Annotated in this window: 56 protein-coding genes (2 of these 56 running past the window's edge); 36 read left to right on the top strand and 20 right to left on the bottom strand. The window is 71.2% G+C overall.

The window, feature by feature from the left end:
- The 4 genes from GGE06_RS23275 to GGE06_RS23260 all read right to left on the bottom strand — a co-directional run.
- Positions 1-1283: the 5' portion of an FG-GAP repeat domain-containing protein gene (locus tag GGE06_RS23275; protein ID WP_246532685.1), read on the bottom strand. The gene continues 946 nt to the left of window position 1, outside the view; 1283 of the gene's 2229 nt are visible here — the first part of the coding sequence; it begins with the start codon at positions 1281-1283; its stop codon lies beyond the left edge, outside the window.
- A gap of 164 nt (positions 1284-1447) precedes the next feature.
- Complete coding sequence (locus GGE06_RS23270; protein ID WP_184931588.1) at positions 1448-3688, bottom strand: FG-GAP repeat domain-containing protein; 2241 nt, start codon at positions 3686-3688, stop codon at positions 1448-1450.
- A gap of 103 nt (positions 3689-3791) precedes the next feature.
- Complete coding sequence (locus GGE06_RS23265; protein WP_116159461.1) at positions 3792-4298, bottom strand: mycothiol transferase; 507 nt, start codon at positions 4296-4298, stop codon at positions 3792-3794.
- A 129-nt stretch (positions 4299-4427) separates the two neighbouring features.
- The gene (locus GGE06_RS23260; RefSeq protein WP_030208785.1) at positions 4428-4631 is read right to left on the bottom strand and encodes a cold-shock protein; all 204 of its coding nucleotides are present in this window, start codon (positions 4629-4631) and stop codon (positions 4428-4430) included.
- 261 nt (positions 4632-4892) lie between these two features.
- On the opposite strand from GGE06_RS23260, the gene GGE06_RS23255 reads away from it, so the two are divergent.
- The 3 genes from GGE06_RS23255 (at position 4893) to GGE06_RS23245 (ending at position 7848) form a co-directional block, all read left to right on the top strand.
- Positions 4893-5765 carry a menaquinone biosynthetic enzyme MqnA/MqnD family protein gene (locus GGE06_RS23255; protein ID WP_116159459.1) on the top strand — a complete coding sequence of 291 codons (873 nt, stop codon included), beginning with the start codon at positions 4893-4895 and terminating at the stop codon, positions 5763-5765.
- Between the two features lie 276 nt (positions 5766-6041).
- Positions 6042-7241 (top strand): cyclic dehypoxanthinyl futalosine synthase, encoded by a 1200-nt coding sequence (mqnC, locus tag GGE06_RS23250; protein ID WP_184931587.1) that lies wholly within the window; start codon positions 6042-6044, stop codon positions 7239-7241.
- 7 nt (positions 7242-7248) lie between these two features.
- On the top strand, positions 7249-7848 hold the full coding sequence (locus GGE06_RS23245) for a hypothetical protein (RefSeq protein WP_116159457.1): 600 nt from the start codon (positions 7249-7251) through the stop codon (positions 7846-7848).
- 8 nt (positions 7849-7856) lie between these two features.
- Here the strand turns inward: GGE06_RS23245 and GGE06_RS23240 are convergent, their stop codons facing one another.
- Positions 7857-8645, bottom strand: coding sequence for a hypothetical protein (locus GGE06_RS23240; RefSeq protein WP_116159456.1), 789 nt, complete (start codon positions 8643-8645; stop codon positions 7857-7859).
- Between the two features lie 8 nt (positions 8646-8653).
- Positions 8654-9196, bottom strand: coding sequence for a SigE family RNA polymerase sigma factor (locus GGE06_RS23235; protein WP_116159455.1), 543 nt, complete (start codon positions 9194-9196; stop codon positions 8654-8656).
- A 135-nt stretch (positions 9197-9331) separates the two neighbouring features.
- On the opposite strand from GGE06_RS23235, the gene GGE06_RS23230 reads away from it, so the two are divergent.
- Together GGE06_RS23230 and GGE06_RS23225 are read left to right on the top strand one after the other, a co-directional pair.
- A complete protein-coding gene (locus tag GGE06_RS23230) occupies positions 9332-10024 on the top strand; it encodes a demethylmenaquinone methyltransferase (RefSeq protein WP_116159454.1) in 693 nt (230 codons plus the stop codon).
- A 100-nt stretch (positions 10025-10124) separates the two neighbouring features.
- Entirely contained in the window at positions 10125-11411 is a 1287-nt protein-coding gene (locus GGE06_RS23225; protein ID WP_116159453.1) for a geranylgeranyl reductase family protein, read from the top strand.
- Positions 11412-11426: 15 nt separating this feature from the next.
- On the opposite strand, the gene GGE06_RS23220 is transcribed toward GGE06_RS23225, so the two are convergent.
- The 3 genes from GGE06_RS23220 to GGE06_RS23210 form a co-directional block, all read right to left on the bottom strand.
- Complete coding sequence (locus GGE06_RS23220; protein ID WP_116159452.1) at positions 11427-11831, bottom strand: helix-turn-helix domain-containing protein; 405 nt, start codon at positions 11829-11831, stop codon at positions 11427-11429.
- 156 nt (positions 11832-11987) lie between these two features.
- Complete coding sequence (locus GGE06_RS23215) at positions 11988-12932, bottom strand: hypothetical protein (RefSeq protein WP_116159451.1); 945 nt, start codon at positions 12930-12932, stop codon at positions 11988-11990.
- 152 nt (positions 12933-13084) lie between these two features.
- Positions 13085-13501 (bottom strand): peptidase inhibitor family I36 protein, encoded by a 417-nt coding sequence (locus tag GGE06_RS23210; RefSeq protein WP_116159450.1) that lies wholly within the window; start codon positions 13499-13501, stop codon positions 13085-13087.
- A 297-nt stretch (positions 13502-13798) separates the two neighbouring features.
- Between GGE06_RS23210 and GGE06_RS23205 the strand changes: the two genes are divergently transcribed.
- The 4 genes from GGE06_RS23205 to GGE06_RS23190 all read left to right on the top strand — a co-directional run bounded on the left by GGE06_RS23205 (position 13799) and on the right by GGE06_RS23190 (position 17928).
- Positions 13799-14341 carry a hypothetical protein gene (locus GGE06_RS23205; protein WP_184931586.1) on the top strand — a complete coding sequence of 181 codons (543 nt, stop codon included), beginning with the start codon at positions 13799-13801 and terminating at the stop codon, positions 14339-14341.
- Positions 14334-15857, top strand: a complete 1524-nt coding sequence (locus GGE06_RS23200; RefSeq protein ID WP_312883240.1) for a peptidoglycan-binding protein — start codon at positions 14334-14336, stop codon at positions 15855-15857. The genes GGE06_RS23205 and GGE06_RS23200 overlap by 8 nt, the downstream gene beginning before the upstream one ends.
- A gap of 65 nt (positions 15858-15922) precedes the next feature.
- Positions 15923-16600, top strand: coding sequence for an ABC transporter ATP-binding protein (locus GGE06_RS23195; protein ID WP_312883250.1), 678 nt, complete (start codon positions 15923-15925; stop codon positions 16598-16600).
- A gap of 113 nt (positions 16601-16713) precedes the next feature.
- A complete protein-coding gene (locus tag GGE06_RS23190) occupies positions 16714-17928 on the top strand; it encodes an ABC transporter permease (protein WP_312883249.1) in 1215 nt (404 codons plus the stop codon).
- 102 nt (positions 17929-18030) lie between these two features.
- On the opposite strand, the gene GGE06_RS23185 is transcribed toward GGE06_RS23190, so the two are convergent.
- Positions 18031-18906, bottom strand: a complete 876-nt coding sequence (locus tag GGE06_RS23185) for a C40 family peptidase (RefSeq protein WP_116159448.1) — start codon at positions 18904-18906, stop codon at positions 18031-18033.
- A gap of 670 nt (positions 18907-19576) precedes the next feature.
- Between GGE06_RS23185 and GGE06_RS23180 the strand changes: the two genes are divergently transcribed.
- The 16 genes from GGE06_RS23180 to GGE06_RS23105 all read left to right on the top strand — a co-directional run bounded on the left by GGE06_RS23180 (position 19577) and on the right by GGE06_RS23105 (position 37206).
- A complete protein-coding gene (locus GGE06_RS23180) occupies positions 19577-19936 on the top strand; it encodes an NADH-quinone oxidoreductase subunit A (RefSeq protein ID WP_053644853.1) in 360 nt (119 codons plus the stop codon).
- A gap of 17 nt (positions 19937-19953) precedes the next feature.
- Positions 19954-20508 carry a NuoB/complex I 20 kDa subunit family protein gene (locus tag GGE06_RS23175; protein WP_116159447.1) on the top strand — a complete coding sequence of 185 codons (555 nt, stop codon included), beginning with the start codon at positions 19954-19956 and terminating at the stop codon, positions 20506-20508.
- Complete coding sequence (locus tag GGE06_RS23170; RefSeq protein ID WP_116159446.1) at positions 20505-21236, top strand: NADH-quinone oxidoreductase subunit C; 732 nt, start codon at positions 20505-20507, stop codon at positions 21234-21236. The genes GGE06_RS23175 and GGE06_RS23170 overlap by 4 nt, the downstream gene beginning before the upstream one ends.
- Positions 21236-22558: an NADH-quinone oxidoreductase subunit D gene (locus GGE06_RS23165; RefSeq protein ID WP_116159445.1), complete on the top strand. Its 1323-nt coding sequence runs from the start codon at positions 21236-21238 to the stop codon at positions 22556-22558. Before GGE06_RS23170 ends, GGE06_RS23165 begins: the two co-directional genes overlap by 1 nt.
- Positions 22555-23295 carry an NADH-quinone oxidoreductase subunit NuoE gene (gene nuoE / locus GGE06_RS23160; RefSeq protein ID WP_116159444.1) on the top strand — a complete coding sequence of 247 codons (741 nt, stop codon included), beginning with the start codon at positions 22555-22557 and terminating at the stop codon, positions 23293-23295. Before GGE06_RS23165 ends, nuoE begins: the two co-directional genes overlap by 4 nt.
- Positions 23292-24644, top strand: coding sequence for an NADH-quinone oxidoreductase subunit NuoF (nuoF, locus tag GGE06_RS23155; RefSeq protein ID WP_181924547.1), 1353 nt, complete (start codon positions 23292-23294; stop codon positions 24642-24644). Before nuoE ends, nuoF begins: the two co-directional genes overlap by 4 nt.
- On the top strand, positions 24641-27124 hold the full coding sequence (locus GGE06_RS23150; RefSeq protein ID WP_184931584.1) for an NADH-quinone oxidoreductase subunit G: 2484 nt from the start codon (positions 24641-24643) through the stop codon (positions 27122-27124). Before nuoF ends, GGE06_RS23150 begins: the two co-directional genes overlap by 4 nt.
- Positions 27121-28485 carry an NADH-quinone oxidoreductase subunit NuoH gene (gene nuoH, locus GGE06_RS23145; protein ID WP_116159441.1) on the top strand — a complete coding sequence of 455 codons (1365 nt, stop codon included), beginning with the start codon at positions 27121-27123 and terminating at the stop codon, positions 28483-28485. Before GGE06_RS23150 ends, nuoH begins: the two co-directional genes overlap by 4 nt.
- Positions 28478-29056, top strand: coding sequence for an NADH-quinone oxidoreductase subunit NuoI (gene nuoI, locus GGE06_RS23140; protein ID WP_181924546.1), 579 nt, complete (start codon positions 28478-28480; stop codon positions 29054-29056). Before nuoH ends, nuoI begins: the two co-directional genes overlap by 8 nt.
- Complete coding sequence (locus tag GGE06_RS23135; RefSeq protein WP_116159439.1) at positions 29053-29871, top strand: NADH-quinone oxidoreductase subunit J; 819 nt, start codon at positions 29053-29055, stop codon at positions 29869-29871. Before nuoI ends, GGE06_RS23135 begins: the two co-directional genes overlap by 4 nt.
- Positions 29868-30167, top strand: coding sequence for an NADH-quinone oxidoreductase subunit NuoK (nuoK, locus tag GGE06_RS23130; RefSeq protein WP_055599014.1), 300 nt, complete (start codon positions 29868-29870; stop codon positions 30165-30167). The genes GGE06_RS23135 and nuoK overlap by 4 nt, the downstream gene beginning before the upstream one ends.
- Before the next feature lie 10 nt (positions 30168-30177).
- Complete coding sequence (gene nuoL / locus GGE06_RS23125; protein ID WP_116159438.1) at positions 30178-32070, top strand: NADH-quinone oxidoreductase subunit L; 1893 nt, start codon at positions 30178-30180, stop codon at positions 32068-32070.
- Positions 32071-32072: 2 nt separating this feature from the next.
- Positions 32073-33653 carry an NADH-quinone oxidoreductase subunit M gene (locus GGE06_RS23120; RefSeq protein ID WP_116159437.1) on the top strand — a complete coding sequence of 527 codons (1581 nt, stop codon included), beginning with the start codon at positions 32073-32075 and terminating at the stop codon, positions 33651-33653.
- Positions 33650-35299 (top strand): NADH-quinone oxidoreductase subunit NuoN, encoded by a 1650-nt coding sequence (gene nuoN / locus GGE06_RS23115; protein ID WP_184931583.1) that lies wholly within the window; start codon positions 33650-33652, stop codon positions 35297-35299. Before GGE06_RS23120 ends, nuoN begins: the two co-directional genes overlap by 4 nt.
- Before the next feature lie 123 nt (positions 35300-35422).
- Positions 35423-36343 (top strand): helix-turn-helix transcriptional regulator, encoded by a 921-nt coding sequence (locus GGE06_RS23110; protein ID WP_184931582.1) that lies wholly within the window; start codon positions 35423-35425, stop codon positions 36341-36343.
- Positions 36344-36384: 41 nt separating this feature from the next.
- On the top strand, positions 36385-37206 hold the full coding sequence (locus tag GGE06_RS23105; protein ID WP_184931581.1) for a dioxygenase family protein: 822 nt from the start codon (positions 36385-36387) through the stop codon (positions 37204-37206).
- Here the strand turns inward: GGE06_RS23105 and fahA are convergent.
- On the bottom strand, positions 37203-38429 hold the full coding sequence (fahA, locus tag GGE06_RS23100; RefSeq protein WP_116159433.1) for a fumarylacetoacetase: 1227 nt from the start codon (positions 38427-38429) through the stop codon (positions 37203-37205). The genes GGE06_RS23105 and fahA overlap by 4 nt on opposite strands.
- 295 nt (positions 38430-38724) lie before the next feature.
- Between fahA and GGE06_RS23095 the strand changes: the two genes are divergently transcribed.
- Entirely contained in the window at positions 38725-40059 is a 1335-nt protein-coding gene (locus GGE06_RS23095) for a COG1361 family protein (protein WP_184931580.1), read from the top strand.
- 30 nt (positions 40060-40089) lie between these two features.
- On the opposite strand, the gene GGE06_RS23090 is transcribed toward GGE06_RS23095, so the two are convergent.
- Entirely contained in the window at positions 40090-42093 is a 2004-nt protein-coding gene (locus GGE06_RS23090; protein ID WP_184931579.1) for a CocE/NonD family hydrolase, read from the bottom strand.
- Positions 42094-42333: 240 nt separating this feature from the next.
- Between GGE06_RS23090 and GGE06_RS23085 the strand changes: the two genes are divergently transcribed.
- Both GGE06_RS23085 and GGE06_RS23080 read left to right on the top strand, forming a co-directional pair.
- Positions 42334-43344, top strand: a complete 1011-nt coding sequence (locus GGE06_RS23085) for a polyprenyl synthetase family protein (protein ID WP_116159430.1) — start codon at positions 42334-42336, stop codon at positions 43342-43344.
- A gap of 132 nt (positions 43345-43476) precedes the next feature.
- A complete protein-coding gene (locus GGE06_RS23080) occupies positions 43477-44664 on the top strand; it encodes a LolA family protein (RefSeq protein ID WP_184931578.1) in 1188 nt (395 codons plus the stop codon).
- A 111-nt stretch (positions 44665-44775) separates the two neighbouring features.
- On the opposite strand, the gene GGE06_RS23075 is transcribed toward GGE06_RS23080, so the two are convergent.
- Entirely contained in the window at positions 44776-46092 is a 1317-nt protein-coding gene (locus GGE06_RS23075; protein WP_116159428.1) for a M28 family metallopeptidase, read from the bottom strand.
- A 260-nt stretch (positions 46093-46352) separates the two neighbouring features.
- On the opposite strand from GGE06_RS23075, the gene GGE06_RS23070 reads away from it, so the two are divergent.
- The 3 genes from GGE06_RS23070 to GGE06_RS23060 all read left to right on the top strand — a co-directional run bounded on the left by GGE06_RS23070 (position 46353) and on the right by GGE06_RS23060 (position 48279).
- The gene (locus GGE06_RS23070) at positions 46353-46814 is read left to right on the top strand and encodes a pyridoxamine 5'-phosphate oxidase family protein (RefSeq protein ID WP_184931577.1); all 462 of its coding nucleotides are present in this window, start codon (positions 46353-46355) and stop codon (positions 46812-46814) included.
- A gap of 140 nt (positions 46815-46954) precedes the next feature.
- Positions 46955-47665, top strand: coding sequence for a helix-turn-helix domain-containing protein (locus GGE06_RS23065; RefSeq protein WP_184931576.1), 711 nt, complete (start codon positions 46955-46957; stop codon positions 47663-47665).
- A 59-nt stretch (positions 47666-47724) separates the two neighbouring features.
- Complete coding sequence (locus GGE06_RS23060) at positions 47725-48279, top strand: dihydrofolate reductase family protein (protein ID WP_184931575.1); 555 nt, start codon at positions 47725-47727, stop codon at positions 48277-48279.
- Between the two features lie 58 nt (positions 48280-48337).
- Here the strand turns inward: GGE06_RS23060 and GGE06_RS23055 are convergent, their stop codons facing one another.
- The 4 genes from GGE06_RS23055 to GGE06_RS23040 form a co-directional block, all read right to left on the bottom strand.
- Complete coding sequence (locus GGE06_RS23055) at positions 48338-48802, bottom strand: hypothetical protein (protein WP_184931574.1); 465 nt, start codon at positions 48800-48802, stop codon at positions 48338-48340.
- A gap of 217 nt (positions 48803-49019) precedes the next feature.
- A complete protein-coding gene (locus tag GGE06_RS23050; RefSeq protein WP_184931573.1) occupies positions 49020-49505 on the bottom strand; it encodes a hypothetical protein in 486 nt (161 codons plus the stop codon).
- On the bottom strand, positions 49468-49806 hold the full coding sequence (locus GGE06_RS23045; protein WP_184931572.1) for a hypothetical protein: 339 nt from the start codon (positions 49804-49806) through the stop codon (positions 49468-49470). Before GGE06_RS23045 ends, GGE06_RS23050 begins: the two co-directional genes overlap by 38 nt.
- A 262-nt stretch (positions 49807-50068) precedes the next feature.
- A complete protein-coding gene (locus GGE06_RS23040; protein ID WP_184931571.1) occupies positions 50069-50485 on the bottom strand; it encodes an ATP-binding protein in 417 nt (138 codons plus the stop codon).
- A 142-nt stretch (positions 50486-50627) separates the two neighbouring features.
- On the opposite strand from GGE06_RS23040, the gene GGE06_RS23035 reads away from it, so the two are divergent.
- A complete protein-coding gene (locus tag GGE06_RS23035; protein ID WP_184931570.1) occupies positions 50628-51494 on the top strand; it encodes a helix-turn-helix domain-containing protein in 867 nt (288 codons plus the stop codon).
- A complete protein-coding gene (locus tag GGE06_RS23030; protein ID WP_184931569.1) occupies positions 51491-51685 on the top strand; it encodes a DUF397 domain-containing protein in 195 nt (64 codons plus the stop codon). Before GGE06_RS23035 ends, GGE06_RS23030 begins: the two co-directional genes overlap by 4 nt.
- Before the next feature lie 1175 nt (positions 51686-52860).
- On the opposite strand, the gene GGE06_RS23025 is transcribed toward GGE06_RS23030, so the two are convergent.
- A complete protein-coding gene (locus GGE06_RS23025; protein ID WP_181924867.1) occupies positions 52861-53319 on the bottom strand; it encodes a VOC family protein in 459 nt (152 codons plus the stop codon).
- Positions 53320-53349: 30 nt separating this feature from the next.
- Here GGE06_RS23025 and GGE06_RS23020 point away from each other — a divergent pair, with 30 nt between their 5' ends.
- Together GGE06_RS23020 and GGE06_RS23015 are read left to right on the top strand one after the other, a co-directional pair.
- Entirely contained in the window at positions 53350-53943 is a 594-nt protein-coding gene (locus tag GGE06_RS23020) for a CGNR zinc finger domain-containing protein (RefSeq protein ID WP_246532684.1), read from the top strand.
- 46 nt (positions 53944-53989) lie between these two features.
- Positions 53990-54637 carry an NADPH-dependent F420 reductase gene (locus GGE06_RS23015; protein WP_116159417.1) on the top strand — a complete coding sequence of 216 codons (648 nt, stop codon included), beginning with the start codon at positions 53990-53992 and terminating at the stop codon, positions 54635-54637.
- A 38-nt stretch (positions 54638-54675) separates the two neighbouring features.
- Here GGE06_RS23015 and GGE06_RS23010 read toward each other — a convergent pair whose 3' ends face one another.
- Positions 54676-55308, bottom strand: a complete 633-nt coding sequence (locus GGE06_RS23010; RefSeq protein ID WP_184931568.1) for a DUF4291 domain-containing protein — start codon at positions 55306-55308, stop codon at positions 54676-54678.
- Between the two features lie 101 nt (positions 55309-55409).
- On the opposite strand from GGE06_RS23010, the gene GGE06_RS23005 reads away from it, so the two are divergent.
- Positions 55410-55727: a DUF6401 family natural product biosynthesis protein gene (locus GGE06_RS23005; protein WP_116159415.1), complete on the top strand. Its 318-nt coding sequence runs from the start codon at positions 55410-55412 to the stop codon at positions 55725-55727.
- Positions 55728-55765: 38 nt separating this feature from the next.
- Here GGE06_RS23005 and rarD read toward each other — a convergent pair whose 3' ends face one another.
- Positions 55766-55994: the 3' end of an EamA family transporter RarD gene (gene rarD / locus GGE06_RS23000; protein ID WP_246532708.1), read on the bottom strand. 677 nt of this gene lie beyond the right edge of the window; only the last 229 of its 906 coding nucleotides appear in the window; its start codon lies beyond the right edge, outside the window; it ends in the stop codon at positions 55766-55768.

The raw sequence follows: 55994 nt of genomic DNA, 5'->3' as shown, positions 1-55994 counted from the left end.
AGGCGCTTGGTGAGCTTCTTGCCGGTGCCGATGTGGGTGAGCGTGACGTCCACGGCGGCGTTGCCGCGCGACAGGGTCCAGGACAGGGACGGCGTGCTGCCGGCCTTCTCCAGGTCGATGGCCGCGGGGACCCGGGAGTCGGTGAACTGCACGGCCATGACCCGGCCGGTGGTGGACTCCAGGGCGACCGTCGGGGTGGCGCCGGCGCCGCCGGAGATCCGGAAGAGGCCGTCGCCGTCCTGGTCGAAGCCGCGGACGAGCAGGGTGCCGTCGGGGGCGTGGGCGGCGGTGGAGAAGTTGTCCAGGACCTTGTACGGCTGGGCGTTCGCGTCGGCGAGGTTCCGCGCGTACAGCGGGCTCGGGGACTCGGCGGTGGCGGTGCCCGGGACGCCGTAGAAGACGGTGTCCCCGACGATGCCCGCGACGACGGCGCGGGTCAGGTCGCCGGTCAGGGGGAAGCGCGTGACCGTGGTGGTGCCGAGCTTCTGCGCGCTGAACTCCAGGCCGCCCTCCGGCGCCGTGTGGGTCCATCCCCGCCAGCCGGGGGTGAGGGCGCCGGTCGACGACTGGTCCCACTGGGCGGTGCCGGAGCTGCCGCCCCAGTCGACGACGGAGCCGTTGCCGACGTTCGACTGCGCGTACCAGTACACGATCCGGTCGGTGGGGATGTACGGCTCCCGGACGCTGCCCAGGACGACGAAGTCGCCGCCGTTGGAGGCGACGACCTTGTAGTCGATGTTCTTGGGGCGGGAGGAGATCTTGGTCTTCTGGACCATGCCGTTGGTGGACGTGACCTGGTACAGGTCGTTGTAGTCCGCGGTGGTCGAGACGCTCACGAAGAGGGTCTGGCCGACCACGCCGACGAGCTTCGCCCCGGGGCCGACGGTCCCGATGTTGATCGACGAGTACGCGGGCTGGGCGCCCTTCATGTCGATCAGCACGAACATGCTGCCGCCGTCGCCCGTCACGACGGTGTCCGAGTTGCTGTCGTAGCCGACCGAGCCCGTGTGGATCGGCAGCACCGAGCCGTCGGCGTACTTGTGCCACTCCAGGAGCGGGTTGCCGCCCTCGTCCTTGCGGGTGGTGAGGAATCCGGTGGCACCGGTGCTGACGATCTCGGTGTCGACGGCCAGGTTCGCCTCGGCGGCCGCGCGCACCCCGGTGACGGCGGCCGGGACGGCCGCGACGGCCGGGACGGTGACGAGCGTGCCGGTCACCGCGGTGACCGTGGACAGCGTGAGCAGCGCGGCGGCCAGTCGGCGCCCGGACATACGGTGCTGCAAGAGAACCCCCAGTGAAAACGGGCACGGCGCACGCCGTACCCGTTTTCAGACTCTTGATCGACTAGCGGGGTTGTACACAAGTCGAAGGAATTTTCGGCATGTTGTGCGGCTGGAACCGCCGCCCCGGCCGGAGATCGTCCGGGGCGCGCGGTCGGGGCGTCAGGTCAGGCGAAGTGGTTGTACGTGACGGCCGTGGTCCAGAAGTGGACCGGAGACGTCTCCTCGCGCGGCCGCAGCGGCGCCGCCCAGTCGCCCGTCCCCCGGAACAGGGACCCTTCGGCGTACAGGTCGGGGCGGCCGTCCCGGTCGGCGTCCCCGATCCCGACCAGCCGGCCGAGACCGCCCCAGCCGCCGCCGATCCGCGTGCGGGCGGAGAAGGTGCCGTCGCCCTTGCCGAGGTAGAGCCAGAGGACGCCGGCCCGGTCGCGGGCGACGAGGTCCCCGGCAGGCCCCCCGGCCAGGTTCCCGACGGCGGTGAGCTGGTCGTAGACGCCCCAGCCGGTGCCGATCCTCTTGCGGGCGGCGAAGGGCGCGGTGTCCCTGCCGGTGCCCGGGTACATCCAGAGCGCACCGGCCGTGTCGACGGCGACGAGGTCGGCGCGTCCGTCGCCGGTCAGGTCGCTGCCGCCGGTGAGCCGGGTGTAGACGCCCCAGCCGCCGCCGATCCGCATGCGGGCGCTGAAGGTGTCGTCGCCGCGCCCCTTGTACAGCCACAGCACCCCGGCCTTGTCGCGGGCGACGAAGTCGCCGACGCCCGAGCCGCCGAGGTTCCCGGTGGCCTCGATCTTGTCGTAGATCCCGTAGCCCTGCCCGACGACCTTGAAGTGCTGCTCCTGGAGGACCTCGTAGCCGCTGCCCGCGTCCCTGCTGCGGAAGGTGTCCGCGAGCAGCAGCCGGCCCGTGGTGTCCCGCATGAGCAGGTCGGGCGAGCCGTCGCCGTCGAAGTCGTGCGGCTGCGGCTTGCTGCGGACCACCGTGAAGGAGCCCGACTCCGTCATCGTCGGGCCGATGCCGTTGAGCGGCCTGGCGTCGATCCGCCAGGTGTACGGGCCGGTCGGAGCGCCCGTCGACCGGTCCGGCGAGCCCGGCCAGCCGACGTCCCCCGCCCAGACGTAGTGGGCGTAGGTGAAGTCCGAGGCCTGCTCCGCGAGCGGAAGGACGTGCTCGACCTTGGTGTCGCCGGTGCGGGTGTTGCGCAGGGTGAGGGTCATCTCGACGTTGATGCGCGAGAGCCGCCACTTCAGGTCGAAGGTCCGGTTGCGGCTCAGGTCGATCGTCGCCGGGATGCTGTGGCCGAGCAGGTCGACCTTGGTCGGCTCGCCGCTGGGTGCCAGGAGGGTGGCGACCGGTACCCCGCCGGTCCCCGGGGCGATCCGGTACAGGCCCTGGCCCTGGGCGACGGTGCCGCCGTGGACGGCGTTCGTGCCGTCGGGCCCGTTGACGTCCGAGACGACGTGGTCGAGGAGCTTGCGGGTCGTGCCGGTGTTCAGGTCGCGGGCGGTGAGCGCGAGGAGCGGGCTCGGCTCGTAGGCCAGCAGCCCGTCGACCTGGCCGTACGTGATCCAGTTGCCCACCAGGCCGAGGGCCACGCGGTCCTGCGCGGCGAGCGGGATCCGCTGGACCGCGCCGGTGGCGCGGTTCAGGGCGACCACGGTGGCGCTCCCGCCGGAGGGCTGCTCCGTCCAGGCGACGTACGTGGCGGACACGGCCGCGTCCTGGAGGTCCGGGGCCGCGTGGTGGGAGGTCACGGTGCCGGTCGTGAGGTCGAGGAGGGCCCACACGGAGCCCGAACCGGTCCGGTAGGTGATCAGGGCGCTGTCACCGGCGACGCCCACGGCCCACAGCCTGGTGGCGTCCGTGGGCAGCCCGCCCACCGACCGGGACGCCGGCAGGCCGCCGGCGGCGGGGGTGAGGAGGCGCAGGCTCTCGCCGCCGGCCCCGTTGGAGGAGGTGACGAAGAGGGTGGAGCGCACGGCGCCCGCCACCCGGCTGTCCGTGCCGTAGTGCGTCAGGTCGACCTTGAACAGCTCCGTGCCCGCCGCCATGTCCCTGAGCGCGACGGTGTCGCCCGCCTCGTCGATCACGACGTCGGAGTCACGGGAGCCGAAGACGGTGTGACCGGTCGGGAAATCGGTCACGGCGCCGTCGGAGAGCCGCGTCCAGCGGGCGGGATAGGAAGCCTCCGCCGGCCAGGTGAGGAAGCCGGTACGGCCCAGGCTCCACAGCTCTGCCCCCTGCGGGTACGGGGCGGTGGTGGTGGCGGCCGTGCCGGCGGTGACGCCCGTGGGCGGCGCGGCGACGGCGGGCGTGGCGAGCGCACCGGCCGTGACGGCGAGCGCGACGAGGGCCGCAGCGCCGAGACGGCGGCGCCGGCGGGAAACGGGTACGCGGATGCGGTGGTCCATGAAAGGCCTCCCCCTGGAGCTGAGGCGGCCGGTGGTGCCCCCCAACCGGAACGTCGCCTCTCGTCAAGATCGGCCGGAGGCTACCAGCCGCCGCCGTCCGACGTCACCGCCGTTCCACGACCCCGCGTGCGTACGCCGCCTGCCCCGCGTGCTGGAGGTCGTCGGCGATCACCGACACCAGGCGGACGCCGAGGGTGACCGGCGGGTCCCAGCGGGTGTCGACGATGCGGTCCAGGTCCGCGTTCGTGACCGTACGGATCAGTTCCTCGGTACGGGCGTGCACGGCGTCGTGGTAGCCGAGCAGCAGCTCCGCCGGGGCGCGGACCGCGTCCACCTGCGTCCTGGTCATCCCGTAGCCGGTGGCGGCCTTCGGGAACGGCAGCCCGAAGCGGTCCGCCCAGCCGTCGGAGGTCCACAGCTGGTCCGTGTCGAAGGCGTCGGCGAGGTGATCGTCCTGGACGCGGGTGAGGTGCCAGACGAGCCAGGCGACGGAATTCGCGTCGGGGTCGACGCGCACGGCGAGCTCCTCGTCCGTGAGCCCCTCGACGGCCTCGTGAACGACCTCACGGATCCGCCCGAAGGCGTCGACCAACAGACCGGCACTGTTCATGCCTCCACGGTCACCTCCCCGCCGGGACCCCGCAACGGGAAAAGGCAGGAGCCCCGCTCGTGCCTGGCGACACGGAGCGGAGCTCCTTGGGTACTGCTCTAGTCGTGCGCGTTCGCCGACCCGGGCAACTTAGGCCGGGGTGACGTTCTCCGCCTGCGGGCCCTTCGGGCCCTGCGTGACGTCGAAGGTCACGAGCTGGTTCTCCTCGAGCGAGCGGAAGCCGTTCGCGTTGATCGCGGAGTAGTGGACGAAGACATCCGGGCCGCCGCCGTCCTGGGCGATGAAGCCGAAGCCCTTTTCAGCGTTGAACCACTTCACGGTTCCGGTAGCCATGAGCCCTCCTATGGGCCAAAGGGTCGCCCTGCTCCAGAACCTGCAAACAAGTCTGAAAACTACAAAAGCCTGCGGGTCACATGCTCCGCAGGCTCTGTACTGCAAGGGAAACCAAACTGCAACTTGCGTTGAGCGTAGCACGCAGGGCACTCGGGGCGGTAGAGGGAAAGATCACGTCACCCGCATGTTTGATTCCTCTCCGTGTGCTGACGCGCGTGCCCCGCCGATGCCCACACTCCGAGACGGGTCTAGCCTCGCGATGTGGACAAAGCAACCGACGACCAGCACCGCCGCCGGCCCCGCGTCGGGCACATCCAGTTCCTGAACTGTCTGCCCCTCTACTGGGGCCTCGCCAGGACCGGGACGCTCCTCGATCTGGAGCTCACCAAGGACACGCCGGAGAAGCTCAGCGAGCGGCTCGTCCGCGGCGATCTCGACATCGGCCCCATCACCCTCGTCGAATACCTCCGCAACGCGGACGACCTGGTCGCGCTCCCCGACATCGCCGTCGGCTGCGACGGCCCCGTCATGTCCTGCGTGATCGTCTCCCAGCGGCCCCTGGCGGAGCTGGACGGCGCGCGCGTGGCCCTCGGGTCCACCTCCCGCACCTCCGTGCGCCTCGCCCAGCTCGTCCTGGCCGAGCAGTACGGCGTCCGGCCCGACTACTACACCTGCCCGCCGGACCTCGGCCTGATGATGCAGGAGGCCGAGGCCGCCGTGCTGATCGGGGACGCCGCGCTGCGGGCCTCCCTGCACGACGCTCCCCGGCTCGGCCTCCAGGTCCACGACCTGGGGCTCATGTGGAAGGAGTGGACGGGCCTGCCGTTCGTCTTCGCCGTGTGGGCGGCCCGCAAGGACTTCCTGGCGCGCGAGCCGGAGACCGTCCACGAGGTGCACCAGGCGTTCCTGGCCTCGCGCGACCTCTCCCTCGAAGAGGTCGCCAAGGTGGCCGAGCAGGCCGCCCGCTGGGAGACCTTCGACGCCGAACTCCTGGAGCGGTACTTCCGCACGCTCGACTTCCGTTTCGGTCCCGAGCAGCTCGCGGGTGTACGGGAGTTCGCCCGCCGCACCGGCCCCACGACCGGTTTCCCGGCGGACGTCGCGGTGGAACTCCTGCCGCCCCCGGTGCGATAGCGGCGGAGCCGCCGGGAATGGTGCGGGAAAGAAATACCGGTGGGTCCGTCCGCGTGTCGGGCGGGCCTTTCCCCGCACCGGGGGGAATGCACCGGCTCGCACACCATCAATTCACCGGATATTCGCCGGACTCCCGCCCGCCCCTCACCGTGTCGATCCGTTCCCGGCGGCTCGCGGGAGCCCCGCGGCCGCCGACCCGCACCCTGCGGAAGCCGCGAGGAGCGCTGGCGTACGCTGGTTCGGTCTGTCATAACCCCTCCGAAAGGGACGCACCCGGTGACCGAGAAGGCCGAACTCCAGTCTGTTCTCGACCGCGCCGCCGCGGGTGGCCGGATCACCCCCGAGGAGGCGCTCGACCTCTACCGCTCGGCGCCCCTGCACGCGCTGGGCGCCGCCGCCGACGCGGTGCGCCGCCGCCGGTACGCGGGGACCGAGCGCATCGCGACGTACATCATCGAGCGCAACATCAACTACACGAACGTCTGTGTGACGGCGTGCAAGTTCTGCGCGTTCTACGCCGCCCCGAAGGACACCAAGAAGGGCTGGACCCGGGACCTCGACGACATCCTGCGCCGCTGCGCGGAGACCGTGGAGCTCGGCGGCACCCAGATCATGTTCCAGGGCGGCCACCACCCGGACTACGGCGTCGAGTACTACGAGAAGCACTTCGCCGCCATCAAGAAGGACTTCCCGCAGCTGGTCATCCACTCCCTCGGCGCCTCCGAGGTCGAGCACATGGCCCGCATCTCCGGCGTCTCCGTCGAGGAGGCGATCACCCGCATCCACGCCGCCGGCCTCGACTCCTTCGCGGGCGCCGGCGCCGAGCTGCTCCCCGAGCGGCCGCGCAAGGCGATCGCCCCGCTCAAGGAGAGCGGCGAGCGCTGGCTGGAGATCATGGAGATCGCCCACAAGCTGGGCGTCGAGTCCACCTCCACCATGCTGATGGGCACCGGCGAGACCAACGCCGAGCGGATCGAGCACCTGCGGATGATCCGCGACGTGCAGGACCGGACGGGCGGCTTCCGGGCCTTCATCCCGTACACGTACCAGCCGGAGAACAACCACCTCAAGGGCCAGACGCAGGCCACGCTCTTCGAGTACCTGCGGATGATCGCGATCGCCCGGATCTTCCTCGACAACGTCGCCCACATCCAGGGCTCGTGGCTGACCACCGGCAAGGAGGTCGGCCAGCTCTCCCTGCACTACGGCGCCGACGACCTGGGCTCGATCATGCTGGAGGAGAACGTCGTCTCCTCCGCCGGTGCCAAGCACCGCTCCAACCGCCTGGAGATCATCGACCTGATCCGCAAGGCGGGCCGCGTCCCGGCGCAGCGCGCCACGACGTACGAGCACCTCGTCGTCCACGACGACCCGGCGAACGACCCGGTCGACGAGCGCGTCGCCTCCCACATCTCCTCCGTGGCGATCGAGGGCGGCACGGCGCACCCCGAGCTGAAGCTCCTCGACGCCAACTGACGCGCCCGTGCTGACCCTGCACGTCGCCGAGGCGACACCCGAGAGCGCCGTCCTGGTCGACGGCGCCCTCGTCGCCGCCGTCGGCCCGTACGAGGACCTGGCCGCGGTCAGGCCCGAGGCGCGGGTGCGGCGGTGGCCCGGCATCCTCACCCCCGGGCTCCTCAACCCGTACGGGCCCGAGCTCCTGGAGGAGACCTACCACCCGGACCCCCGGGAGGCCGGGGAGTTCGGCACCGAGCCGATCACGGGGGAGCGGGCGCGGGAGATCTTCCGGGCGGATCCCGCCCGTCGCGGCGCCTCCGCGCGCCGTGGTGTGCAGCGGCTCCTCGCGCACGGGACGGTCGCCGTCGCCGGTGAACTGCGCGGCCGGGCCGCCGTGGACGCCGTGCGCCGGGCCGGTCTCGCCGTCGGCCGCCGCCCGGAGCGGCTGCCGGGCCCGCCGTCGTTCTCGCCGGTGCCGCTGGTGCTGCTGCCCGCCCTGGTACCGGGCGGCCCCGCCCGGTTCGCCGTCTTCGACGTCCCCGACCGGGCGTCCCTGGTCCGCCTGGGCGCGTCGACGTGCGTCGCGACGGTCATCGGCGGCCGGCTGGTCCACCGGCGGCGGTAGGGCCCCGCTCACCCGCCCTCGACCGGGGCGTCCTTCTTCTGGACGGGGTGGGCGTCCGCGTACTTCAGCAGATCGGTGAAGCGGGCGTCGCGGACGACGGTGAGCAGCTGGGCCCCCGTCACGGGCGCCGAGGCGGTGTCCGACGGGTCGACGGAGAGCAGCACCTTGCTCCTGCCGTACCGCGTGACGACCATGGCTCCCAGGGTGTCGGTCCTGTTCACGGCCATCGCGTACACCTGCGCGGTCCGGCCCCCGCCCAGATCGGCCTTCTCGCAGGTGATCTTCGGCGGCTGGTTCCGGCACTCCTGGAGGCGCTCGCCCTCCGCGGGCCGGACGGACAGCGTGACGGGGAAGGTCGTGCCGCCGGCGGTGATGCGGTACGAGGACACCTCGCCCGCGACCGGCCGGATGTCCTCGACGGACGCCGGGAGCAGTTCGTCGAGGAGGGCCGAGACCTGCTGCTGGAACTGGGCGTGGCGCGCGCTCTCGGCGTCGGAGAGCTTCTCGGGCGGCTGCTGGCCCGGAGTCGGCCGGACCTGTACCGGCGTGTGGTACGCCGAGGGGAAGGCGGCAGGGGGAGCGGCGGGCATCGCGACGCCGGGGTCGGCACCGGACAGCAGGGAGAGTCCGAGCGCGGCCGCGGTCACCGTGCCGAAGACGCCTCCGGCGACGGTCAGCCGGGCCCGTGCGCGGCGCCTGCGGCCCAGGCGTACGGCGACGGGCGCGAGGTCGGGCAGGGGCGGCAGGTCCTGGGTCGTCCGGTCCATGGCACGCCGGAGCATCGTTTCGTCGTCCACGCGGGGCCTCAGCTTCCGATGGCGTAAGGGTGGAGGTGGGGATCGGCGGTGTAGAGGTGTGCCTCGCCGAGGCGGTCCCGGAGCCGGGCCAGTGAGCGCGAGCACTGGCTTTTGACCGTCGCCTCGCTGCAGCGCATCAGCGAGGCGACGGTCTCCACACTCAGGTCCTCCCAGTAGCGAAGGACGACCATGGCGCGGGCTCTGGGCGGCAGCTCGGCCAGCGCGGCGAGCAGCGTGACCCGGAGGTCGGGCTGTTCGGTGTTCCGCGCCGGGACGAGCCCGCCGGTCCTGGTGAAGGCGAGCAGGTCGCGCAGCCGGCGGCGCCGTTCGGCCAGGAACGTGCGGGTGAGCACGGTCTTGGCGTAGGCGTGCGGATGTTCCGCCGCCCCGGCCCGCCGCCAGTGCTGGAAGAGCTTGGCGAGCGTGGTCTGCGTGAGGTCGCGGGCGGTCTCCGCGTCCCCGCACAGCAGGTACGCGGTGCGGTACAGCCGCGTCTGCGCGGATCGGGCGAACTCCTCGAACCCGACGTCCGAGCCAAGCGGTGACGGCATCTCGCTCCCTTCGTCAGCACTGTCACCCGTCCTTGAGCGCGCCCGGCCGGAAAAGGTTGAAGCCGATTCCTGGAAATCTCGTAGGGGCCGGGGCCGGTCCCCGGCCGCCCGGGGGGTGGCTGCCACAATGGCCGGGTGAGCCGAGCATCCCTGGACAAGCAGCCGCACGAAGTCGCCTCGATGTTCGACGACGTGGCGGCGAACTACGACCTCACCAACGACGTGCTGTCCCTGGGGCAGGACCGGCGCTGGCGCAAGGAGGTCGCGAAGGCGGTCGACGCGCGGCCCGCGCAGAAGATCCTCGACCTGGCCGCCGGGACCGCGACCTCCTCGCAGCCGTTCGTGAAGGCGGGCGCGTACGTCGTCCCGTGCGACTTCTCCCTCGGCATGCTGCGGGTCGGCAAGAAGAACCACCCGTGGATGCCGTTCACGGCGGGCGACGGCACGAAGCTGCCGTTCCGGGACGACGTCTTCGACGCCGTCACCATCTCCTTCGGGCTGCGGAACATCCAGGACACCGACCAGGCGCTGCGCGAGCTGTACCGGGTGACGAAGCCGGGCGGCCGCGTCGTGATCTGCGAGTTCTCGCACGCCACCTGGGCGCCGTTCCGCACGGTGTACGAGGAGTACCTGATGCGCGCGCTGCCGCCGGTGGCCCGAGCGGTGTCCTCCAACCCCGACGCGTACGTGTACCTCGCCGAGTCCATCCAGTCCTGGCCGGACCAGCCGACCCTGGCGGGCCTGCTGCAGAAGGCCGGCTGGTCGAAGGTGGCCTACCGCAACCTGTCGGGCGGCATCGTCGCCCTGCACCGCGGCTTCAAGGCCTGACCCCCACCGGCGTGACCGGCCGCGACCGCGGCTTCAAGGCGCGAACACGTCGCTCATAGACTTTCCCCGTCCTTCCCTCGACCCCTCCGGGAGATCCGCCGTGACCGAGCAGCCCCTCTCCGAGCACAGCGCTGATGTGATCGTCGTCGGGGCGGGCCCGGCCGGCTCCACCACCGCGTACTACCTGGCCAAGGCCGGACTCGACGTCCTGCTCCTGGAGAAGACCGCGTTCCCGCGCGAGAAGGTCTGCGGCGACGGCCTCACCCCCCGCGCCACCAAGCAGCTCGTCGCCATGGGCATCGACATCTCCGAAGAGGCCGGCTGGCTGCGGAACAAGGGCCTGCGGATCATCGGCGGCGGCGTCCGCCTGGAGCTCGACTGGCCGGAGCTCGCCTCGTACCCGGACTACGGGCTCGTCCGCAAGCGCGACGACTTCGACGAGCAGCTCGCCCGGCAGGCGCAGAAGGCCGGCGCCCGGCTGTACGAGCGCTGCAACGTCGGCGCTCCGATCATCGACGACCGTACGGGCCGGATCACCGGCGTGCACGCCAAGCTCGGCGAGGAGAAGCGCGAGGTCACCTTCCACGCGCCGCTCGTCGTCGCCGCCGACGGCAACTCCACCCGGCTCTCCCTCGCCATGGGCCTGCACCGGCGCGAGGACCGGCCGATGGGCGTCGCCGTCCGCACGTACTTCACCTCGCCCCGCCACGACGACGACTACCTGGAGTCCTGGCTGGAGCTGTGGGACCGGCGCGGGCCGCAGGACCGGCTCCTGCCCGGCTACGGCTGGATCTTCGGCATGGGCGACGGCACGTCCAACGTCGGCCTCGGCATCCTCAACTCCTCCTCCGCGTTCCGGGAACTGGACTGGCGCGAGGTCCTCAAGGCCTGGTGCGCCTCGATGCCGGAGGACTGGGGCTACACCCCGGAGAACATGACGACGCCGATCCGCGGCGCCGCCCTCCCGATGGCCTTCAACCGCCAGCCGCACTACACCAAGGGCCTGCTGCTCGTCGGCGACGCGGGCGGCCTGGTCAACCCGTTCAACGGCGAGGGCATCGCGTACGCCATGGAGTCCGGCCAGATCGCGGCCGACGTCATCGTCCAGGCGCACGCGCGCACCACCCCCGCCCAGCGCGAACTGGCCCTGCGGAACTACCCGCAGATCCTCAAGGACACCTACGGCGGGTACTACACGCTGGGCCGCGCCTTCGTGAAGCTCATCGGGAACCCGAAGGTCATGAAGATCGCGACCCAGCGTGGACTGACCCACCCGCTGCTGATGAAGTTCACCCTCAAGATGCTGGCGAACCTCACGGACCCGACGGGCGGCGACGCCATGGACCGCATCATCAACGGGCTTTCGAAGGTGGCGCCGAAGGCCTGAGCGGCCTGAGCCCCGTCAGGCGCAGCGCTTGGCGACTCCGGCGAACTGCCGGGTCATCGGGGGCCGGGGCACGCGAGCACGCAGCTCCGTGCTCCGGCCGGCCCCGTCGTGGCGACAGAGACGGCAGGGCCAGACCGCCTCGGCGAGCAGGGCGAGCAGATGGAGCTGGGCGCGCGACAGGCCGCCCAGCTTCTCGCGCATGTTGTGGACGTGGAACTTGACGGTCCGCTCGGTGATGCCGAGGTACTCGGCCAGATCCGTGTTGGACTCCCCGCCGGGCATCGCCCACAGGACCTCGACCTCGCGGTCCGTCAGGGTGTCCAGGTGGCGTAACGCGGTGGTGACCGGGTTGATCCTGGCGGCTCGGGTCCCGGCGGCCCCGGTCGGCTCGGGTCTGCAGTACGGGCACTGACGAAGCATGAGTCTCCCCCCTGAGACGGCATTCGCTGGCAGGTTGAACCGTAACCGGGGTGAGGGGCGAAACCTCAGCGTCATGGGTGTCACGGGACGTCCCCGGGACGTCCCGGCGGCCGGAAAACGCCCTGCCCGCCGCCCCGTCGTCCTCGGCGCGACGACTCAGCCGCCCAGGCCGGCCGCCAGCTTCAACCGCTCGTTGAGCTCAGTCTTCGCCTGGTTCAGGGTCTCCGCGTTCTGCTCGATGTTCCGCTTCTGGTAAGCGGTTTCGACGGTGTACCAGATGCCGACGAGGTTGGCCTTTTCCTTACAGGCGACGTCCTGCTCGGCGGCGGCGATCGCCTTCGGGCTGCCGAACGTGTTCGGGTTGAGCCCCAGGTCGCTCTGCGGGCTGACCGGCTCGTCGACCTTGTAGCCCTTCTCCGCCATGCAGGCGGACCAGGCCTTCACCGCGGCGACGACGCGGGAGTCCTCACGGGACCGGGAGAACGCGTCCATCCGCACGTTGGTGACGAACATGGCGTCCACCGCGCCCTTCTTCGGCGCGTAGATCGTGAGGAAGCCCTCGCGGAGGCAGCCGCCGATGGGCACCTTCTGCCCGTTGACGGTCTTGCCGCTGTCCTTGCCCTTGGCCTCCTCCAGGCTCATCGGCTGGGGGCCCTTGTACCCGTCGGGGCCGTCGAGCGCGAGCTTGCCGTTCGGGCCGAGGTCCCGAGCGGCCGGCTTCGCCGGCGGCTGGGCGCCCCTGTTGGGGACGTAGCCGTAGCGGGCCGCGATCGCGGGGTCGGTGAGGCCGTAGCGGCGGGAGTCCCCGGACCGGCCGATCGGGGCGGGGGACAGGGGCAGCTCGTAGTCGAAGCCGAAGCGCTTCATGCAGTCGCCGGTCACCCGGGACTGCGCCTTCTCCAGCTTGCGCCGTTGGTCCTCGGTGGTCGCGTAGCCGTCGAGGGGGTAGGAGAGACCGGCCGTCGACAGCATCCGGGGGACCGTGCCGATCTCCGGTTCCTTCGCGGAATCGCCGCCACCGCCGCCGGACTCGGAGGAACAGGCGGTGAGGAGCGCCGCGCTCAACAGGAGAACGGTCGCGCGGGCGGCGAGTGGGCGCATGGGGCTGCTCCAGAGACGGGTGCGTGTCTACCATGGGAGCAGCCGTTGCTCTGCCCGCCTCATTCGGGCGGAGCAACGGCTGCCTCGTTCGTGCGTGTGCCGGGGTCCGGAAGCTACACCGGCGGTTCAGCGGGCGGTGTCGATCCCAGGGATCAACGCGCCTTGTAGTGGTACGCGGAGGAGATCAGGTTCTTGAACCGGGCGCTCGCGTTGCCGACGTAACCGGGCGGGAGGTCGCCCTCATCGCCACCCGCGTCCGCGTCGGTGTAGACCCACCAGGTCAGCGAGTCGTGGTTGTAGTACGAGGCGGTGTTGTCGTTCACCCACTGGCCGGTGCCGTTGCCCGGGCCGGGGAAGGTCTCGCCCCAGAAGTTCGGGTCCGCCACGTAGAGGTCCCAGACGGCACCGGACGTGTTGGAGTTGTAGTACAGGCCGAACTCGCCGCTCTCCAGGTAGCCGTTCTTGCCGGTGGCCGCGGAGGCCGAGCCGGCCGTGGCGAGCGCGCCGGCGCCGAGGGCGGCGAGCGCGATGGCCGTGGCGGCGACGCGACGGAGTGCAGTGCGCTGCATGTCGTTGCCTTTCACGTAGCTGTGACTGATGGGTTGACTGTGGCCCGGAGTGGGCCGGGATCCATACGAGCATCGCCAACTCGGTTGCGTCCACTGTCCGTTGAGACAGTTACCGGCCGGGCCGGCCGCGGCTATGCTCGTCGTGTCGAGGTGCCCGCCGGGCGCCGGCGACCTACCGCGCAGGGGCCTTGTACGTGGCGGAGCGCAACGCCGCGTCGGCCCCCTCCTGCGCGTTCCCGTGACGCCCCGTAGACGGGGAGATCCCCGTCGGAAGGACCGTTTCTGATGAGACGCCTCATGGCTCTGCCCGTACTCATCCTCGCCCTCGGGCTCGGGGGGTGCTCGAGTGACGGGGACGGCGCGACCCGGTCGGAACCGAGCACCGGAGCCTCGTCCGCCCCCGCCGCCCCCTCGGCCGCGGCCCCCTCCGCCGACCCCTCCGCCGGAGCCTCGCAGGGCGCCGCGGACTGGGCCGCGTACTACGACTGCCTCGGCGCCCAGGGGCTCAAGCTCCAGGACACCGGGGGCGGGCAGAAGCGCGTCGACAAGGACGCCAACAAGCCCGACGCGATCGCCGCGGCGGAGAGGGCGTGCGCCGCGAAGCTGCCCGCGAGGGGCAAGGTCGACCCGGCCCGCCTCGAAGCCGCCGAGAAGCTCTCCGCCTGCATGCGCAAGGAGGGCGTCGCCGACTACCCGGACCCCGACCCGGCGACCGGCGAGGTGGCGCTCGCCGGGGCGCTGGCCGAGCGGGTGAAGGGCGACCCGAAGGTGATCGAGGCGCTGAAGGCCTGCAGCCCCAAGGGCACGGGCGGGGACGGCGGGACGGTCGTCGGTGGCTGACGACACCCCGGCAGGTACGGCCCCGGCCGGCGGCGAGCCGCCGGCCGGGGTCGCGGACAGCTCCAGGACCCCCGGCGGCGACGCCGGGGGCGCCCGGATGAACCGGCGCCGGTTCTGGGTCGCCGCCCTCGTCGCGGGGGCGGTGGCCCTGACCGGCGCCGGCGTGGCGGCCACCGCCTTCATCAGGTCGCCCGCGCAGGTCGCGGCCGACGCCGAGCCGCCGCCGCAGGACGTGCTGATCGCCCGGGTCGAGAACCGGGTCCTCGCGGAGACGGTCGTCCTGCGCGGCACCGTCGCGGCCGGCCAGAGCATCCAGGTCGCGCCCGTCTCGGCGGGCGGCGAGGGCGGCGCCGCCCCCGTGATCACCAAGGTGTCCGTGAAGAGCGGGGACGCGGTGCGCTCGGGGAAGGTGCTCCTGGAGATATCCGGCCGGCCCGTCTTCGTGCTCCGCGGGAGCCTGCCCGTCTACCGGGACCTCAAGCCCGGCGCCACCGGCGACGACGTGAGGCAGCTCCAGGACGCGCTCGACGCGCTCGGCCACGGCCGTGGCGGCGACGAGAGGGGAACCTTCGGGCCGGGCACGAAGAACGCGGTCGAGGAGTTCTACTCCTCCATCGGCTACGACCCGAAGCCCGCCGTCGACGACGACGGCGCGGCCGTGGACGGCGCCAGGACCTCCGTCACCGGTGCCGAGCGGGCCCTCGTGGACGCCCGCGACGCGCTCGCGGCCAACACGGACGACAAGCAGAAGAAGACGCTGAAGAAGGCGCGCGACCGGGCCGCCGAGGACCTGGACACCGCGCGCGAGGCGCTCGCGAAGGCGGAGGCGGCGGCCGGTCCGATGGTGCCGGCGGCCGAGGTCGTGTTCGTACGGGCCTTCCCCGCCCGGGTCGCCACCGTCACGGCCCGGCCGGGGGCGCAGGCCTCCGGCACCGCGATGACCCTCTCCTCCGGCAAGCTCATGGCCCAGGGCTATCTCCAGGAGCACCAGAAGGGGATGATCCGGGCGGGGCAGAAGGTGCGGATCCTCGACGAGGGGACGGGACGGGAGACGGCCGGCAAGGTCGTGTCCGTCGCCGACACCCCGTCGCAGCAGGACCAGCAGTCCGGCTCCCAGGGAACGGGCCCCGACGGGAACAGCGGCAACGGCGGGGGAGGGGACGACGCGCAGGGCAACGGCGCCGTCGGCTACCTCGTCACCGTCGACCCGGCCCGCGAACTGCCGTCCGGCCTCGCCGGACAGGAGGTGCGCCTCACCGTCGAGGCCGCCTCCACCGACGGCAAGGCCCTGGTCGTCCCGGTCACCGCCGTCTCCGCGGGCGTGGACGGCAAGACGGTCGTCACCACCGTCGACGGCACCGGCCGGCAGCAGCGGATCGAGGTGCGGACCGGCACGACCGGCGACGGCTTCGTGGAGGTCGTCCCGCTCGCCCCCGGCGCTCTGAAGCAGGGCGACGAGGTGGTCACCGGGGTGAACCCGGGCGCGGCCTCGGGGAACCCCCAGGGGTCGCCGTGAGCGGCACCGGCGAGACGGGCCGGGCGGCCGAGCCGGCCGGCACGGGCGATCAGGACGTCCCCGTCATCGAGTTCCGGGGGGTGAGCCTGACCTACCCGGGCCCGCCGCCCGTCGCCGCCCTGAGACCGTGCGAACTCACCGTCCACCGCGGCGAGTTCATCACCGTCGTCGGCCCGTCGGGCTCGGGCAAGTCGACCTTCCTGAACGTCGCGGGGCTCCTCGACGCGCCCACCGGCGGCACGTACCTCCTGGACGGCATCGACACGGCGGCGCTGCGCGACGGAGAACGGACGGCCCTGCGCGGCCGGCGGATCGGCTTCGTCTTCCAGTCCTTCCACCTCCTGCCGCACCGCAGCGCCACCGAGAACGTCACGCTCTCGATGGTGTACTCGGCGGTGCCCCGCGCCGAGCGCCGCGCCCGTGCCCGTACCGCGCTCGAACGGGTGGGGCTCGGCCACCGGGCCGACGCGCTGCCGGGCCGGCTGTCCGGCGGCGAACGCCAGCGGGTGGCCATCGCAAGGGCCCTGGCCGGCCGCCCGTCGCTGCTGCTGTGCGACGAACCGACCGGCAACCTCGACTCGGACAACGCCGGGTCCGTCCTCGACCTGCTGGGCGAGCTGCACGCGTCCGGGATGACGATCGTCGTGATCACCCATGACGCGGAGGTGGCGGAACGCGGGCAGCGCACGGTGACGATCCGCGACGGGATCCTGAGCGAGCCGTCGAGGGAGGCGCGAGCGTGACGCGATCACCGAAGCGCTCTCCGCAGCGATCCCCGAAGCGATCCCCGAAGGGCGAGGCACCCCGCGAAGAGCCCCGCACCGAGCCCCGCGAGAAGTCCCCGAAGCGGCGCCGGGTGGTCGAGCCCTCCCGGCTCGCGGCCCGCGACGTCCTCGCCGAGGCCGTCGCCGGAATGCTCCAGCGGCCGGGGCGCTCGGTCCTGACCGCGCTCGGCACCGTCCTCGGCGTCGGCACGTTCGTGGCGATCCTCGGGCTGACCGCGACGACCTCCTCGCAGATCGACTCGCGGTTCAACGTCCTCACGGCCACCGAGGTGACCGTCGAGGACGTCGCCCGCGACCAGAACGAGTTCGCCGACCCCGCCTTCCCGGCCGACGCGGACGCCCGGATCGAACGGCTCGGCGGCGTCGAGGACGCCGGCGTCTACTGGAACGTCCGCCTGGCGCCCGGCACGGCCGTCCGCTCCGCGCCGGTCGGCGACGGCACGGGCAGCGAGCGGATCGACGTCGTCGCGGCGTCCCCCGGGGCGCTGCGGGCGGCGGAGCCGACGCTCGCCCAGGGCCGCCTGTACGACGAGTTCGCGTCCGGGTCCGCCCAGCCGGTCGCGGTGCTCGGCAAGGCCGTGGCGGACCGGCTCGGCATCACGACCCTGGAGACGAGCCCCGCGGTGTTCATCGGCGACGAGCCGTTCACGGTCGCCGGGATCATCGACGACGTGAAGCGCAGGGCCGACGTCCTGATGTCGGTCACCGTGCCCCGGACGACCGCCGAGAAGCTGTGGGGGCCGCCGCAGCAGGGCGACGCGAAGATGCTGATCACGACCGCGACGGGCGCGGCCGCCCAGATCGCGCGGGAGGCGCCGGTCGCGCTGCGCCCGGACCATCCGGAGTACCTGAAGGCCGTCCCGCCGCCGGACCCCAGGACCCTGCGTGCGGGCGTGACCGACGACCTCGACCAGCTGTTCCTGCTCCTCGCGGCGGTCTCGCTGGTGATCGGCGCGGTCGGGATCGCCAACACGACGCTCGTGGCGGTGCTCGAACGGACCGGTGAGATCGGTCTGAGGCGGGCCCTCGGCGCCCGGGGCCGCCACATCACCGTCCAGTTCCTCACGGAATCGGGTGCTCTGGGCACGATGGGCGGGCTCGTCGGTACGGCCCTCGGGGTGTCCACGGTGATCGCGGTGGCGCTCGTACGGGACTGGACGCCGGTGATGCACACGGGGACGGTCGTCGCGGCCCCGGCCGTCGGCCTGGTCACGGGTGTCGTCGCCGGCCTCTACCCGGCCTGGCGGGCCTCGCGGATCGAGCCGGCGGAGGCGCTGCGCCGCTAGGGCCTGTCTGACCATTCGCGTCGGATCAGGCCCTAGCCTCCGGTACGCCGAAGGGCCGTCGCTCCCCCGAGGAGTGACGGCCCTTCGACGTGAGCGGGACGATCAGAGGATGCGGACGGCGCCCGAGGGGGTGTCCCAGTCCATGGTGTGCTCGACCACGCCGGAGGACGGGTTCTGCGCGCCGACGTACTTGCCGCCGCCGACGTAGATGGCGACGTGGTACGAGCCGCTGCGGCTGCCCCAGTACAGGACGTCGCCCGGCTGGAGGTTGCTCAGGGAGACCTCGGTGCCCATGCTCGACTGCTGGTACGAGATGCGGGGCAGGTCGATGCCGGCCGCGCGGTAGGCGGCCTGGACGAGGCCGGAGCAGTCCCAGGAGTTGGGGCCGGTGCCGCCGGAGACGTAGGCGTCGCCGATCTGGGCGCGGGCGAAGGCCACGATCGTGGCGGCGGCGCCGGAGGGGGCCTGCGTCTGGCTGCCGCTGTCGGAGGCGGTGGAGCCGCCGTCGGACGAGGAGCCGCCGTCGTTCGAGGAGCTCGTGGAGGTGAGCTGGGTGCGGGCGCTGTCGCGCGAGGCGCGCGCCGCGGCCTCCTGGCGCTCCTTCTCGGCCTTGAGGCGGGCCTCTTCGGCGCGCTCGGCCGCGGCCTTGCGCTCGGCCTCGGCCTTGGCCTTCTTGGCCTCCTTGGCGGCCTTCTGCAGGGCCGCGTCCTCCTGGGTCTGGAGGCTCTGGTCGAGGGCCTCCTGCTGGGAGGCCTCGGCGGAGGCGGCGACGGCGCTGGCGAGGCCGCCGGCGGCGTCGAGGGAGCCCAGGGTGGGCATTTCGATGGTCTCGGTCACCGGCTCGGCATTCGCCGGCCCGGCAGCACCGGCCACCGCGATGGTGCCGAGGACGCCACCGGCAACTCCGGCGCGGAGCGCCATCTTCGAGGCGCTGCGGCGGGGCTTCCGGTGGCTGGGTATGTGAGCGGTGTGGGACATGGGAACAACCGCTATCAGGGCTTCACGGTTCCCTTCAAGAAACGTGCGTTGCGCCACAGTTAGGTTTGGAGGCGCCGAATCCGCTTCTCTGGCGCCCTTATTGACGCCGTAACGGGCAAATCGGGCAGCGCTCATCCGGCCCTTGATCACGGGTTTTCAATGAAAAGCCCGAATTGCCCGACGCTTACCACCTCTTGACGCCGATGGCCAAGCCCCCTTCTTTTCGGGACTCCCGCGACGTGACGCAGATCACGTTATCGCCCCGTGACCATTCGTGAATCCGTGCACGCGTCCACTTCCGTACGCGACAACCCCCGACCGGGCGATGGGCAGTTCCTTTATCACCCGGATGCGTCCAGTGCCAATTTGCCTGCATGGGCCAACACTTGATAGTGCGACACCCCTTCCGAGCAGCGATTTCCGGTACGGATGTCACATCTGGTGACTACCTGGGCGCTTCGCGTAACAAGGTCATCGCTCATCCGACTTCATGATCCTTCGCCTGGTGGTGGAGATCACAAACTCCTTGCTGTACCCCGTGTCGCAGATCACAGAGGGGCGGGCATAAGATGCGGGGCAGTCGGGCTTGTGAACTGCCTCACATGGGGGCGATCTTTCACAGCCGGCGGTGCGGTCCAACGGTCAAGGACGACTGGAAGGAGCGAGGAGCGTGAATGCGTACGCGCCCGTCCTCGTGCTCGGTGCCCTGGGTGCGGGGTTTGCGATCTTCTCCGTGGTCATGGCCACGCTTATCGGGCCAAAGCGGTACAACAGGGCAAAGCTTGAGGCGTACGAGTGCGGCATCGAACCGACGCCCACTCCCGCCGGGGGCGGCCGCTTCCCGATCAAGTACTACCTGACGGCGATGCTCTTCATCGTCTTCGACATCGAGATCGTCTTCCTCTACCCCTGGGCCGTCACCTTCGACGCCCTGGGGATTTTCGGGCTCGTGGAGATGCTGCTCTTCGTGCTCACCGTCTTCGTCGCCTACGCGTACGTGTGGCGGCGCGGCGGCCTGGAATGGGACTGAGGGGCTGAGGGGCACCTATGGGACTCGAAGAGAAACTCCCGAGCGGCTTTCTGCTGACGACGGTCGAACAGGCCGCGGGCTGGGTGCGCAAGGCGTCCGTGTTCCCCGCGACCTTCGGCCTCGCCTGCTGCGCCATCGAGATGATGACCACCGGAGCCGGCCGGTACGACCTGGCCCGCTTCGGCATGGAGGTCTTCCGCGGCTCGCCGCGCCAGGCCGACCTGATGATCGTGGCCGGCCGGGTCAGCCAGAAGATGGCGCCCGTCCTGAGGCAGGTCTACGACCAGATGCCCAGCCCCAAGTGGGTCATCTCCATGGGCGTCTGCGCCTCCTCGGGCGGCATGTTCAACAACTACGCGATCGTGCAGGGCGTCGACCACATCGTGCCGGTCGACATCTACCTGCCCGGTTGCCCGCCGCGTCCGGAGATGCTCCTGGACGCGATCCTCAAGCTCCACCAGAAGATCCAGTCCTCCAAGCTCGGCGTGAACGCCGAGGAGGCGGCCCGCGAGGCGGAGGAGGCGGCGCTCAAGGCGCTGCCGACGATCGAGTTGAAGGGTCTGCTCCGTTGAGTGACGAAACCCCGAACCCCGAGAAGGAGCTGAGCGGGCAGAACCTGCCCGGCCAGCGCGGGGACCACGGCGAGGAGGTCCGCGTCCAGCGCGGCATGTTCGGCGCCAACAACGGCGGCGACACCTCCGGCTACGGCGGCCTCGTCCGCTCCGTCCGGCTCCCCGGCCCCGCCGCCCGCCCCTACGGCGGCTGGTTCGACGAGGTCGCCGACGAGCTGGAGGGCGCTCTGGAGGAGCAGGGCCTCCTGCCCGAGAACGCCATCGAGAAGACGGTCGTCGACCGCGGCGAGCTCACCTTCCACATCGAGCGCGAGCACCTCGTCCGCGTGGCCCGCACCCTGCGCGACGACCCGGCGCTCCGCTTCGAGCTCTGCACGGGCGTCTCCGGCGTCCACTACCCGGGCGACAAGGGCCGCGAGCTGCACGCCGTCTACCACCTGCGCTCGATCACCCACGGCCGGCTGATCCGCCTGGAGGTCTCGGCCCCGGACGCCGAGCCGCGCATCCCGTCCCTCGTCGCCGTCTACCCGACGAACGACTGGCACGAGCGCGAGACGTACGACTTCTTCGGCATCGTCTTCGACGGCCACCCCGCCCTCACCCGGATCATGATGCCGGACGACTGGCAGGGCCACCCGCAGCGCAAGGACTACCCCCTCGGCGGCATCGCCATCGAGTACAAGGGCGCCCAGATCCCGGCTCCGGACCAGCGGAGGTCGTACAGCTGATGTCCACCGAACACGCGTCTCCGCGAGAGACCACAGAGGGCGCCGTCTACACGGTGACCGGCGGCGACTGGGAAGAGGTCGTCCAGTCCGCCGCGAAGGCCGACGACGAGCGCATCATCGTCAACATGGGCCCCCAGCACCCGTCCACCCACGGCGTGCTCCGCCTGATCCTGGAGATCGACGGCGAGACCGTCACCGAGGCCCGCTGCGGCATCGGCTACCTCCACACCGGCATCGAGAAGAACCTCGAGTACCGGACCTGGACGCAGGGCACCACCTTCGTCACGCGCATGGACTACCTCACCTCGTTCTACAACGAGACGGCGTACTGCCTCGGCGTGGAGAAGCTCCTCGGCATCACCGAGCAGATCCCGGACCGCGCCAGCGTCATCCGGGTCATGCTCATGGAGCTCAACCGGCTCTCCTCGCACCTGGTGTGCATCGCCACCGGCGGCATGGAGCTCGGCGCCACCACGATCATGATCTACGGCTTCCGGGACCGCGAGATGATCCTGGACCTGTACGAGCTGATCACCGGCCTGCGCATGAACCACGCGTTCATCCGCCCCGGCGGCCTCGCCCAGGACCTGCCGCCCGGCGCCGTCGACGCCGTGCGCGAGTTCGTGAAGACCATGAAGAAGAACCTGCCGGAGTACGACAAGCTCGCCACCGGCAACCCGATCTTCAAGGCCCGCATGCAGGACGTCGGCTACCTCGACCTCACCGGCTGCATGGCCCTCGGCGCGACCGGACCGATCCTCCGGTCGGCGGGCCTCCCGCACGACCTGCGCAAGACCGACCCGTACTGCGGCTACGAGAACTACGAGTTCGACGTCCCGACCGCCGACACCTGCGACTCCTACGGACGCTTCCTCGTCCGCCTGGAGGAGATGCGGCAGTCCCTGCGGATCGTCGAGCAGTGCCTCGACCGCCTGGCGCCGGGACCGGTCATGGTCGGCGACAAGAAGATCGCCTGGCCCGCGCAGCTCGCCCTGGGCACCGACGGCCTCGGCAACTCCATGGACCACATCGCGAAGATCATGGGCACCTCCATGGAGGCCCTGATCCACCACTTCAAGCTGGTCACCGAGGGCTTCCGGGTCCCCGCCGGGCAGGCCTACGCGGCCGTCGAGTCCCCCAAGGGCGAGCTCGGCGTGCACGTGGTCTCGGACGGCGGCACCCGCCCGTACCGGGTCCACTTCCGCGACCCGTCCTTCACCAACCTCCAGGCCATGGCCGCGATGTGCGAGGGCGGCCAGGTCGCCGACGTCATCGTCGCCGTCGCCTCCATCGACCCCGTGATGGGAGGCGTCGACCGATGACCGACAACGTCAGCCTGGGGATGCCCAAGCTCCCCGCGCCCCCGTACCCGGCGGACGTCCACGCCCGCCTGGCGGAGGACGCGAAGGCGATCATCGACCGCTACCCGGACTCCCGCTCCGCGCTCCTGCCGATGCTGCACCTCGTGCAGTCGGAGGAGGGCCACGTGACCCGCACCGGCATGGCGTTCTGCGCCGAGACCCTCGGCCTGACCACCGCCGAGGTCACCGCCGTCGCCACCTTCTACACGATGTACCGGCGCAAGCCCTCCGGCGACTACCAGGTCGGCGTCTGCACGAACACGCTGTGCGCGGTCATGGGCGGCGACGCCATCTTCGAGGAGCTGAAGGCCCATCTCGGCGTCGGGAACGACGAGACCACCGAGGACGGCAAGATCACCCTCGAACACATCGAGTGCAACGCGGCCTGCGACTTCGCGCCCGTCGTGATGGTCAACTGGGAGTTCTTCGACAACCAGACGCCCGAGTCCGCCAAGAAGATGGTCGACGACCTCCGCGCCGGACGCACCGTCGAACCCACCCGCGGCGCCCCGCTCTGCACCTTCAAGGAGACCGCCCGCATCCTCGCCGGCTTCCCCGACGAGCGCCCCGGCGCCGTCGAGGCCACCGGCGGCGCCGGCCCCGCCTCCCTCGTGGGCCTGCGCCTGGCCAAGGGCGAGAAGCCGCAGCACCGAATCGTCCACCCGCGTGGTGAGACCTCCGGACAGGAGGGGGAGTGATGACCTTGGCCGCCGAGATCAACAACAGCAGCCCCGAGAAGCTCCTGGCGCCCGTCCTGTCGGCCTTCTGGGACCAGCCCGACTCCTGGACCCTGGAGACCTACGAGCGACACGAGGGCTACCAGGGCCTCAAGAAGGCCCTCGCGATGAGCCCCGACGACCTCATCGCGTACGTCAAGGAATCCGGCCTCCGCGGACGCGGCGGCGCCGGCTTCCCCACCGGCATGAAGTGGCAGTTCATCCCGCAGGGCGACGGCAAGCCGCACTACCTCGTCGTCAACGCCGACGAGTCCGAGCCCGGCACCTGCAAGGACATCCCCCTCCTCTTCGCCAACCCGCACTCCCTCATCGAGGGCATCGTGATCGCCTGCTACGCGATCCGCTCGAACCACGCCTTCATCTACCTGCGCGGCGAGGTCGTCCCCGTCCTCCGCCGCCTCCACGAGGCCGTCCGCGAGGCCTACGCCGCCGGCTACCTCGGCACGAACATCCTCGGCCGCGGACTCGACCTCGACCTCACCGTCCACGCCGGCGCCGGCGCGTACATCTGCGGTGAGGAGACCGCGCTGCTCGACTCGCTCGAAGGGCGCCGCGGCCAGCCCCGGCTGCGCCCGCCCTTCCCCGCGGTCGCCGGTCTGTACGCCTGCCCCACCGTGGTGAACAACGTCGAATCCATCGCGTCGGTTCCCGCGATCCTGAACAAGGGCAAGGACTGGTTCACGTCCATGGGGACGGAGAAGTCCCCCGGCTTCACCCTCTACTCGCTCAGCGGGCACGTCGCCTCGCCCGGCCAGTACGAGGCCCCCCTCGGCATCACCCTGCGCCAGCTCCTCGACATGAGCGGCGGCATGCGGCCCGGCCACCGGCTCAAGTTCTGGACGCCCGGCGGCTCCTCCACCCCGATGTTCACCGACGAGCACCTCGACGTGCCCCTCGACTACGAGGGCGTCGGCGCCGCCGGATCGATGCTCGGCACCAAGGCGCTCCAGTGCTTCGACGAGACCACCTGCGTCGTCCGGGCCGTCACCCGCTGGACCGAGTTCTACGCCCACGAGTCCTGCGGCAAGTGCACGCCCTGCCGCGAGGGCACGTACTGGCTCGTCCAGCTGCTCCGCGACATCGAGGCCGGCAAGGGCGTCATGTCCGACCTCGACAAGCTCAACGACATCGCCGACAACATCAACGGCAAGTCGTTCTGCGCCCTCGGCGACGGCGCCGCCTCGCCGATCTTCTCCTCGCTGAAGTACTTCCGCGAGGAGTACGAGCAGCACATCACGGGCAAGGGCTGCCCCTTCGACCCGGCCAAATCGACCGCCTGGGCGGACAACCACAAGGAGGTGACCGCATGACCGTCATCGCGAACACCCCCAGCGGAGGCGGCAGCCCGGCCGTACCGCCCGAGGACCTGGTCACGCTGACCATCGACGGCGCCGAGATCTCCGTCCCCAAGGGGACGCTGGTCATCCGCGCCGCCGAACAGCTCGGCATCGAGATCCCGCGCTTCTGCGACCACCCCCTCCTCGACCCCGCCGGCGCCTGCCGCCAGTGCATCGTCGAGGTCGAGGGCCAGCGCAAGCCGATGGCCTCCTGCACCATCACCTGCACCGACGGCATGGTCGTCAGGTCGCAGCTCACCAGCCCCGTCGCCGAGAAGGCCCAGCACGGGGTGATGGAGCTGCTGCTCATCAACCACCCCCTCGACTGCCCCGTCTGCGACAAGGGCGGCGAGTGCCCCCTGCAGAACCAGGCCATGTCCCACGGACAGGCCGAGTCCCGCTTCGAGGGCGTCAAGCGGACGTACGAGAAGCCGGTCGCGATCTCCACCCAGGTGCTGCTCGACCGCGAGCGGTGCGTCCTGTGCGCCCGCTGCACCCGCTTCTCCAACCAGGTCGCGGGCGACCCGATGATCGAGCTCATCGAGCGCGGCGCGCTCCAGCAGGTCGGCACCGGCGAGGGCGACCCCTTCGAGTCGTACTTCTCCGGCAACACCATCCAGATCTGCCCCGTCGGCGCCCTCACCTCGGCCGCCTACCGCTTCCGCTCCCGCCCCTTCGACCTGGTCTCCTCGCCGTCCGTCTGCGAGCACTGCGCCGGCGGCTGCGCCACCCGCACCGACCACCGGCGCGGCAAGGTCATGCGGCGGCTCGCCGCCGAGGACCCGGAGGTCAACGAGGAGTGGATCTGCGACAAGGGCCGCTTCGGCTTCCGGTACGCCCAGCAGCGCGACCGGCTGACCACGCCGCTCGTCCGGAACCCCGACACCGGTGAGCTGGAGGCGGCGTCCTGGCCCGAGGCCCTGGAGGCCGCGGCCAACGGGCTCGTCCGCGGCCGGACCGGCGTCCTGACCGGCGGGCGCCTCACCGTCGAGGACTCCTACGCGTACGCCAAGTTCGCGCGGGTCGCCCTCGACACCAACGACATCGACTTCCGGGCCCGGATCCACTCCGGCGAGGAGGCCGACTTCCTGGCCTCCACCGTCGCCGGGCGCGGACGCGACCTGGACGGCTCGGGTGTCACGTACACCTCGCTCGAAGCCGCCCCGGCCGTGCTCCTGGTCGGCCTGGAGTCCGAGGAGGAGGCCCCCGGCGTCTTCCTGCGGCTCCGCAAGGCCTGGCGCAAGCGCGGCCAGAAGACGTACGCCATCGCCTCGTTCGCGACCCGGGGCCTGACGAAGGCCGGCGGCACGCTGCTGCCCGCCGCGCCCGGCACCGAGACCGATTGGCTCGACGCCCTCACCTCCCGCGTCGGCCTCGCCGGCGAAGGCGCCGACGCGGCCGAGGCCCTCCGCCAGGACGGCGCCGTCCTCGCCGTCGGCGAGCGGCTCGCGGGCGTGCCCGGCGCGCTCACCGCCGCCCTGCGCGCCTCGGCCGCCACCGGCGCCCGCCTCGTGTGGATCCCGCGCCGCGCCGGCGAGCGCGGCGCCGTCGAGGCGGGGGCGCTCCCCGCGCTGCTGCCCGGCGGGCGGCCCGCGACCGATCCCCGCGCGCGTGAGGAGGTCGCCGCCGCCTGGGGCGTCCGCGAACTCCCGCACCGCTACGGCCGCGACACCGGCCAGATCGTGGAGGCCGCGGCCGGCGGAGAGCTCGCCGCGCTGCTCGTCGCCGGCGTCGAGGTCGCCGACCTGCCGGACCCGGCACGCGCGCGCGAGGCCCTCGACACGGCGTTCGTGGTCTCCCTGGAGCTGCGGCCCGGCGAGGTCACCGAGCGCGCCGACGTGATCCTGCCGGTCGCGGCCGTCGCCGAGAAGTCCGGCACCTTCCTCAACTGGGAGGGCAGGGCCCGGCTCTTCGAGGCCGCGCTCAAGCCCGAGCAGATGACGAGGCCGCTCGCCCCGAGCGACGCCCGCGTCCTGCACATGCTGGCCGACGCCCTCGACGTCCACCTCGGCCTGCCCGACCTGCGGTCGGCCCGCCGGGAGCTGGACCGGCTCGGCGGCTGGACCGAGGAGCGGGCCACCGAGCCCAGCTCGCCCGCGCAGCCGGCGCCCCGGCCCGGCGACGGCGAGGCCGTCCTCGCCGGACACCGCCTCCTGCTCGACCTCGGCCGGCTCCAGGAGGGCGACACCGCCCTCGCCGGCACGCGGCACGCGGCGGTCGCCCGGCTCTCCGCCGCCACCGCCGCCGACACCGGCGTCAAGGACGGCGACGTCCTGGAGGTGACCGGCCCCACGGGCTCCGTCGCCTTCCCGCTCCAGGTCACCGACATGCCCGACCGGGTCGTCTGGCTCCCCCTGAACTCCACGGGCCGAGGCGTCCTCTCCGACACGGGCGCCCACCCCGGCGACCTGGTCCGCATCGGCCCGGCGACCCCGCAGGAGGTGCAGGCATGACCCCGAACGTCCTGGCGGCAGAGGACCTGTCCATGTTCGGCACGGACCCCTGGTGGCTCGTGCTCGTCAAGGCCGTCTTCTGCTTCGCCTTCCTGATGGTCACCGTGCTCTTCTCCATCGTGTGGGAGCGCAAGGTCGTCGCCTGGATGCAGCTGCGCATCGGCCCCAACCGGCACGGCCCCTGGGGTCTCCTCCAGTCCCTCGCGGACGGCGTCAAGCTGATGCTCAAGGAGGACGTGATCGTCAAGAAGGCCGACAAGGTCGTCTACGTCCTCGCCCCGATCATCGCCGCGATCCCCGCGTTCATGGCGATCGCCGTGATCCCGTTCGGCCCGGCCGACGACCAGGTCTCGATCTTCGGGCACCGGACGGCGATGCAGCTGACCGACCTGCCGATCGCGATGCTGTACGTCCTCGCGGTCGCCTCCGTCGGCATCTACGGCATCGTCCTCGCCGGCTGGTCCTCGGGCTCCACGTACCCGCTGCTCGGCGGCCTGCGGTCCTGCGCGCAGATGATCTCGTACGAGATCGCCATGGGCGCGGCCTTCGCCTCCGTCTTCCTCTACTCCGGGTCGATGTCGACCTCGAAGATCGTCGAGGCGCAGGCGGACCGCTGGTTCGTGATCCTGCTGCCGGTCTCGTTCATCATCTACATCGTCACGATGGTCGGCGAGACGAACCGCGCCCCGTTCGACATGCCGGAGTCCGAGGGCGACCTCGTCGGCGGCTTCAACACCGAGTACTCGTCCATCAAGTTCGCGATGTTCATGCTCGCCGAGTACGTGAACATGGTGACGGTCTCGGCCGTGTCGGTGACCCTCTTCCTGGGCGGCTGGCGGGCCCCGTACCCGATCTCCACGTTCTGGGAGGGCGCGAACCACGGCTGGTGGCCGATGCTCTGGTTCGTCATCAAGGTGCAGCTGCTGCTGTTCTTCTTCATCTGGCTCCGCGGCACCCTGCCCCGCGTCCGCTACGACCAGCTGATGAAGCTCGGCTGGAAGGTCCTCATCCCGGTCGCCGTGGTCTGGCTGATGCTGGTCGCCACCGTCCGCGCGCTGCGCAACGAGAACATCGCCTTCTCCAACATCGTGCTGTACGTGGCCGGCGGCGTCCTCGCCCTGCTCCTCCTCTCCTTCCTGTTCGACGCGTTCCGCGACCGGAAGGCGAAGGAGGCCGCGGCCCGGCCCGCCGAGGAGCCGTCCTTCGACCCGATGGCGGGCGGCTTCCCCGTACCGCCCAAGCCCGGACAGTCCCTGCCGCCCGTGCCGCGGCGCAGGCCTCGCCACGAGCGGGACCTCGTTGTCAGTGGCGGCCCCGATACTGCTACCGAGAGTGACGAAAGGGGGACGGACGGTGTCTGATTTCCAGAATCCGGTGGCCGGCTTCGGCGTGACCTTCAAGGCCATGTTCAAGAAGCGGCTGACCGAGCAGTACCCGGAGCAGCAGAAGACGACGGCGCCCCGCTTCCACGGCCGGCACCAGCTCAACCGTCACCCCGACGGTCTGGAGAAGTGCGTCGGCTGCGAGCTGTGCGCCTGGGCCTGTCCCGCCGACGCCATCTACGTGGAGGGCGCGGACAACACGGACGAGGAGCGCTACTCGCCGGGCGAGCGGTACGGCCGCGTCTACCAGATCAACTACGCCCGCTGCATCCTCTGCGGACTGTGCATCGAGGCGTGCCCCACGCGCGCGCTGACGATGACGAACGAGTTCGAACTGGCCGACTCCTCCCGCGAGGCACTGATCTACACCAAGGAGCAGCTCCTCGCGGGTCTCGAGGAGGAGATGGTCGACACGCCGCACGCGATCTTCCCGGGCATGACCGAGCAGGACTACTACCGGGGCCTCGTCACCGGCGCCGCGCCCGGCACCGTCCGTCAGGTCGCCGTGTCCAAGGGGGAGAAGGGCGAGCCGGAGGGGGCGGACGCATGAGCGCGAACCTCGCTGCCTACACGACCTCGACCGGTGAGGCCTTCCAGTTCTGGGTGCTCGGCACCGTCGCCGTCCTCGGCGCGCTGTCCACGGTCCTGATGAAGAAGGCCGTGCACTCGGCGCTCTCCCTCGCCGGGACCATGATCGTCCTGGCGGTCTTCTACCTCGCCAACGGCGCGTACTTCCTCGGCGTCGTCCAGATCGTCGTCTACACCGGCGCGATCATGATGCTCTTCCTCTTCGTCGTCATGCTGGTCGGCGTCACCGCCGCGGACTCGCTGAAGGAGACCATCAAGGGCCAGCGCTGGCTGGCCGCCGCCTGCGGCCTCGGCTTCGGCATCCTGCTCGCGGCCGGCATCGGGAACGCCTCGCTGAAGGACTTCGCCGGACTCGGCACGGCCAACAGCGCGCACGGCGGGAACGTGGAGGGCCTCGCCGCCCTCATCTTCACCAAGTACGTCTTCGCCTTCGAGATCACCGGCGCGCTGCTGATCACGGCGGCCGTCGGCGCGATGGTGCTCACCCACCGGGAGCGGACCGAGCGGGCCCGCACCCAGCGCGAGCTCTCCGAGCAGCGCGTGCGCGAGGGCAAGCACGTCCCGCCGCTGCCGGCACCCGGCGTCTACGCCCGGCACAACGCCGTGGACATTGCCGGTCTCCTGCCCGACGGGACCCCGGCGGAGCTCACCGTCATGCAGACCCTCCGCAAGCGGGGCCAGATCCGGGACGTGTCGAACGAGGCGCTCTCGGACCTCAAGGCCCTGGAGCAGCGCTCGGCCGAGCGCCTGGGCCGCGAAGAGGAGGCCTCCCGGTGAACCCCGTCAACTACCTGTACCTCGCCGCCCTGTTGTTCACCATCGGTGCGGTGGGGGTGCTGATCCGGCGCAACGCGATCGTCGTCTTCATGTGCGTCGAGCTCATGCTCAACGCCTGCAACCTCGCGTTCGTCACCTTCTCCCGCATGCACGGCAACCTCGACGGACAGGTCATCGCCTTCTTCACGATGGTCGTCGCCGCCGCGGAGGTCGTCGTCGGGCTCGCGATCATCGTGTCCGTCTTCCGTGCCCGCCACTCGGCCTCGGTCGACGACGCCAGCCTGATGAAGCTGTGAGGGGCTGACCGTGGAAAATCTCATTGCGCTGCTCATCGGGGCGCCCCTGCTCGGCGCGGCGGTGCTGCTCCTGGGCGGTCGGCGGCTCGACAAGTCCGGCCACTGGCTCGGGACGCTGCTCGCGGCCGTCTCCTTCGTGATCGGCCTGGTGCTCTTCGCCGACATGCTCGGCAAGAGCGCCGACGACCGGGCCCTGCACCAGACGCTCTACACCTGGATCCCCGTCGAGGGCTTCCAGGCGGACATGGCCTTCCAGCTCGACCAGCTGTCGATGACCTTCGTCCTGCTGATCACCGGCGTCGGCACACTCATCCACGTCTACTCCATCGGATACATGGAGCACGACGAGCGCCGCCGCCGCTTCTTCGGCTACCTCAACCTGTTCGTCGCGGCGATGCTCCTGCTCGTCCTCGCCGACAACTACCTGCTGCTGTACTTCGGCTGGGAGGGCGTCGGCCTCGCCTCGTACCTCCTGATCGGCTTCTGGCAGCACAAGCCCAGCGCGGCCACCGCCGCGAAGAAGGCGTTCATCGTCAACCGTGTCGGCGACATGGGCCTGTCGATCGCCATCATGATCATGTTCACCACCTTCGGGACCTTCACCTTCGGTCCGGTGCTCGCGGCGACCGGCGAGGCCTCCGAGGGCAAGCTGACCGCGATCGGCCTGATGCTGCTCCTCGCCGCCTGCGGCAAGTCGGCCCAGGTGCCGCTGCAGTCCTGGCTCGGGGACGCGATGGAGGGCCCGACCCCGGTCTCGGCCCTCATCCACGCGGCCACGATGGTGACCGCCGGTGTCTACCTGATCGTCCGCTCCGCCGACATCTTCAACGCGGCGCCGGACGCCCAGCTCGTCGTCACCGTGGTCGGCGCCGTCACGCTCCTCTTCGGTGCGATCGTCGGTTGCGCGAAGGACGACATCAAGAAGGCCCTCGCCGGCTCGACGATGTCGCAGATCGGATACATGATCCTGGCGGCCGGCCTCGGCCCCATCGGCTACGTCTTCGCGATCATGCACCTGGTGACGCACGGCTTCTTCAAGGCCGGTCTCTTCCTCGGCGCCGGTTCGGTCATGCACGGCATGAACGACGAGGTCGACATGCGGAGGTACGGCGGCCTGCGGAAGTACATGCCGGTCACCTTCATCACCTTCGGCCTCGGCTACCTCGCGATCATCGGCTTCCCCGGCCTGTCCGGCTTCTTCTCCAAGGACAAGATCATCGAGGCTGCCTTCGCCAAGGGCGGCACCGAGGGCTGGATCCTCGGCACGGTCACCCTGATCGGCGCGGCCATCACCGCGTACTACATGACCCGCGTGATGCTGATGACCTTCTTCGGCGAGAAGCGCTGGCAGGACGACGAGAACGGCCGGCCCCCGCACCCGCACGAGTCGCCCAGGTCCATGGTCATCCCCATGGTCCTGCTCGCCGTCGGCTCGGTCGCCGCGGGCGCCCTCTTCGAGTTCTCCGGCTTCGTCGAGTGGCTGGAGCCGGTCACCGGCTTCGCGCACGGCCACTCGCCGATCAGCGCCGCCGCCGTCACCACCGCCACCATCGCCGTCATGGTGCTCGGCGTCGGCCTCGCGTACGTCCAGTACGGCCGCCGGCCCGTCCCGGTGGTCGCCCCGCGCGGCTCGCTCCTCACCCGGGCGGCCCGTCGCGACCTGCTCCAGGACGACTTCAACCACGCCGTCTTCGTCACCGGCGGCACGCACCTGACGCGCTCCCTGGTGTACGTCGACCACAGCCTGGTCGACGGCGTCGTCAACGGCACCGCGGCCGCCGTCGGCGGACTCTCCGGCCGGCTGCGCAAGCTCCAGAACGGCTACGCCCGCACGTACGCGGTCTCCATGTTCGGAGGTACGGCGGTGCTGATCGCCGCGACCCTGCTGATGAGGGCGGTGTAACCATGTCCTTCCCGCTCCTTACGGTGACGGCGGCGGTGCCCGCGGTGGGCGCCGTGCTCACCGCCGCCGTGCCGGCCGCCCGCCGCACCGGCGCCAAGTGGCTGGCGCTGCTCGTCTCGCTCGCCACGCTCGTGCTCGCCGGCGTCGTCTGGGCGCAGTTCGAGCCCGGCGGCCCCCGGTACCAGCTGACCGAGTCGCACGCCTGGATCAAGGACTTCGGCGTCCGGTACGAACTCGGCGTGGACGGCATCGGGGTCGCGCTCATCGGGCTGACCGCCCTGCTGATCCCGTTCATCGTCCTCGCCGGCTGGCACGACGCCGACCCGCTGGAGACCTCCTCCAAGCGGTGGCGGCCGACGCAGGGCTTCTTCGCCCTGATCCTGATGGTCGAGGCGATGGTGATCCTCTCCTTCGAGGCCACCGACGTCTTCCTCTTCTACATCCTGTTCGAAGCCATGCTCATCCCGATGTACTTCCTCATCGGCGGCTTCGGCGACCGCGCGCACAGCGGCTCCGACGAGAACGCGGCGGCCCAGCGCTCGTACGCGGCGGTCAAGTTCCTCCTCTACAACCTCGTCGGCGGCCTGATCATGCTGGCCGCGGTCATCGGGCTCTACGTGGTCGCGGGGAACTTCTCGCTCACCGAGATCGCCGAGGCCCGGGCCAACGGCTCGCTCGACATGGCGACCAACACGGAGCGGCTGCTCTTCCTCGGCTTCTTCTTCGCCTTCGCGGTGAAGGCGCCGCTCTGGCCGCTGCACACCTGGCTGCCGAACGCGATGGGGGAGTCCACCGCCCCGGTCGCCGTCCTCATCACCGCCGTCGTCGACAAGGTCGGCACCTTCGCGATGCTCCGCTTCTGCCTCGGGCTCTTCCCCGAGGCCAGCAAGTGGGCCACCCCCGCGATCGTCGTCCTCGCCCTCATCAGCATCGTCTACGGCGCGCTGGTCGCCGTCGGCCAGCGGGACATCAAGCGCCTGGTCGCCTACGCGTCGATCTCGCACTTCGGCTTCATCATCCTGGGCATCTTCGCGATGACCAGCCAGGGCCAGTCCGGCGCCACGCTCTACATGGTCAACCACGGCATCTCGACGGCCGCGCTCATGCTCGTCGCCGGCTTCCTGATCTCCCGGCGCGGCTCGCGGCTCATCGCCGACTACGGCGGTGTGCAGAAGGTCGCCCCGGTGCTCGCCGGCACGTTCCTGATCGGCGGCCTCGCGACCCTGTCGCTGCCCGGACTCGCCCCGTTCGTCAGCGAGTTCCTGGTCCTGGTCGGCGCGTACGCCCGGTATCCGGTGGCCGGTGTCATCGCCACCACCGGCATCGTCCTCGCCGCGCTCTACACCCTCGTCCTGTACCAGCGGACGATGACGGGGCCGGTGAAGGAGGAGGTGCGGGCGCTGCCCGACCTGCGGGCGCGCGAGCTGGCCGTGGTCGCCCCGCTGATCGCCGTCCTGATCTTCCTCGGGGTCTTCCCGAAGCCGCTGACGGACGTCGTCAACCCGGCCGTGCAGCACACCATGTCGGACGTCCAGCAGAAGGACCCCCAGCCCCAGATTCAGAACGTGGAGGCGGCCAAGTGAGTTCCATGGCTGTCCACAGCTTGTGGACGACAGCTGCCGAGCCGCTGGACAAGATCCCGGCACCCCACATCGAGTACACGCAGCTCTCGCCCGTGCTCATCGTGCTCGGCGCCGCGCTCGTCAGCGTCCTCGTCGAGGCCTTCGTGCCCCGCAAGGCCCGCTACCACAGCCAGGTGTTCCTGTCGGTCCTCGCGCTCGTCGCCGCCTTCGCCGCCATCGTCGGCCTGGCGGCGGGCGGTTACGGCTCCACCAAGGCCCACATCGCGGCCATGGGCGCCATCGCCGTCGACGGGCCCGCCCTGTTCCTCCAGGGCACCATTCTCCTCGCCTCCCTCGTGGCGGTGTTCACCTTCGCCGAGCGCAGGCTCGACCCGGCCGACCACGGCCACAAGGTCGACTCCTTCGCCGCCGAGGCCGCGGCCGTCCCCGGCAGCGAGCAGGAGAGGGCCGCGGTCAAGGCCGGGTTCACCACGACGGAGGTCTTCCCGCTCGCGCTCTTCGCGATCTCCGGCATGCTGGTCTTCCCGGCCGCCAACGACCTCCTGACGCTGTTCGTCGCCCTGGAGGTCTTCTCCCTCCCGCTGTACCTGCTCTGCGCCGTCGCCCGCCGCAAGCGGCTGATGTCGCAGGAGGCGGCCGTCAAGTACTTCCTGCTCGGCGCCTTCTCCTCGGCGTTCCTGCTCTTCGGGATCGCCCTGCTGTACGGCTACGCGGGCTCCGTCTCGTACGCCACGATCGCCCGGGTCGTCGACGGCTCGATCGGAGCCGTCGACCCGGCGCTCGCCGACACCATGGGCAACGACGCGCTGCTGCTCATCGGCTTCGCGATGGTCCTCATGGGGCTCCTCTTCAAGATCGGCGCCGTGCCGTTCCACATGTGGACCCCGGACGTCTACCAGGGCGCCCCGACCCCGGTCACCGGCTTCATGGCCGCCGCGACCAAGGTCGCCGCGTTCGGCGCGCTGCTCCGCCTGCTGTACGTGGTGCTCCCGGGCCTCACCTGGGACTGGCGCCCGGTCATGTGGGGCGTCGCCATCGTCACGATGCTGGGCGGCGCGATCGTCGCCATCACCCAGACCGACATCAAGCGGCTCCTGGCGTACTCGTCGATCGCGCACGCGGGCTTCCTGCTCGCGGGCGTCATCGCGGCGACGCCGTCGGGCATCTCGTCCGTCCTGTTCTACCTGGGCGCCTACTCCTTCGTGACGATCGGCGCGTTCGCCGTCGTCACCCTGGTCCGGGACGCGGGCGGCGAGGCCACCCACCTGTCCAAGTGGGCCGGACTCGGCCGCCGTTCGCCGCTCGTCGCGGCGGTCTTCGCGGTCTTCCTGCTCGCCTTCGCCGGCATTCCGCTGACCTCCGGCTTCTCCGGGAAGTTCGCGGTCTTCAAGGCGGCGGCGGACGGCGGCGCGGGCGCGCTCGTGGTGGTCGGTGTGATCTCCTCGGCGATCGCCGCGTTCTTCTACATCCGCGTCATCGTCCTGATGTTCTTCAGCGAGCCGAAGGCGGACGGCCCCACGGTCGCCGTGCCCTCGCCCCTGACGAGCATCACGATCACGGCGGGCGTCGCGGTCACCCTGGTCCTCGGCCTCGCCCCGCAGTACTTCCTGGACCTGGCGACCCAGGCGAGCACGTTCGTCCGGTAACCCGGACGGCGCGCGCGAGGGCCCGGCTCGGGGGCGAGCCGGGCCCTTCGCGTTCCTGACAGGGGCCGGGGGCCGTGGCATCGTGGACGCTCGAATGGTCTGTACCAGTCGGGGAGGCGGGCGATGCGCGGTACCACGGTCTTGGCGGGGGGTCCCTGTGCGGCTTCTCGGGAGGGGGAGCCGCCCGTGCACCGACTGGAGCTGTCGCTGCCCGGGCAAGTGCCCTTCGCCGCCGGCGGGTTCGATGCCATGGGACCGATGTCCCGGGCCGCCTTCCCGCACCGGCACACCTTCTACGAGATCGTGCACGTCGTCGGCGGGAGCGGCGTGCACGTGCTCGATCTGGAGCGGTACGAGGTGCGGCCGCCGCAGCTCGGGGTGATCCTGCCCGGGCAGGTGCACCACTGGGAGGGCGTGCGCGGGCTGGAGGGGTCGCTCGTGCTCTTCACGCCCGAGTTCCTCGTGGGCGGGGGCGGTGACGAGGGGCTGTTACGGAGGCTCGGCGAGCGGCCCTGGGTGGGGCTCGACGGCGCCGCTCACGAGCGGACCTCGTCGTTGATGGCCGAACTCGCCGAGGAGTACCGGTGCGGGGCCGACGGGTTCGCCGGGGTGCTGCGGTCCCTGCTGCACGTGCTTCTCGTCCGGGCCGCGCGGCTGCCCGGAGCCCCGGCCCGGCCCGCACCCCCGCAAGGGGTCGCCGGGGAGTTCCTGCGGCTCGCCGGGTGGGCCGGGGTCGGCGGTCTCTCCGTACGGGAGTGTGCCGTGCGGCTCGGCGTCAGCCCCGGCCATCTCGCCGAAGCCGTCCGGGCCGCCACCGGCCGCACCCCCGCCGCGCTCCTGCGCGAGGCGCGCACCAGGGAGGCCCAACGACTGCTCTTCAGCACCGAGTTGTCGGTGCGACAGGTCGCGGCGCGGGTCGGTTTCGCCGATCCCGCGTACTTCTGCCGCTTCTTCCGGCGGGAGACGGGGCGCAGCCCCGGGGACTTCCGAAAACACCACGACCTCCGTGGTCCGTCCATCGAGGACGGAAGCCCGGCCGCCTAGGTTCGTTGTCATCCCCCCAGGCCCCCCACACAGGAGCAGGCATGGACAACGAGACCGCCGCCGGACACCTCACCCGCAAGACCGTGCTGCGCGCCGCACTCGCGGCCGGGATGGCCGCGCCCGTCGCCCTCATGGGCGTCCCGGCGCTCGCCCGCACCCTCACCGACGGGACCGCCGCGCCCGCGCTCACCCCGGAGTGCGACGACGGCGACACCCCCACCCCGGAGCAGATGGAGGGGCCGTACTTCAAGCCCGACTCCCCGCTCAGGACCAGCCTTCTGGAGGCCGGCACCACCGGGACCCGGCTCACCGTCAGCGGTTACGTCTTCGGGCTCGCCTGCCGGCCGATATCGGGCGTCCTGCTCGACTTCTGGCAGGCCGACGTCAACGGCGCGTACGACAACACCGGATTCCGGTTCCGGGGGCACCAGTTCACCGATGCGAGCGGGGCCTTCAAGCTGACGACGATCGTCCCGGGGCTGTATCCCGGGCGGACCCGCCACATCCACGTGAAGCTCCAGGCGCCGGGGCGGCCCGTGCTCACCACGCAGCTGTACTTCCCGGGCGAGCCCCGCAACAACACCGACTCGATCTTCGACGCCCGGCTCCTCATGACCGTCCGGGACGTCGGCGCCGCCAAGGAGGCCGCCTTCGACTTCGTCCTGAACGTGCCGCAGGACCCCGGCCCCACGCCCACCCCGACGTCCACCGGGGCCCCGGGCGGGACCTGGGCCGTCGGGACCGCCTACCGGGCCGGGGACGCCGTCACCTACGGCGGTCCGGGCTATGTGTGCCTCCAGGCGCACACGGCCCAGACCGGCTGGGAGCCGCCGAACGTCCCCGCCCTCTGGCGCGTCGCCTAGGCCGACGGGACGATCCGGCCCCGGACCTCGCCCAGGGTCACCCGGGTGCCGTCCGGGCCCGGCGCCCAGGCCGTGAGGACGACCTCGTCGCCGTCCTCCAGGAACGTCCGCTTGCCGCCCGCCAGTTCGAGGGCGTCGCGGCCGTTCCAGGTGAGCTCCAGGAGCGAGCCGCGCTGGTCCACCTCGGGCCCGGAGACCGTGCCGGAGCCGTACAGGTCGCCCGTGCGGAGCGAGGCGCCGTTCACCGTCATGTGGGCGAGCTGCTGGGCCGCCGTCCAGTACATGGAGGAGAACGGCGGCTCGGCCACGACCTCGCCGTTGATCTCCACCGAGATCCGCAGGTCGAAGCCGCCCTGCTCCTCCTCGGCCGCGTCGTCCAGGTAGGGGAGGAGCGGGAAGTCCCGGGCCGGCGGGGCGGTCCGGGCCGCGTCCAGGGCCTCCAGGGGCGTCACCCACGCCGATACCGAGGTCTGGAACGACTTGCCGAGGAACGGGCCGAGCGGCACGTACTCCCAGGCCTGGATGTCCCGCGCCGACCAGTCGTTGAGCAGCGTCAGACCGAAGACGTGCTCCCGGAAGTCGGCCAGCGGGACCGGCTTGCCCAGCTCCGAGGGCGTGCCGACGAGGAAGCCGACCTCCGCCTCGATGTCCAGCTTGATCGACGGGCCGAAGACCGGGGCCGGGTCCGTCGGGGCCTTGCGCTGCCCGGAGGGGCGTACGACATCGGTGCCGGAGACCACGACCGTGCCCGCGCGACCGTGGTAACCGATCGGCAGGTGCTTCCAGTTGGGGGTGAGCGCGTCGCCGTCCGGGCGGAAGATGCGGCCCACGTTCGTCGCGTGGTGCTCGCTCGCGTAGAAGTCGACGTAGTCCGCGACCTCGTACGGCAGGTGCAGCGTCACCGCGTCCAGCGGGTGGAGGAGCGGCTCGATGTCCGCCCGGTGCGCGGGCACCGTCACCCAGGCGGTCAGCGCCCGGCGGACGTCGCGCCAGGCGGTCCGCCCGGCCGCGAGCAGCGGGTTGAGGCTCGGCTGCGCGAGCAGCGTCGCGTACGGGGAGCCCAGCGCGTGCGCCGCGGCACCCGCGTCCAGGACGTGCCCGCCGATGCGGACGCCGAGCCGGCGCCGCCCGGGCTCGTCGGCGGTGGAGAAGACGCCGTACGGGAGGTTGTGCGGGCCGAAGGGATCGCCCTCGGCCAGATCGAGCGGGCTGTGCTCGGACATCGGTGCGTGCCTCGCTTTCCACGTGTGTGGGGGACACGTTACGGGGCGGGCCGCCGGGCGCGGATGACATGGATCACACAGAAAGCGCGGCCTCCGTGGGCAACTGCCCGCACTTGCACGGTTTGTGACCTGAACAGGTTCAGAAAGCCCCCGCGAGCTCCGGAAACCCGGCTCCACGGGGGCCCCTTCCGGTCATACGATCATGCCGGGTGCCGCGCCGCGTGAGGTAGCCGCAGGCGCGCGCCCGCCACCGTTCTTCGGAGTCTTTCTCTCTGACCAGGAAAAGGTCCACAACGTGAAGATCCGCCGCATTCTGGCGACGGCCGTGGCCGCCGCCGTGACCACCCCGGTCGTCTTCCTCTCGGCCGCCCCGGCGTTCGCCGACACCAAGCCGTCGCCCACGTCGACGCAGAAGCCCGCCACCCACGAGGACGACCCCGACGAGGACATGCCCTCGATCGAGGAGCTCAGGGCCGCCGTCGCCGAGGCGCAGAAGGCGTACGACGAGGCCGTCGTCGAGCTCGACAAGGCCATGGCCGACCTGAAGGCCCTCGACAAGGACGACCACCCCCTCCGGGCCGCCGTCAACGAGGCCAAGAAGGCCGCCGACGCCGCCGCCGCCGCGAAGACCGCCGCCGACGAGGCGCTCGCCAAGGCGAAGCAGGACGAGCAGGCCGTGAAGGACCGGCCTGACGCCACGGAGAAGGAGAAGGCGGACGCCGCCGCCGCCGTCACCGCCGCGCAGACGGCCGCCGACGAGGCCGCCACCGCGAAGAAGGACGCCGACGACAAGCTGACGAAGGCCGACACCGCCTTCGACGACGCCAGGGTCGCCGCCTCCCGCGTGATCGGTCTCGCCCAGAAGGTGAAGGCCGCCGCCCAGGAGAAGCTCGACGCCGCCAAGGAAGAGCTCGCCTTCTACGAGGACATGGGCGAGGAGTGCACGGAGGATCCCTCCCTCAAGGTCGCGGTGAGCGGCCCGAAGAAGGTCACCGCCGGTGAGCCCGCGGTCTTCTCGATGCGCGTCACCAACACCTCCGACCACACGCTGAACCTCGTCAAGGCCTTCGCGAACGCCGCGCGGCTCCCCGAGCCCGGCGACGTGATCGACGACGAGACGGACTTCTCCAAGCTCCTCATCCCCGTCGAGTGGTCCTCCGCCGACGTCCTGGAGTGGACGCCGATCACCGAGAAGTTCGACTCCATCGAGGTCGGCGACCTCACCGAGGGCGCCTCGTACGACGTGAAGCTGCGCCTCACGGTCGACGCCAAGGCCACTGCCGGCAAGGGCGCCCTCTTCGGCTACGCGGAGTACGAGGACAGCGACGGCTCCTGCAGCGGCGGCGTCGACTTCAAGGACCTGAACTTCGACATCCTCGCCGCCGACAAGGGCGACAAGCCGAAGCCGAAGCCGACGGACACGCCCACCCCGGCGCCGACCGTCACCACCGGCGGCAACACGAACACCACCCAGCAGGGAGGTCGGTCCAACACCCCCGTGAACGGCACCCTCGCCGCCACCGGCGCGAACGAGACCCTGCCGCTCGGGTACGCCGCCGCCGGGGCCGTCGCCCTCGGTGCCGGCGCGCTGGTCGTCGCCCGCCGCCGCAAGGCCGGCGCGCAGGCGTAACCCCTGATCGGTCCCCCGTACGGCGTGAAGTCAGCCCGCCGTACGGGGGATCCTCTTTTCCCAGGTGCGGTGGAAGACGACCTCGCCGCCCTCCTTGCACACCAGCTCGTTCTCGGTGAGGAAGGCGTCCGCGTCGCAGGAGATCTGCGAGCGGGTGTCGATCGTGACGTCCCAGGCCGGCTCGGGCCGGTGCAGCCGGACGGTCCACTCCGAGCGGGTACGGGCGGACAGCGGGCCGCTCTCGTCGATCACGTACGTCTCCACGGCGTCCTCGGTGCACTCCAGGCCGTCCGGGTACACGCGCGTGCCGCCCGGGCTCGGGTCGACCTCCAGACGCCACTCGCCCTTGGCCACGTCCCGGACGACGACCCGCTCCGGGCGCGGCTCCTCCAGGTCCAGGACGTGCGGGTGGACGACCCCGAGGGGCTCGGACTGCTCGGGCTCCGCCCACTCCACGGTGTCCTGGGTGGGGGCGCGTACGGGCAGGGTGAGGTTCGAGCCCGCCGGGTCGAGGGTGAAGCCGGCGGCGTCGGGCTGGGGCCAGATCCACGGCCAGTACGTGGAGGAGACGGCGAGCCGCACCCGGTGGCCGGGCGCGAAGGCGTGCCCGATGCCGTTCAGCTCGAAGACGAGGCTCTCCGTCTCGCCGATCTGCGCCTCCACGGCCCGGTCGCGGCCATAGCGGGCGGAGAGGTTGAGGGCGCCCCGGGTGACGAGGGTGGAGGAGCCGTCCGGGGCGACGTCGCAGAGCCGGGCGATGACCTGTCCGGTGGGGGCGGTCGTCCGCAGGGCGAGGCTCACGGAGGGCCGGCCCAGGATCTCGACGGGGCCGCCGTCCTCGGGCACGGGGAAGTCGAAGCAGGCCGAGCGGGCGTCCTCGTCGCGCTGGTCGGGCGGCAGGTCCGCGTCGTGGCCGGAGGGCAGGAAGCGGCCCGCGTCCAGCCCGGTCCGCTGCGGCGAGTCGACGACGACCGGGGCGCCCTGGAGGCCGTACGTGACGGGCGTGACGTGCGGGGAGGGCCAGGCGGGGTCGGCGACCCAGCGGCCGGGCAGCTCCGCGTACGCGGGTGCCGGCGGGTGCGAGTCGCTGATCCAGGAGCGCAGCAGCGGCTCGGCCATCACGTCGTTCTCGGCGTCCTTGAGGTGGTGGTCCCACCAGCGCAGGGTCTCCTGGAGGAAGCCGATCGCCGGCCCCGGCGGCAGCCCGCGGTCGGGGTACTGGTGGCACCAGGGGCCGAGGACCGCCCGCACCCGGTCCTGGGGGAGGTGCCGGGCGAGCCGCAGGACGGTGTCGCGGTACGGGTCGTGCCAGCCGCCGACGGCGAGGACGGCGGCCCGGACGGCGGAGTAGTCCTCGCGGACGCTGCCGTGCTTCCAGTACGCGTCCCGGGTCTGGTGGGCGAGCCAGGTGTGGAGGGGCGGCTCGACGGCCTCCAGGCGCTTCAGCCACAGCTCGCGCCACTCCTCGCCCACGTGCCGCGGGTCCGGGGGCCGGGCGACGGAGGCGAGCGCGGCGGCCGCGCGGGCGTGCATGCCGGCGCCGAGGACGGAGCCGCCCATGTAGTGGACGTCGTTGTCGTAGCGGTCGTCGGCGGCGCAGACGGCGACGACGGCCTTCAGGGGCCCGGGGGCGAGGGCGGCGACCTGGAGGGCGCTGACACCGCCCCGGCCGAGGCCGAACATGCCGACCTTCCCGGTGCACCACTCCTGCCCGGCGAGCCAGTTCACGACGGCGACCCCGTCGGCGAGCTCGACGGCGTCGTACGCGTCGCCCGGCAGCCCCTCGCTGTTGCCGTGGCCGCGGACGTCGACCCGTACGGAGGCGTAGCCGTGGCCCGCGTACCAGGGGTGGCGCTGCCAGTCGCGGGGGGCGGTCCCGTCGGTGAGGCGGTCCGGCAGGTACTCCAGGAGGGCCGGTACCTGCTCGTCGGTGAGCGGGCGCCACACGCGCGCGTACAGCAGGGTGCCGTCGGGCAGCGGGATGCGGCCGTCCTCGTGGCGGGTCTCGTACGGGAAGTCGGTGCGGATCTTCATCGCGGCTCCTGCGGCTCCCTCTCGACGGCGCATGGGCGGAGACTGTTCGAGGCAAACTGCGCAATCCTGGTCGTATCGGCTGATCACGAACATACCGGGGGTGACGGGAAGGCGCCCACGGTGATCGAAAGGTGACCGGATACGCTGGCTTGAGTGAATCGAGCGACACATCGACAATCCGTGTGACCGCACCGAAGCCGTGTGATCGTCAGTAGACGACAGCAGACAGGAGACCCCCTCGTGACCGTCGTCGGGCCGTTCGGTCTTAGCGTGCGGGACCAGGCTCTTGAGGCCGATGTCCAGGCGGGTTTGGCGGCTGTGGAGGCGGGCCTCCTGGACGCCACCAAGAGTGACGTCCCCTTCATCACGGAGGCGGCCCAGCACCTCGTCCTGGCCGGCGGGAAGCGGTTCCGCCCCCTGCTCGTGATGCTCGCCGCCCAGTTCGGCGACCCCTACGCGCCGGGCGTCGTGCCCTCCGCCGTGGTCGTCGAGCTCACCCACCTGGCCACGCTCTACCACGACGACGTCATGGACGAGGCCGACGTCCGCCGCGGCGTCGACAGCGCCAACACCCGCTGGGGCAACTCCATCGCCGTCCTCACGGGTGACTTCCTCTTCGCCCGCGCCTCGCACACGCTCGCGGACCTCGGCCCCGAGGCCGTACGCATCCAGTCCGAGGCGTTCGAGCGGCTCGTGACCGGCCAGATCCTGGAGACGGCCGGCCCGACGGACGGCCGCGACCCCGTCGAGCACTACCTCGACGTCCTCGGCGGCAAGACCGGCTCCCTCGTCGCCGTCTCCTGCCGCTTCGGCGCCATGATGTCCGGCGCCGACGAGAGCGTCGTCGACATCCTCACCCAGTACGGCGAGCGGCTCGGCGTCGCCTTCCAGCTCGCCGACGACGTCCTCGACATCGCCTCCGACTCCCACGAGTCCGGCAAGACCCCCGGCACCGACCTCCGCGAGGGCATCCCCACCCTCCCCGTCCTCCACCTGAGGGCCGCCGCGGCCGCCCACGGGCGCCCGGAGGACCTGGAGCTCGTCGCCCTGATCGACGGCGACCTCGGCGACGACGAGCGGCACGCGGAGGCCCTGCGCCGGCTGCGCGCCCACCCCGCCCTGGAGCAGGCCCGCCGGGACACCGTGCGGTACGCCGAGGAGGCGCGCGCGATGCTGGCGCCGCTGCCCGAGGGGTACGCGAAGGCCGCTCTGGCGGAGATGTGCGACGCCGTGGTCCATCGAGCGGGTTAGGTCGTCTCAGGGTCGGGTCATCCCAGAGCAGTACGTGAGGTTGATCCCCGGGTCTGACGATTCCGGGCCCGCGTCTTGGTGAGATGGGTACATCATCCACAGGGGCAGCACGGCACGGAGGTAGCGGAGACCATGGCAGAGACCCGTAAGGCGAGCCGGTTCATCGTCCCGGTCGCGGTGGCAGGAGTGGCCGCGGCGACCATCGGGCTCGTCCCGGCGCTGGCCGCGTCCGGCGACCCGGACCTGCCGGAGATCACGGCCCAGCAGCTCATCGAGAAGATCGCCGCCTCGGACACCCAGACCCTGTCCGGCACGTTCAAGATCTCCACCGACCTGGGTCTGCCGGCCCTCGGCGGCCTGGCGTCCGGCCTCGGGGGCATGGACGGCGGCTCCGCGTCGGCGGACCCGTCCGAGAAGCTCACCGAGCTCGTCTCGGGCAGCCACACCCTGCGCGTCGCGGCCGACGGCCCCGAGCGCCAGCGGCTCACCCTGCTCGACGGCTCCGACGAGTACAGCCTGATCCACAACGGCGACGACGTCTGGGGCTACGACAGCAAGTCGAACCAGGCCTTCCACGAGAAGGGCGCGTCGTCCGGTGCCCCGGAGAAGGAGCAGAAGCTCCCCGGCACGCCCAAGCAGCTCGCCGACGAGGTCCTCAAGGCCGCGGGCGACACCACGTCGATCACGGTCGACGGGACGGCGAAGGTGGCCGGCCGGGACGCGTACCAGCTGGTGATCAAGCCGAAGCAGTCCGGCTCGACGGTCGAGTCGGTGAAGATCGCGGTGGACGCGGCGAACGGCACCCCGCTGAAGTTCACCCTCTCCTCGGTCGAGGGCGGCAAGCCGGTCGTCGACGCGGGCTTCACGAAGGTCGACTTCGGCAAGCCGGCCGCCTCCGAGTTCGCCTTCACGGCGCCGAAGGGCGCGAAGGTGACGGAGGGCGCGGCGGAGAAGTTCGAGAAGGGCGAGGAGGTCCCGGCCCCGGGCGACCTGCCGAAGGGCTTCGAGGAGGGCATCCCGGGCCTCGGTGACGTCTTCGGGAAGGACCTCGGCAAGGGCGGCGGCCCGGAGGTCATCGGCGAGGGCTGGACGACGATCGCGAAGCTCGACACCGGCGCGCCGGCGCCCAAGACCGACGATGCGCCGAAGGAGGTCCAGGGCTTCCTGGACTCCTTCGGCGACAAGGTCAGCGGGAAGTTCGGCTCCGGCACCGTCTTCAAGACGAAGCTGGTGAACGCGCTCCTCACCGACGACGGCAAGGTCTACGTCGGCGCGGTGACGAAGGACGCGCTGGTGCAGGCGGCGAACTCCGGCAAGTAGCGGTCGAGTTGGGACCCCGGGCGGGTCGGGGGCGAAATTCACCGACCCGCCCGGGAGTTCTGCGGGGACTGCTACGGCCTTACGGGCTTACGGCCTCACGGCCTCACGGGCTTACGGGAACGTCAGCTTGAACCCGTTGATGTAACCCGTGTCGGCCGAGGCCTTGTCCTGGACGCGGAGCTTCCAGACACCGTTGGCGACCTCCGTGGAGGCGTCGACGGTGTACGTCTGGTTGATGTTGTCGGCGCTGCCGCCGGCCCGGTTGCTCAGGTTGTAGACCGAGCCGTCGGGAGCGATCAGGTCGACGACCAGGTCGCCGATCCAGGTGTGCACGATGTCCACGCCCACCTTGAGGGTCGAGGGCGCGTTGCCCGCGACGCCGCTGACGGTGACGGAGGACGTCACCGCGGCGCCGTTGTCCGGGACGGCGACGTCCGCGGTGTTCTCGAAGACCGTGCCGGTCGGCGGGGTCGTCGTCCCGGAGGACAGGTTCCAGACCGCGTACGCGATGGCGTCCGCGTTCCGGTCCAGGGCGGTGTCGTTGATGTTCGCCGTGGTGTCGCAGGACGCGTGGTAGCAGCGGTCGAAGGCCTGGCCGGACGTGCCGCCCCACTTCTGCGCCTGCGCCGCGGTCTTGACGTAGTCGGCGCCGGAGAAGAGCCCGCCGACCGGGATGCCCACGTTCTTGAAGGGCGCGTGGTCCGAGCGCCCGTCGCCCTCGGTCTCGATCTCGGTGGGGATGCCGAGCCCGGCGAAGTAGGTCTTGAAGGTCTGCTCGATCGTCGGGTCGTCGTCGTAGACGAAGTAGCCCGGGTTCGGCGAGCCGATCATGTCGAAGTTCAGGTAACCGCTGATCTTCGAACGCTCGGTGCTGGGAAGGTTGTTGACGTAGTACTTCGAGCCGACGAGTCCCAGCTCCTCGGCGCCCCACCAGCCGAAGCGCAGGTGCTTCGTCGGCTGGAGCTGGGCGCGGGAGACGGCGAGCGCGGTCTCCAGGATCGCGGCGGACCCGGAGCCGTTGTCGTTGATGCCGGGGCCCGCGGTGACCGAGTCCAGGTGTGAGCCGGACATGATGACCTGGTTCGGGTCGCCGCCGGGCCAGTCGGCTATCAGGTTGTAGCCGGTGGCGCCGTTGTAGCTGAACTGCTGGAGCGTGGTCGTGTAGCCGGCGGCGTCCAGCTTCGCCTTCACGAAGTCGATCGAGGCCTTGTAGCCGGTACGGCCGTGGGCGCGGTTGCCGCCGTTGGCGGTGGCGATCGACTGGAGGTCCGCCAAGTGCTGCTTGACGTTGGCGAGCGAGATGTCGGGCGGCGTGACGGCGGCGGCCGCGGCCGGGCTGGCGGAGGCGCTGGTGCCGGTGAGTCCGGCGAGTGCGAGCGCCGCGAGGGCGGCGGCCGCGGTGGCGCGTCTGGGCACGGAGATGTTCATGTGGGGGCTCCGGATTCCGAACGGGGATGGGACGGAACGTGCGAGACGCCCCGGGCGGCGGAGCCACGAGGCGCTGGAGCTGAACTGGTGTGCAGTGCTGCGCAGTTGTGCTGCTGTGCGTGCTGAATGTTCAGCGAGAGTTTGACGTCGCGTCAAGAGCGGAAACCGGTCAGGCATGTTCGCTCACCGAACAGTCCTGCCGAGGGCTTAGGACTTGCGCCCCATGCGCACCATGAATCCGCTGGCTAGGGTCGGCGCCCATGCAGCCAACGAAGATCACTCCCCGCACCACGGCGGAGCGCAAGCGGGACGCTTTGGAGCGGCTCGGTTCGGAGCGCGACATCTGGGTGTCGACGTCCCACCCCGACCACGGCCCGCACCAGGTGCCCCTGTGGTTCCTGTGGGACGGCGAGGCGGCATGGATGTGCACCGGCGCGAACTCGGCGACCGTGCGCAACGCCCGCGAGGAACCGCGCGTACGGCTGGCGCTGCCGGACGCCTTGGACGTGGTCCTGCTGCAGGGCGAGGCGACGTGCTACCCCGCGCGGGAGGTGCCGAAGGAAGCGGCAGAGGCGTTCGCGGCCAAGTTCGGCTGGGACCCGAGAACGGAAGAGACCCCCTACACGTACCTGCGAGTGGTGCCGCGGACGGTCCGCGCCTGGAACGGAGTACCGGAACTGCGGGGCAGGGTCGTGATGCGCGCGGGGGAGTGGCTGGGGTAGCGCTCCCCACGCTAGCGCTCCCCACGGCGCGGCTTCGGGGCACCCGGGGCCGCTCAGATCCTCCTCACGGGCTGCCTCGCCCGGCCGGATGCCACACTGGCGGTCCGGGTGGGGTGGGTGGTCGGGGAGGGAGACCGCACGTGGGTTTGGTGATCGAGAGCCGGGCGTCGGAGCTGCCGTACATCGAGCGGGTGTGGCGCAGCCGGAGCAGCGACGACGTCGGCCGGATGATGTCAGTCGCGACGGCTCACTGGGAGCTGGTGTTCTGGGAGCACCAAGGTGAGGTGCAGGCAGCGGTGTTGGGTCCTGAGGCGCAGGCGTCCCTCGCTCCGGTCCCTGATGACGCCGTCTTCTTCGGGATCAGTTTCGCTTTGGGCACCTCGATGCCGCACATCCCTGTCAGCCGGCTGGTGGGTGGCAACGCGGCGATCCCCGATGTGACCCGGCGGTCGCTGTGGTTGAAGGGGTCGGCGTGGCACGTTCCCGACTACGACAACGCCGAGGCGTTCGTGCGCCGGATGGTGCGTGAGGGGATCGTGGATGTGGATCCGGTCGTCCCCGCGGTGCTCAGCGGTACCGGCCCGGAGGTCTCGGAGCGGACCCTGCAACGGCGTTTCGTCGCGGCGACCGGCCTGACCCAGGGCGCCATCCGGCAGATCCACCGCGCCCGCCAGGCGGCGGTGCTGATCCAGGAGGGTCTGCCGACCCAGGAGGTCGTGCACCGGCTGGGGTACTTCGATCAGCCGCACCTGGCGCGGTCCTTGAAGCGGTACGTGGGGCGGACCGCCACCCAGCTGAGCACACCGGACGAGACGGAGCCGCTGTCGCTTCTGTACAAGACCTGCCCCTGAGCCGCGGCCTAGTGTCCCTGGCGTAGCCGACAACCAGGGATTCTCGTCGTGGAGGAATCATGCGCAAGGTCGTTTCGGGTCTGTTCGTCTCGCTCGACGGCGTCGTCCAGTCGCCGAACGAGTGGCAGTTCGAGTTCGACGAGGAGATGGGCCAGGCGCTGGCCCGCACACTGGAGACGGCCGACACGATCCTGCTGGGCGGCGTCACCTTCACCGAGTGGGCCGGATACTGGCCGACGGTGACCAGCGGCGAAGACGCCGGCTTCGCCCGGTGGATCAACGAGTCGCCCAAGTACGTCGTCTCCTCGACGCTGGACAGCGTCGAGGACTGGGCCAACAGCACGTTGGTCAAGGGCGACCTGACGGCCACGATCAAGGAACTCAAAGCGGGCGAGGGCAAGGACATCACCGTCGCGGGCAGCCCGACGCTGGTGCGCTCCCTGCTGGAACTGGGCCTCCTGGACGAACTCGTCCTGCTGATCCACCCGGTGGTGGCCGGCGAGGGCCGCAAGAAGCTGTTCACCGACGACGCACCGATGACCAGGCTCCACCTGGCGGACGCCCGCCCCACCAGCAGCGGAGTGATCATCGCGACCTACCGGCCGGCATCCTGAGCCCGCTGCCCGCCACCTGCCGTCGCACCCAAGGAACTTGAGCCGACTGAAAGGTGAGTCACCGAGATCGCTTGGCGGCGCTTGCCCGGTAGCGTTCCAGCACGCCGATGGACAGTGCTGATGCGGCCGTCAGCCCGAACACGATCGAGCTCGAACCACCGCTGTCTCGCCCCCAGATGCGGAATCCGAACAGCAGGACAACGGCTCCGAACAGCAAGGCCTGTATCCACCTGATGGCCACGGCCCGCCGGTCGTGGCCATCGGCGTTGTCGTCCCTCTCGCGCACTGGGGGCTCCTCTCCTCCGCCAGCGCACCGACTGTACTGGTGCAAGGAGCCAGGTTCGCACCTCAAGACGACGACAGGACGGCCCTTGTCGTCCGTTGAGACCGTCCGCATCTCCCATACCTCCCCGGAGAGCGAGAGGTCATCGGGGGCGAGGCCGACCGTTCCCTCGATCGTCTTGCCGTTCAGGAACGGAGGACCTGGGATCGTTCCCTGACACTTCAACCTGACCCTGGACATCAGTGAGTCCCTTCGGTTGTCCAGGGAAGCTCAGGCACGGCGTCAGGCTGCGTCCGGACTCGACAGCGCCATGCGGGAGTCCCCGCAATTTGGCCTTGATTCCAGGATGCGTCAGGCGCTGCCTGGACGCCAACACCTGCACGCGCAAACCCGCATGCTGTTGAAGACGCAAGCGGGCGACGCGCTTGCGGGCCCGGCAAGCCCCGAAAGAGAGGGCCTATGCGGCGGCTCTCGCGGCCGTGCGGCATTTCGTGCACAGGCCGTCGGGGGTCGGGGGTGGGAAGGGGTGGCCGCAGTCGTCGCACTCGATGAAGCGGGGGCCTGACGGGGGTGTTGGTGGCGGCGCGGTGGGGAGCTGTGGCGGCAGCAGGGTCCTCAGGCGGTGGGTGAGGAGGGCGGCCGGGTGGGCGACGGGGTCGGGGAGGTCCGCGCAGAGCGTGCGGCGGACGGCGTCGGGGTGGGCTCCCCGGTCGAGCCAGGCGGTGACCTCCGGGGCCAGACGGTGGACGTCGCGCTCCGAGAGCAGCAGCCGGGGGTCGTGGACGCGCAGCTCCGCGAGGAGGGCGGCTGCGGCGCGGTGGCGCTCCGCGAGCGGCAGGGGCGGCGGCGGGGGCGCCTTCCGTGCGGGCGGAGGCGGCGGTGTCGTCGTACGCGCGGGCTTCGGTTCAGCCCCCGGCCGGTTGTACGAGATCGTCCGGTGCACGAACCGGCCGTCCGGCAGCCGTTCCCCTGACCCGCTTCAGGTAGCCGAACGCCTCCAGCTGCCGCAGGGCGCGAGCGACGAGCAGCTCGCTGTTGGGATGCGCGGCCGCGATCGCCTTGATCCCGACGGAGGCCCCGGCGGGCAGCGACTGGAGGTAGAGGGCGAGCCCCTTCGCCTCCAGCGTGAGCTTGCGGTGCTGGGCGAGGTGGTTGCCGGCGACCACGTAGTGGGTGTCGTGCCGGACGTTGACGTGAACGAGCCCGGAGGCGGGCGGGGGCGCGCTAAGGTGCTGGGAAGCCATCAGGAAGAGCCTCGAAATCTTCCTCGTGGTCAGGCCCTCGACGGGATCCTACTCCGGTCGGGGGCCGACGCATGTCTGGAGTTGTCGCCGCGAGCGTATGCCAGGCAACCAGCCGCAAATCCAGCCTAGTTGGCCCAAGTCACCCGTGTGAGTGACGGGTGGGCGGTGGGGAGGCTGGAGGGGTTTGGGTGGGGGATTTCCCCGGGCTTTGAATCTTTTACGTCGCGGCCGCCCGCGACGTGGGATCCCGCGTCGTGGACGGCTACGACAGGGCCAGTTCGGCCCACACAGTCTTGCGCGGTACGGGCCCGGGCCGTACGCCCCAGCTCCGCGCCAGGCCTTCCACGATGAGCAGCCCGCGCCCCGACTCGACGGCCGCCGGATGCCCTGCGCGGGGGAGTCGGTCACCGCGCGTATCGGTGACCTCGATACGGAGGGTGCCCCCGGCGGCGGACATCGCGAGCTGGAAGTCCCGGCCCGGCACGCGCCCGTGCGTCACGGCGTTCGCGGCGAGCTCGGCGACGATGTGCGCGGCCGGCTCGGCCACGTACTCCAGTTCCCAGGAACGCAGCTGCTCGACGGTGAGCAACCGGGCGAGGCGGGCGCCGCGAGGGGTCGCGGAGAGCTGGATTCCGAATTGGCGTACGGATGCCAAGAGTTGGGTGGGTTCCTCGTTCATGCCACCCAGGGTGGAGGGGTGTGCCTACGCTGCCCACCGAACACGCCCTTACGTACGGTTACTGTCCCGCGTCTGTCCGGCCCTGTCCCGACTGTCCCGCGCGGCGCTCCGGGAAGGGCTCTGCCGAAGGAGGTGGGCACGCATGAGCGTGGACGAGGTGGACGGCGCGGGGACAGAGGACGCGGGCTGGGAGGTGGAGCCGGGGGATGAATCGGGGGCGGCGGTCGTGGCTGCGGTCGGCCGCCAGATGAAGCTGTGGCGGGAGTCGAAGGGGCTGAGCGCCGTCGAGTTCGGGACGCTGATCGGTTACGGCGAGGACCTGATCCGCAAGATCGAACGCGGGGCCCGCATTCCGCGCCCGGAGTACCTGGACAAGGCGGACGAGGCGGTGGGGGCGAGCGGGCTCATCTCGGCGATGAAGAGGGATGTGGAGGAGGTCCGCTATCCGAAGCAGGTGCGGAGTCTCGCGAAGCTGGAGGCGCGGGCGGTCGAGTTCAGTCTTTACTCCAACTCGAACATCCACGGCCTGCTGCAGACCGAGGAGTTCGCGCGTGCGCTGCTCCGCACGTGGCGTCCGGCGTACGGGTCGGAGGAGCTGGAGCGGTACGTGGCGGCACGCGTGCAGCGCACGGGGGTCCTGGAAAAGGGGCCGGGGCCTGAGTTCAGTTTCATCCAGGAAGAGGCGACGCTGAAGCGGCCGATCGGGGGCAAGATGGTACTTCGCCGTCAGCTCGAACGTCTGCTGGAGGTGGGCGATTTGCCCAATGTGGAGATCCAGGTGATGCCGACCGAGCACGCCGATCACCCCGGGACGGCCGGGCTGATCGAGATCCTCAAGTTTGGGGACGGCACCGGTGTGGGACGCAGCGACGGCGACTTCAATGGTCGTCCGGTCTCTGACCTCAAACGACTCCGGATCCTGGACCTTCGCTATGGCATCATCCGCTCCAAGGCCCTCACTCCTGTGGAGTCACGGGACTTCATCGAGCAACTGCTGGGAGAGACATGATCGGCACCCCCGAGCTGGACTGGTTCAAGAGCAGCTACAGCAGCAGTAGCAACGGCAACGACTGCGTCGAGGTCGCCGCCACCCCCGGCACCGTCCACGTCCGTGACTCCAAGGACATCGAGCGCCCGCACCTCGCCCTCGGCCCCGCCGCCTGGGCCGGGTTCGTGACGTACGCCGCTTCCGGCGAGTAGGTCCTGCGTCCCCCGCCCCGTCTTGATGCGGCGGGGCGGGGTGGGGTGTTCGGGGTCATCCGGCTTCGTGGGCTTCTGGTGCGGCCGCCCTCTTTCCGAGTGTGGCGTCCTCCACCGCCGCGTCAAGGGCGCTCCTTCGTCGCGTCGCTGCGCGATGGGCTGCGCCCACCCTTGACCCGGCGCCGGAGCCCGCCTTTTCACACTCGGAGGGCGGCCGGGGGGACGGGTCCACGCGGGGGCGCCGAGACCCCTTCCCGCCGTAGGCGGGTGGAGGGTGCTTGGTGGGTGGCGAGGCCGGGCATCGGCTGGGCAGGTGCCGGCCGCGCGGCAGGGTGGATGGGGGCTCGGTTCGTAGTCGGGGTGGGTGGGACCGGTTCCGTCTCGTCGGGGTGCGCGGTCGTTGAATGGGGCGGCCCGGCGGCGCTTAGCGGGTGTCGGTCGTCTTCCGGCTGGGATTCAGGCCCCGCTGGTCGCTGTAGGGGGTGGTTTCCCGCAGTAACTCGACGTGTATGGGTGATGTGCCCCTTTTGGGGCCCTGGTTGAGGGTCGTTACCGGGAGTAGCGCGGAGTTATCCGCACCCCACCACCCACCGGCAATGACCAGCGGGGCCTGAAGCCCCACAACCCGACGACCGACAGCCGCTAAACCCTGCCGAGCCGCCCCATTCAACGACTGCGCGCCCAATGGACAGAACCGGTCCCACCCACCCCGGCTACGAACCCAGCCCCCACCCACTCCGCCGCCAGGGCCAACACCCGGCCCGCCGATGCCCGGCCTCGCCACCCACCCATCAACCCTCCACCCGCCTACGGCGAGACGCGGCCCCCGGCGCCCCGGCGTGGACCCCCACCCCCGGACCGCCCTCCGAGAGGTCTTTCGCTCCTGGAGGTGGCGGGTCAAGGGTGGGCGCAGCCCATCGGCGAAGCCGACTTGCCCTTGACGCGCCGCCGGAAGGAGCGACTCTCGGAAAGAGGGCGGTCCCACCAGAAACCCACGAAGCACCCCCGCCCCGAGAGCCAAGGCGACGGCTCCCGTCAGAGCGCCCAGGGGGCGGACAGCAGGTCGGCGACGCTGCGCCTGTCCCGTCCCTCTTCCACCTCGCTCTGGTCCACGTCCACGGGCGGGCTTCGGTCGAGCGGGCCGAGCCCAGGTGGTGCGGCGGGCCTAGGGCCCGTCAGTGGACGCAGAACTCGTTGCCCTCCGGGTCCGCCATGACCGTCCAGGAGCCGCCCGGCTGGTCCACGTTCCGCAGGACCTTCGCGCCGTGGCCCTCCAGGCGGGCGACCTCCGTCGCGCGGGTGCCCGGCTCCGGGTGGAGGTCCAGGTGGAGGCGGTTCTTGACGGTCTTCGCCTCCGGGACGCGCTGGAAGAGGATCCGGCGGCCGAGGCCCGTGCCCGAGTTCGGGTCGTGCGGGTCGTCGGGGTGGCGGACGGCGGCGAGGTCGCGCCAGGCGAGGCGCTCGGCCGGCGTGCCCTCGTGGAGGGTGAGGGTCACCTCGGGGGTGGCCGCGCCGAGGTCGAGGAGCCGGCGCACGAGGGCGTCGTGGTCCTCCTCCAGGTAGTCCAGGGCGGCGGCCCAGAAGGTGGCCTGCGCGTGCGGGTCGGCGCTGTCGATGACGAGCTTCCAGTGCATCGGAGTCATGTAACTCTTTATAGTAGTTACATGACTCGGGCCGCCACCGGAATGACACTTCTGCACCGCGACGGACAGCGTTTCCGCTTCGACGCCGGGGCGCTCTGCCTCGAACTCCTCCTCACCGGCGGCCCCGGGCCCGTCGCGAGCCGGTACGAGGTGCTCGACCGCGTCGACGGCCTCCTCGGATGGGTGAGGGACTGCCGACTGCCCGCCGGACTCGACCCCGCCGTCACCGACGCCGAGCTCGCGGCCGTACGGGAGGTGCGGGACGCCCTCTGGGGGCTCGCCCTCGCGCAGGCCCGGGGCGAGCGCCTCGACCCCGGCGCGCTCGCCGTGCTCAACGCCGCCGCCGCGGAGCCGCCCCTCGTCGCCCTGGTCCAGGAAGACGGCACGCGCGCGTGGGCCCCCGGCGCCACCGGGACCGGGCTCCTCGCGACGCTCGCCCGCGACGCCGTCGAGCTCATCACCGGACCGTACGCCGACCGGATCAGGGAATGCGGCGCCGACGACTGCGCGTTGCTGTTCGCCGACACCTCCCGCCCCGGGCGCCGCCGTTGGTGCTCGATGGATCGCTGCGGAAACCGGCACAAGGTGCGGGAACACCGAGCTCGTACGTCATAGGGTCGGCCTGCCCGGCAGTCGACCCCCTCCGAAGGAGCGCACGCACATGAAGATCGCCGTACTGGGAACGGGCGAGGTCGGACGCAGGCTCGCCACGAAGCTGGTCTCCCTCGGGCACGAGGTCGCCATAGGGTCCCGTACCGCCGACAACGCCGACGCCGCCAAGTGGGCGGGCGAGCACGGCGGGACGCACGGGACCTTCGCCGACGCCGCCGGCTCGGCCGAGCTGGTCGTCAACGCGACCGGCGGGCTCGTCTCCCTCGCCGCCCTCCAGGCCGCGGGCGCCGAGAACCTGAACGGCAAGGTCCTGGTCGACGTGTCGAACGCGCTCGACTTCTCCGAGGGCTTCCCGCCCAAGGTCGGCCTGCCCGACGGCAGGAGCGTCGCCGAGCACCTCCAGAGCGCCTTCCCGGAGGCGCGCGTCGTCAAGACGCTCAACACCATGACCAACACCGTCATGGTCGAGCCCGGCCGGGTCCCCGGACAGCACAACGTGTTCCTCAGCGGAGACGACGCGGACGCGAAGGCCGTGGTCGCGGAACTGCTCGCCTCCTTCGGCTGGGCCGCCGACCGGATCATCGACCTCGGCGAGCTGTCGAGCGCCCGCGCCACCGAGCAGCTCATGCCGATCTGGCTGCGGCTCTACGGGGTGCTCGGGACGGGCGACTTCAACTTCGGCATCGCGGGAGCCTAGGCCGGGGCCTGTGCCTGTGCCTGGGCCGGAGCTCGGGCCTAGGCCTCGGCCGGCTCCGGCGCCCGAGCCCTCAGGTGGTCCGCCCTCAGGTGGTCCAGGAGGCCCGCCGGCTCCTTGTACGGCTCCTCCCGGGGGAGCAGTCGGGCGGCGGCCTCCAGGTCGCCGGCCCGGACCAGGCCGTGGACCTCGTGCGCGAGCGGGGTCACATCGGTGATCGAGACCGTCCACTCGTCCGCGTACCGCCGCGACGCCTCGCCCGCCAGGCCGAGCTGGAGCGAGCGGTGCGCGAGGGGCCTCAGGTGCAGGTCGCGCTCCGGGTCCCACTGGACCCGGGCCGGCGCCTGCCGCAACTGCCTCTTCCAGGACGCCTGGTCGGTGTGGAAACCGCGCTTGTAGTGGGAGAGGCAGGCGTTCCGCAGGGCCCATTCGAAGCCCTCGCGGGTGATCTCCACGGCCAGGACGGTCTCCTGGCCCTCCTTCTCGCCCCAGCCGCAGCGGTACATCATCCACAGGAACGACGGCTTGATCCACGTCATCCGGTCCCGCTTCCAGGACTCCGGGAAGCGGCCGTCGCGGGCGGCGGGGAGGCCGATCCCGGGCCGGTAGGCCTGGTAGACGGTGATCGTGCGCTCGGTGTGCAGAGCACGGATCCGGTACTTCGGTTCTTCCATGGGCCACAGACTGCGGCGCGGCCGCCGGGCGCGGCCACCGGTTTTCGCGCTGCGAGCAACGTCACGGTCTCAACTGCCGAGTACGACCCTAATGTGGAGGAATGAACGATTCGCCCGGCGGTCCGCTGATCGACGTCGCCGCCACGTACATGCCCCGGCTCTCGGAGTTCTCCTTGGAGCCGGGCCTCGTGGCCGCCGTCGACCAGCACGCGGCGGCCGTGTGCGACGCGCTGCTCCCGGCCCGGCGGGGCCCGGAGGGCCGGACCGTCCGCCGGGAGGAGCTGGCCGACTACGTCCTCGGGTTCACCGACCGGCTCACCGAGGCCGACTGGACCGAGCCCGTCGGCCACGACTTCGCGACCCTGCACCTGACGGCGGTCTGCTGGCTGATCCGGGAGCACGACCTGCTGGGCGCGTGACCCTCGTCAGGAGGCGGAGGCGTCAGGAGGCGGAGGCGTCAGGGGGCGGAGGCCGCGGGAGCCGCGGGGGCGGTCTCCGCGCGGGCGGCCGCGGCCGCCCTCTCGACCTCCGCACGGCTCTTCCGGGCCGTCCGGAGCGCGTCCCAGGTGAGGACCGTCAGGGCCAGCCAGACGAGGGAGAAGCCCGCCCAGCGCTCCGCCGGCATCGCCTCGTGGAAGTAGACGACCCCGAGAACGAACTGGAAGGTCGGCGCGAGGTACTGGAGC

This window comes from Streptomyces nymphaeiformis (assembly GCF_014203895.1).
Taxonomy (GTDB): Bacteria; Actinomycetota; Actinomycetes; order Streptomycetales; family Streptomycetaceae; genus Streptomyces; species Streptomyces nymphaeiformis.
The sequence above is the reverse complement of the archived record's forward strand: the minus strand, read 5'-3'. Positions and strand labels throughout refer to the sequence as shown.

Bases quoted from the DNA above. Each gene is read 5' to 3' on its own strand.
- GGE06_RS23075 (WP_116159428.1), bottom strand. From the start codon at position 46,092: ATGAACATCTCCGTGCCCAGACGCGCCACCGCGGCCGCCGCCCTCGCG.
- GGE06_RS23070 (WP_184931577.1), top strand. From the start codon at position 46,353: ATGCAGCCAACGAAGATCACTCCCCGCACCACGGCGGAGCGCAAGCGG.
- GGE06_RS23260 (WP_030208785.1), bottom strand. From the start codon at position 4,631: ATGGCTACCGGAACCGTGAAGTGGTTCAACGCTGAAAAGGGCTTCGGC.
- nuoH (WP_116159441.1), top strand. From the start codon at position 27,121: ATGACCCCGAACGTCCTGGCGGCAGAGGACCTGTCCATGTTCGGCACG.
- fahA (WP_116159433.1), bottom strand. From the start codon at position 38,429: ATGTCCGAGCACAGCCCGCTCGATCTGGCCGAGGGCGATCCCTTCGGC.
- GGE06_RS23205 (WP_184931586.1), top strand. From the start codon at position 13,799: ATGGCTCTGCCCGTACTCATCCTCGCCCTCGGGCTCGGGGGGTGCTCG.
- GGE06_RS23150 (WP_184931584.1), top strand. From the start codon at position 24,641: ATGACCGTCATCGCGAACACCCCCAGCGGAGGCGGCAGCCCGGCCGTA.
- GGE06_RS23110 (WP_184931582.1), top strand. From the start codon at position 35,423: ATGCGCGGTACCACGGTCTTGGCGGGGGGTCCCTGTGCGGCTTCTCGG.
- GGE06_RS23035 (WP_184931570.1), top strand. From the start codon at position 50,628: ATGAGCGTGGACGAGGTGGACGGCGCGGGGACAGAGGACGCGGGCTGG.
- GGE06_RS23005 (WP_116159415.1), top strand. From the start codon at position 55,410: ATGAACGATTCGCCCGGCGGTCCGCTGATCGACGTCGCCGCCACGTAC.
- GGE06_RS23235 (WP_116159455.1), bottom strand. From the start codon at position 9,196: ATGCCGTCACCGCTTGGCTCGGACGTCGGGTTCGAGGAGTTCGCCCGA.
- GGE06_RS23020 (WP_246532684.1), top strand. From the start codon at position 53,350: ATGACTCGGGCCGCCACCGGAATGACACTTCTGCACCGCGACGGACAG.
- nuoE (WP_116159444.1), top strand. From the start codon at position 22,555: ATGACCGACAACGTCAGCCTGGGGATGCCCAAGCTCCCCGCGCCCCCG.
- GGE06_RS23060 (WP_184931575.1), top strand. From the start codon at position 47,725: ATGCGCAAGGTCGTTTCGGGTCTGTTCGTCTCGCTCGACGGCGTCGTC.
- GGE06_RS23090 (WP_184931579.1), bottom strand. From the start codon at position 42,093: ATGAAGATCCGCACCGACTTCCCGTACGAGACCCGCCACGAGGACGGC.
- GGE06_RS23045 (WP_184931572.1), bottom strand. From the start codon at position 49,806: ATGGCTTCCCAGCACCTTAGCGCGCCCCCGCCCGCCTCCGGGCTCGTT.
- GGE06_RS23105 (WP_184931581.1), top strand. From the start codon at position 36,385: ATGGACAACGAGACCGCCGCCGGACACCTCACCCGCAAGACCGTGCTG.
- GGE06_RS23270 (WP_184931588.1), bottom strand. From the start codon at position 3,688: ATGGACCACCGCATCCGCGTACCCGTTTCCCGCCGGCGCCGCCGTCTC.
- GGE06_RS23185 (WP_116159448.1), bottom strand. From the start codon at position 18,906: ATGTCCCACACCGCTCACATACCCAGCCACCGGAAGCCCCGCCGCAGC.
- GGE06_RS23165 (WP_116159445.1), top strand. From the start codon at position 21,236: ATGTCCACCGAACACGCGTCTCCGCGAGAGACCACAGAGGGCGCCGTC.
- GGE06_RS23135 (WP_116159439.1), top strand. From the start codon at position 29,053: ATGAGCGCGAACCTCGCTGCCTACACGACCTCGACCGGTGAGGCCTTC.
- GGE06_RS23220 (WP_116159452.1), bottom strand. From the start codon at position 11,831: ATGCTTCGTCAGTGCCCGTACTGCAGACCCGAGCCGACCGGGGCCGCC.
- GGE06_RS23215 (WP_116159451.1), bottom strand. From the start codon at position 12,932: ATGCGCCCACTCGCCGCCCGCGCGACCGTTCTCCTGTTGAGCGCGGCG.
- GGE06_RS23025 (WP_181924867.1), bottom strand. From the start codon at position 53,319: ATGCACTGGAAGCTCGTCATCGACAGCGCCGACCCGCACGCGCAGGCC.
- GGE06_RS23080 (WP_184931578.1), top strand. From the start codon at position 43,477: ATGGCAGAGACCCGTAAGGCGAGCCGGTTCATCGTCCCGGTCGCGGTG.
- GGE06_RS23120 (WP_116159437.1), top strand. From the start codon at position 32,073: ATGTCCTTCCCGCTCCTTACGGTGACGGCGGCGGTGCCCGCGGTGGGC.
- GGE06_RS23030 (WP_184931569.1), top strand. From the start codon at position 51,491: ATGATCGGCACCCCCGAGCTGGACTGGTTCAAGAGCAGCTACAGCAGC.
- GGE06_RS23040 (WP_184931571.1), bottom strand. From the start codon at position 50,485: ATGAACGAGGAACCCACCCAACTCTTGGCATCCGTACGCCAATTCGGA.
- GGE06_RS23010 (WP_184931568.1), bottom strand. From the start codon at position 55,308: ATGGAAGAACCGAAGTACCGGATCCGTGCTCTGCACACCGAGCGCACG.
- GGE06_RS23265 (WP_116159461.1), bottom strand. From the start codon at position 4,298: ATGAACAGTGCCGGTCTGTTGGTCGACGCCTTCGGGCGGATCCGTGAG.
- GGE06_RS23015 (WP_116159417.1), top strand. From the start codon at position 53,990: ATGAAGATCGCCGTACTGGGAACGGGCGAGGTCGGACGCAGGCTCGCC.
- GGE06_RS23210 (WP_116159450.1), bottom strand. From the start codon at position 13,501: ATGCAGCGCACTGCACTCCGTCGCGTCGCCGCCACGGCCATCGCGCTC.
- GGE06_RS23055 (WP_184931574.1), bottom strand. From the start codon at position 48,802: ATGTCCAGGGTCAGGTTGAAGTGTCAGGGAACGATCCCAGGTCCTCCG.
- GGE06_RS23175 (WP_116159447.1), top strand. From the start codon at position 19,954: ATGGGACTCGAAGAGAAACTCCCGAGCGGCTTTCTGCTGACGACGGTC.